Below are 57,671 nucleotides of genomic sequence, written 5' to 3'. Positions count from 1 at the left end.
AAGAAGTCGAAAAATTAAATATCTTTCTTAAAAAAATACCGTTGATGCCCTGGGGGGAAGTCTGGCAAAACGCCAAATATCTCATATCCTAGACGTTCATAAAAACCCTGGGCTTGAAAGCTGAATGTATCCAAGTAAATATGAGAACAATTGCGTTGTTTAGCCACTTCTTCAGCTTTTAGCATCATTTTACTTCCGTAACCTTGATTTCTCAGGGATTCAGCAACCCACAGGTGAGAGATAAACAACCATCCCCATTGTGTTTTACCAAGTAACCCAGCGACAATTTCATCGTTATCGTTTCGTAACAAGATAGTCAGCGGCTGGTATATGTCCTTTTCAGCCTGACTGAGATTGTTGTATTCAATCAAATTGTTAATCACAGTCCGAATTGCCTCTGGGGAGGGATGATCTTCGACTATAATTGTTAGTCCTGTCATGTAAATTATGGTTACCAAAGGGCGCTAGAATAGCACGAACTTGTGGCTTTAGCCCGATGCTTCGATTGCCATTTTGACATTTTATCTCCTGCTGCTTTTTCCTTAGTCTCTGCTGATCTTAGAATTAAGAGCAAAGCATTTGTACAGCCTTCAACTATCAAAAGGTAGACGTTTAGTAGCAGATTTTACAGAATTGGAGCGGCAAAACCCTGTTTCCAAGCATAGACTTGTAGCATCTAAACCCTTGCAATATTTTTTATGACTTCCCGGATTCGCTTTTTGATGTGTGCCCCTGATCACTACGATGTGGACTATGTGATTAATCCCTGGATGGAGGGAAATATTCACAAATCTTCGCGCGATCGCGCCGTGGAACAGTGGGAGAAATTACACCATATCCTCAAAGAAAACGCCATTGTAGACTTAGTCCCACCCCAGAAAGGTTGGCCAGATTTAGTTTTTACCGCCAATGCTGGCTTAGTGCTGGGGAAAAATGTCGTTCTCAGTCGCTTTTTGCACAAAGAACGTCAGGGTGAGGAGCCTTTCTTCAAACAATGGTTTGAGGAAAATGGTTATAAAGTTTATGAACTGCCAAAAGATTTACCCTTTGAAGGTGCTGGGGACGCACTCCTAGACAGGGAAGGACGTTGGTTATGGGCGGGATACGGTTTTCGCTCAGAATTAGATTCTCACCCTTACCTCGCCAAATGGTTGGATATTGAGGTACTGTCTCTGCGGCTGATAGACGATCGCTTCTATCACCTAGATACTTGCTTTTGTCCCTTAGCAAACGGCTATTTACTTTATTATCCCGGCGCTTTTGATTCTTATTCCAACCGCTTAATCGAAATGCGCGTTGCACCAGAAAAGCGGATTGCGATCATCGAAGCTGATGCGGTGAACTTCGCCTGTAATACGGTGAATGTGGAAAATATCGTCATCATGAACAAGGCGAGTGATAATTTGAAAACACGCCTTGCACAGGTGGGCTTCCAAGTAATCGAAACACCACTGACGGAATTTCTCAAAGCTGGTGGTGCGGCTAAATGCTTAACGTTGCGGGTGACGGAACCAGTACAGGTTGATGTTCATGCCAATGTGTCGGTAGAAAGCCGCATCATCCGCATGGAAGGACATTTGCTCGATGCTGGTTTAATTAACCGCGCTTTAGATTTGATTGTAGACGCTGGGGGCAGTTTCCAGGTTCTGAATTTCAACTTGGGAGAACAGCGCCAAAGCACTTCAGCGGCTGAGGTAAAGGTGTCAGCGCCATCCCATGGGGTGATGGAAGAAATCATCTCGCGGTTGATTGATTTGGGTGCGGTAGACTTACCCCAAGATGAGCGGGATACTAAATTAGAGCCTGTAATTCAAGCGGGGGTTGCGCCCGATGATTTCTATGTCAGCACAATTTATCCTACGGAAGTGCGGGTAAATGGTGAATGGCTGAAAGTGGAAAATCAGCGGATGGATGGTGCGATCGCCATTTCTCAAACTCCCAATGGGATTGTCGCTCGGTGTAAACTATTACGGGACTTGGAAATAGGCGATCGCGTCGTTGTCGATGTGCTAGGTATCCGCACCATCCGCAAACCAGAATCCCGCGAAGTCCGTAACACTCAAGAATTCAGCTTTATGTCGTCGGGGGTTTCCAGCGAGCGCCGCGTGGAATTGGTCGTTGAACAAGTGGCTTGGGAATTACGTAAAATTCGGGATGCTGGTGGTAAAGTAGTTGTCACAGCAGGGCCTGTGGTGATTCATACAGGCGGCGGCGAACATCTATCACGATTGATTCGTGAAGGTTATGTGCAAGCGCTTTTGGGGGGAAATGCGATCGCCGTCCACGATATCGAGCAAAATATCATGGGTACTTCCCTTGGTATGGACATGAAACGGGGTATCGCCGTTCGTGGTGGGCACCGTCATCACCTAAAAGTAATTAATTCTGTCCGTCGTTATGGCAGCATTACCAAAGCTGTGGAAGCCGGAGTAATTAAAAGCGGCGTCATGTATGAATGTGTTCACAATCATATACCTTTTGTTCTCGCCGGTTCCATTCGGGATGATGGCCCTTTACCTGATACCATCATGAATTTGATTCAGGCCCAGGAAGAATATGCCAAACACATCCAAGGTGCGGAGATGATTTTGATGCTTTCATCGATGCTGCACTCTATTGGTGTGGGGAATATGACTCCAGCAGGTGTGAAAATGGTGTGTGTGGATATTAATCCGGCTGTGGTGACGAAATTAAGCGATCGCGGTTCTGTAGAATCAGTAGGTGTAGTTACAGATGTGGGATTGTTCCTCAGTCTGTTGACACAGCAGTTGGATAAGTTGACAAGTCCCTACATTACTCAGGTAGGTTAAGAAAGGTATCACGCAAAGGCGCAAAGACGCGAAGGGAAGAAAGGGAATGACAAGAGTAATTTTGCGTGAGGAGTTGCGGGTTAATTGGGTGAGTTTTATTGCTGATTTTTTATTGGTGGGTATGGTTTTTGGCCCGCCTGTTGCTCCCTTTCTTGCTGCGTCTGGGGTGTTTTTGCTTCCGGGGATTGCGGACATCATTTACTTTATGGGTAATCATGTATGTCCGCAACCAGATATGGGTTTGGATTTAGCACCACCCTTTCTCATGGCTGTCTGTATGCGCTGCTATGGGACGGTTACGGGTTTGCTGATCACTCGTCTGTTGTATGGGGTGACTGGTGGTCAAGGTTTTTATTGGTTAAGTCCATACGGTTGGAATGGTGCAGCTTTTGCCAGTGTTTTGATGATGGCTTATCCGGTGGAATTAGCAGCGCAAGTTTTTGGTTTGTGGAGTTTTAATAATTATCTGGTTACGCCTTTTGGCTTGATTACGGGTTTAGCCTGGGGTTTGTTTACTATGCCAATTTTGCATAAGAAGTGGTAATAATTAGCAGCAATCGCTCTACAGAACACCTTAACAAACTATGGTTTAGGTTGCTGACGTGCTAAAGTTTCTCTGGCTAACCACAGTTTGCGATCGCGCAATGCTGACATACCCGCTTCCCATGTAAAAGTAAATGATTGGAATGACTCTGGTGTAATTCTGTCTTTGTCCAAAGCTTCCACAACTTTCTCAAACTCATCTAACAATTCAATCCGAATTTTTTCTAGCTTATTAATATCTTGACAGCTTTCAATTGTTCTGATCAACTTGACAATATCTTGGTTAAAGTCATCACCACGATTTTTTTGCAATTTCTCAAATCGCACTTTTAGCTGCCAAAGCCAAGACCCTAATAACAGCACAAATGTCAAAATTAAGCCAAAATAATCAGCATTTTCCTGAATAAAGTTGGGTTTTTCTCGGTCATAATAAGCAGCCGCACCTAGATGAAGTGGTAAACCAGTCCCACTAACTGTACTGGGAGGACTGATATTTGCTGCTAAAGGCATCAAATTTGCCAACTCCTGGCGATAATCATACAAAATTGCAGTTATTTGTCGGACGATACCAGCATCAACAAATTTAGAAGCCAAAAGAGTTCTTTGCAAAGTTACTGTAGGCAAATTGATCGCCGGAATGGGGGGATTTCCTTGATAAGCGCCTTTAGGTATAAATGCTGGTTCAAAGGCTGGCTGAGTTATTTTCATTGCCGCACCTTGATCAATTGCCACTAACCGTCCGTTGCTATTCTGGACAAGTTGCTGAATTGACTTATTACCTGGGGGACGAACCCGAAAAACTGCATCTATTTGCTGGTTGCGAAAGAGAAGATCAGCTTGTTCTTCTGACATTGCTGTGTGTGTAAATTCATTCCCTACCAGACGGTAATGTTTTGCCAACTCCCAAAATGAATTATATTGGCCACCCCCTTGGGGAGGTAAGGCAATTCGTTTACCTTTGACTCCAGCAACTTCCTGGATACCAGATTTTTCTGTGACTATTAGCTGAAATGCGTCTGAAAACAAATTGCAGATTAGTCGGGCTGAGGGTAGAGTGGGAATATCAGCTTGTGCTGTAGCTAGTTGTACCTTGTTTTCTTCCAGTAATTGAATATTTTCTTCAGAACCTTTAGTTTCAATGACTCGGAGTTGAATTTTTGGCTCATGTTTGGCTACTACTTGAGCCATTACTTGACTTAATATATAACTTTCACTTTGTTTTGACCCTGCCGCAATGTTCAAGTAATGTACTTGGTTGATGTCAATAACTATATGTACTCCTAAAAATACTATTAAGCCAAAGCTCAATAGTAAGGGAATGAGTAATATCGGGTTTGTCATGAAATTGTATCGACTCAAAAATCCATTTAGCGACAGGTTAGGAGTCATAACAATTTTTAATTCTGACTTAGAGAGCAGTTACGGTTAGACACTCAGGGCTATTTCATTTTCAACAACTACCTTAGAATTCTAATAGCACTCATTCGTCTAAAGACGAGTAAAAGAAGTTTCTATTCCGTTAAAACGGAATGGGAGTTGTTAGCCCTGAACTTGAGTTCAGGGTTCTAGAACGAAACAGCCCTGGTTAAACACTGATGGGTAAATTCTAGCAAAATTTTGCATTTATCCGCCAAAATTTATCCCCAAATGCTACCGCACGCTTCTAAACCATTCAGTAATTCCCTCGGCTAGAGTCTTGGCCATTTTCTGCTGTTCTTGGGGGTTCATCACCTGCTCAAATTCATCAGGATTACTCATAAAACCCAATTCCAGCAACACCGATGGTGCCGCGGTGGGACGTGTGAGGGCTAAGTTATTCCAAAACACACCGTAGGAAGGTTTGCCTAAGTCTTTGACTACATAGTTATGCAAAAATATTGCTAGGTTGTGGGCTTGGGGATTGTACCAAAAACTGCCGAAGCCCTTGGTATTTTCGGCATCACCATCATCGGGTAGAGAGTTGTGGTGAATAGAAAGTGCGATCGCAGGTTGTTCTTGACTAATTATTGCCTGCCGTTCTACCAGGGACAGTTCTTTATCATCTTCCCGCGTCATTACCACCGTCGCCCCTTGTTTCACTAACTCATCACGCAGTAATTTAGAAATAGTTAAATTGACATCTTTTTCTAAATACCCCGTTGGGCCACTAGCACCCGGTTCTTTACCCCCATGTCCTGGATCGAGTAAAATTTTAATACCAGCTAAAGGCTGACGTCTTTTGTGTCCCATAGCAGGCGGATGACGCAAAGCTAACACCAGGGTTGTACCGTCGTACCGCAGCTTATATCCCCACTGTTGAGAATTTTTGAGATTAAGAGTGTATTCTACTTGTCCTGGAGCCACCTGTTGCCAATCTAGGCGAGAAATTAGGGGGTTATCATCCAGGCGAATAGTGTCTGTTTGAGCAGTGGTATTGTAGAGAGTGAGGGTGAAAGAGCGATCGCCTTGTTGTACTCTCACCGGGACAGGAACTTGTAGGGGGAAAAGTATTTCTGTGATACCAGGGAGTTGACGAGATCCAACACTACGAATTACGGTTCGGGTGGGAACTGCACCAGGGAGAATGCGGGTTTCTTTGTTGTTAATCCAAGCGCCATAATCTAGGCGTAACCATTCACCTTCCTTTCCTGTGACTGTTACCCTTGTTCCTTTAGGCAGGGGTGTAAGTCGAGAATGATCGGTACTCGGGCCAGTGCGAGCAACACCTGAGTCTGAAGTCACCTCAGTAACTGTCAACTCTGCGGGTGAGAGGATTTTAACTTTACCAGAACCTGCTTGAGTGATAGTTTTGCCATTGAGCGTCAGCTGAAACTGAGGTTGTCCCAAATCTACTTCTTTGCTGGTATCTGCGGCAAAAGCACCGGAGATAATGTTGTTACCGTTAATTAGGCTGAAGGAATCAGGATCAGGTTTTTGCAGGGTAGTGCAACCCTCATACTTTCCTGGGATAGACTGGGCAGTAGGCTGATTTCGCCCCGTAAGGGCAGCCAAATTATTTGGCAGTTGTGCCTGTGGTGGTTGGGGTGCAAGGGCAATAATTTGATTAGCCAGCTTAACAGAGACACTGGCTTTAGGGGGTGCAATAGCGCTAAAACAAATTAATTCTCCTGGTAGTCTGGCAATATCAGCAGATGGAGTCAGAGAATCCTTAGCGAAGCCTAACCCCTGTGGTAGCTCAGGCTGAGTGTTCAGTCTTGTCACCTGAAGCTGAACTTCTTGATTTTGATGGCGCACTGTAAAGCGATTCTCCCCCAACTGCAAGGGGAAACTTGGGGAAAAATGACCAGCTTTGCTGCGGTTAATTGGCTTACCATTGATGATAACTTGTCCATCTGGTGGTGCTGTGCCAATAAAAAATATTTTTTCCGTACTGGTTTGGTAGTTTGGCGGAGGAAAAACTATTACAAGAGATGATTGTGACAATGCAACCGAGGAGGTGATAAGACAGCTAAATAGTACTAATCCTAAAAGTTTTTTCACAGCAAAATCACAGAAAATTTCACAAGAATGACTGTGGCACAATGACCAAATAAGGTTGAAGCATCAAGGATGAAGAATGAAAACAAGCGGCAAATAAATCAGAGGCGTTCCGGCAAATTCATTCGTGGAGCAGATTCACCCAGCCCTAGGCTAAGGACTGATCGGTTTTCCAGCAGCAGTATGGAAAGCTACTTTCAGGGCGTCCTCATGCTTGACACTTCATCCCTCAAAAGACGGGTTGTATTTTTAGAAGTTGCTAGAAATTGAAATTACTATGACTAAGTTTATCTTTGTGACTGGAGGCGTTGTTTCCAGCATCGGTAAAGGCATTGTAGCAGCAAGTCTGGGAAGGTTGCTCAAGTCGAGGGATTATTCGGTATCGATTCTCAAACTCGACCCTTATATTAATGTTGATCCAGGGACAATGAGTCCTTTTCAGCATGGGGAAGTGTTCGTTACCCAAGATGGTGCAGAAACAGATTTGGACTTGGGGCATTACGAACGCTTTACTGATACCTCAATGTCTCGATTGAACAGTGTTACCACGGGCTTGATTTATCAATCAGTGATCAATAAAGAGCGGCGGGGCGACTATAACGGCGGCACTGTACAGGTAATTCCCCACATTACCAATGAAATTAAAGAGCGGATTGTCAGAGTTGCTAAAGAAACGAATCCCTCAGTAGTGATTACAGAAATCGGCGGCACTGTCGGCGATATCGAATCACTACCGTTTTTGGAAGCAATTCGCCAGTTACGCAAAGAGGTGGGGCGGCAGAATGTGCTGTATATGCATGTCACCCTGCTACCTTGGATTGCGTCTGCGGGGGAGATGAAAACTAAGCCGACACAGCATTCTGTCAAAGAACTCAGATCCATTGGTATTCAACCGGATATTTTAGTCTGTCGGAGCGATCGCCCCATACCTGTAGGACTAAAACAAAAAATGTCGGAGTTCTGCGATGTCCAGCCAGAATGCGTTATCACTGCCCAAGATGCTAGCAGTATTTATGAAGTACCGCTAATTCTAGAACGGGAAGGATTGGCAGAAAGAGCAATAGATTTGCTGCAAATGGAACAACGCAAACCGAATCTATCCCAGTGGCAAACCATGGTAGAACGGTTGTATAGTCCCAAATACCCCGTAGAAATTGCCATTGTCGGCAAATATGTGCGTTTAAGTGATGCTTATCTCTCTGTAGTGGAAGCCCTCCGCCATGCCGCTATCGCTACTCATGGCGATCTGCGTTTGCGGTGGATCAACTCAGAAGTGTTGGAAAATGAAGCCCCCGAAAACTATCTTGCAGGTGTTGATGGCGTCGTTGTTCCTGGTGGTTTTGGACTCCGGGGGGTAGATGGCAAAATTGCCGCCATTAAATACGCTCGCGATCGCCAAATTCCATTTTTAGGTTTATGCCTGGGAATGCAATGTTCTGTGATTGAATGGGCCAGAAATGTAGAGGGATTAATCGGTGCTAACAGTGCCGAATTTGACCCCTATACCAGCGATCCGGTGATTAACCTGTTGCCAGAACAGCAGGATGTAGTCGATTTGGGCGGTACAATGCGCTTGGGACTCTATCCTTGTCATCTTCTCCCCAATACCCTGGCATCTAAGCTATATCAACAAGAAGTGATTTATGAACGGCATCGCCATCGTTATGAGTTCAACAATGCTTACCGTAATCTCTTGTTGAAGTCTGGCTATCTCATCAGTGGGACTTCTCCTGATGGGCGCTTGGTAGAAATCGTGGAATTTCCCCAGCATCCCTTCTTTCTAGCTTGTCAATTTCATCCAGAGTTCCAATCGCGCCCTTATACCCCCCATCCTTTATTTAAAGGATTCATGGATGCCGCGATTTCCCGCACTCACTCAAACACTGGTGCACCAACACCTGTGGAAGTTTCTTAAAGTTGCCACCGCTAACCTCTTGGAGGTATGGCGGGGGCTTCTAGTCTCACAAGCTGTTGCTAAATTAGGTATGTCAAATTGCTTCAGTAGTTGAGCAAATGTTGACCCTTCCTGGGTAAAATTGCTTTATGAAAAAATAACATTTGGTCAATTCTGAGGGTATTGTGTGGCTTACTGGTTAAAGTTACTTTACGAGAGGAAGGAATATGTAGTTAATTTTGACCGGATTAATACTTTTTGTTATGAAAAGAACGGCAGAGTTACATTTTGGTTACCGGATAGCGCTATGCCAATCGTGATTAGCCCGCAAAATAACTTGCAAGACTATCAAAAGATTCTAGAATTTCTAGAAAGTGTAGAAGGATTGGAATCAGACAATTCCCACTGGGTAAAAATCAATTACGATAGAAATGAATATGTAATTAACCTCACCTGTATCAGTTCTTTTTGTTATGAAGCAAACGGCAGGATAACTTTTTGGTTGCCAGATGTAACTATTCCCATCATCATCAACCCTACAAATAATCCAGAATCATATCAAAAAGTTTTGCATTATGTTCTACAGGCTACAGGATATCCTTTAGCCTGAGTCCGCTGAGTTATTGGTGAGGGCTATCAATTAGCTCATATCATGTCTGGATGATTACTGGTCACGAATTAAACGGACATGATATCAGACATCTTTTAATTTTTCCCATGCCAACTTGGCTGCACCCACCATTCCCGCTGAGTTGCCCAATTCTGCTGGCAAAATTTGTAACCCAACGCGAGATGTAGGTAGAACTCGCTTCTCAATTTCTGTGATGACCGCTGGTAAGAAAAACTCAAAACTGGCACTCACACCGCCACCAATAATGATCGCTTGCGGTGTCAAGACATAAATTAAACTAGACAATCCAATACCCAAATCTGTACCATATTCTTGCCAAAAATTCAAGGCATGAATATCTCCCCCTTGGGCAAGAGTACCTAATTCTGCTGGTTCTTTGCCGGTGCGGCGGCGAATTGCCGTAACTGAAGCATACTGTTCTAGAGAGCCTTGATTGCCGCTATTACACATTGGCCCATGGGGATTTAAGGTGATTAAACCTAATTCTCCAGCAGCGCCTTGATGTCCCACAAACAATTTACCATCAAGAATAATCGCACCACCAACCCCAGTCCCCAAAGTTAATAAAATGAGATGTTGAAAGCGACGTCCGGCACCTAACCAAGCTTCTCCCAACCCGGCGCAGTTAGCATCATTAGCGAGAATGGTAGGTTTGCCAGTTTTAGCTTCTAAGTAGTCTGCCAATGGGACATTTTGCCATCCTGATAAGTTAATGGCGACTTGGGCAATTCTTCCTGCTGCATCTGCGGGGCCAGGAGTACCGACACCAATGGCGAGAGTTTGATTTTCTGGGTCAATTTGAGCTATCGCATCTACCATCACAGCCACAACAGCCTCTGGTGTCGCCGGTTGGGGAGTTTCTACAGTTAAAGATTGTAGGCAACTGCCAAGTAATGCAAACCGCCCCAGCTTAATTGCTGTTCCCCCTAAATCAATGCCAATTACTTGATCCACTATAGCCAATCTCAAATCTTTCTTTAAAACATAAAACCACAAAAGCACACAGATGCAAAATTTTCTGATTCCCAATTCCCAATGCACGAATAGATGAATTCTGTGTGCTGTGGGTTCATTTATCCTTACTAGGACTTACTTTCCTTGACAAATTTACCCTCTTTTCAGGTTTTTTAGATGCGTCAGGGGACGCATCCTACCCGTAGTGTGCGTTCCCTAACGCACAATCTATAGGACTTTCAATTAATAAAACCGAAAAACATACTTGTCGTTTTTTGTCAATGCGTAAGTTCTAGTTACTAATAATCCGCGAATTAGCTACTGGGTATGAACTGACACTGGATGGATCATGCCAAGCAGTGATCGGTGTACCTCTTAAAATTCCAGAAAGGGCGACAGAAAGCATCAACCCGCCAGCAGCAGCAGCAATTAAAGAAATGTTATCTTTCACTCAAATCTCTCTGTATTAAATACAACAAATATTAGACGATGAAACCGTTCTTTTGAGCCAATTCAAAGTTCAAAAAAATGGATTATTAATTTTGAATTTTGAATTTTGCATTCTTCCACAGGAAGTAGACTATTTCCGGACACCATTTTCTCGCCGTAAGCGGGGATTGACAAATTCATTTAACCCCTCACCCAATAGTGATAACCCTACAACCATGAATGTCATTCCTAATCCAGGAAACAGGGTAGTCCACCAAATGCCTGTGGGTAGTGCTTCTAGGGCTTGTTTTAAATCATGTCCCCATTCTGGCACTTCTTGGGGAAGTCCTAGTCCCAAAAAGCCTAAACCGCCTAAAACTAAAATTGCATCGGCGGCGTTGAGGGTGAAAAGTACGGGTACGCTTTGAATAACGTTAAAAAATAGATATCGAGACAGCACTACCCAGGTGGAGGCACCCATTGCTTGGGCTGCTTCGATAAACACTTCGGTTTTAACGCTGACTGTGTGGTTGCGGACAACACGATAATATTGGGGAATGTAGGCAATGCTGATGGCGATCGCCGCATTGAATATTCCTCGCCCCACGACAAATGCCAGGGTTACCGAAAGTAGTAAGCCTGGTAGGGTGTAGATGCTATCCATGAGAAACAGCAACACCTTATCTAACCTACCGCCAAGATAGCCACTCACCATGCCCAAAGGCACACCAATCAGCATACTCAGCGCTGTTGCTAAAATCACTACTTGCAGCGCAGCTTGAGCGCCAAACACCGTCCGGGAAAATACATCATAGCCCAAGCGACTCGTACCAAACCAATGTTTGGCTGAAGGTGGTTCGTGAACGGAGTTAGAGAGGAAATCTTTGGGGTTTTGCAGCCATCCCCAAGCTTGAAAGACGGGAGAGAAGAAAGCCAGAAAGATGAAAAAGAAAGTAATGCCTAACCCAATTAGCATCAACCGCTGAGAAAGGTTAGGATTTTCAGCAAAGCGTAAAAATGGCGGTAGTCGCCGTTTTGCTATAGTCATTATGCGATCGCCAGCTTAGAACAAGATACGCTGACCATTGTACATATTGCGTGGTGAAGTACTGCTCCTTAAGGAGACATGACCGAAAATCAAGCCGATCACACCCAAGGAGGGACTTGCTGTGGTGACACAAGTAATACCAGCAGAAACTAGAACTTTGCTTCAAAATATTAGCTGGCAGACATTTAAAACCATGTTGGTAGAAATGGGATGCGATCGCAACAACCGGCTTACCTTTGACTCAGGACTCTTAGAAATTATGACACCACTAATGCCACATGAAAACTCCAACCGGATGATTGAGGGTTTTGTGGTTGTGCTGTGTGAAGAGTTGGGATTAGAGTATAAACGTGCTGGTTCCCTAACCTTAAAGCGAGATGACTTACAACGGGGGGGAGAGCCAGATAGTAGCTACTACATCCAAAATGAGTCTTTGGTTAGAGGTAAAGAAAATATCGACCTAGAAATTGATCCACCCCCAGACCTAGTGCTAGAAGTGGAATACTCCAGATCAAAAATAGACAAATTGAGCCTTTATGCCGCCCTTGCTATCCCTGAATTTTGGCGATATAACGGAACTACCTTGCGGATTTACGCACTTTTAGAAGGTGAATATTCAGAAACCCAAATTAGCCAGACCTTTGCACCGATAACAGTGCAGGAAATTCCCCGGTTTATTCACCAAGCCAAAAAGAACGGGGAAAATGCAACTACCCGTTCTTTTCGTGCTTGGGTAAGAAAGCAAATTTCTGGGAATAGCTAAATATTACTCTCTATCAACTGGCGATATTCGCTCTTTTGCTTCACGCCTTTAACTTCCTTCAACAGTTCTTGATTTTTGAACAATTGCACCGTCGGCGTTCCTGTCACACCAGCATTCTCGGCAATATCTCGGTCTTTGTCGATGTCAATTTCTACAAAGTGAATTTTGCCGTCAAATTCATCCACTACTTTATTTAAAATTGGCTTCAGGGTATGGCATGGGCCGCAACCAGGAGAGATATATTTAACCAAGATTAAGCGATCGCTATCGTGGAAAAGTTTCCGCAACGCATAACCCCCATAATGGCGCGTCCCTTGCAAATCAAATCCAGCAGCTTCTTCGGCTTCAGTTTTCTTTGCTGGCTGAGGTGCTAATTCATTAACTGCTGCTTCTGGCTGATGGTGGAATTCTTGAATTAAACCATTAGCAGACAACCAACGTTCTGCCAACATCGCCGCCATACAACCAGTACCCGCAGCCGTAATTGCTTGCCGAAACTCATGATCTTGCACATCGCCAGCGGCAAAAACACCTTCAACACTGGTTTCTACAGAACCATGCTTAGTGGCAATGTAACCCACCTCATCTAATTCTATTTGCCCCTTAAATAAATTTGTATTGGGACTGTGACCGATCGCATAAAATAAACCCTTAGCTTGGAGTTCGGTTTGGGTGCCGGTGATGCGATCGCGAATTTTCACCCCAGCCATTTGCCCATTACCAAACACATCCACAACCTCAGTATTCCAATGCACCTGAATTTTGGGATTACTCAAAACCCGATCTTGCATCGCTTTAGAAGCCCGCATCTTCTCTGAGCGTACCAACAAATTTACCTTAGAGCCATACTTCGTAAGATAGATTGACTCCTCCGCAGCCGAGTCACCAGCACCAATCACCGCCAACTCAGCACCGCGAAAAATTGGTGTCGCACCATCGCAAATCGCACAGGCAGAAATCCCCCGACTCCAAAACTCATGTTCACTGGGTAAACCCAACCGCTTCGCCGTTGCACCAGTAGCAATCACCAAACTGTGGGCTTTAACTTCTCTCTCTTCCGAGCGGATAGTAAAAGGACGCTGACTCAAATCAACAGAGATCACATCTTCAGTATATAACTCAGCCCCCCAGCGCTCCGCCTGAGCCTTCATATTATCCATCAAATCCGGCCCGGTAATCCCTTGGGGAAAACCCGGAAAGTTCTCAACTTCCGTCGTTGTCATCAATTGTCCACCAGGTAAACCCCCCGCTTGGAAACCTTCAAAAACAACAGGTTTCAAATTAGCACGTCCAGCATAAATAGCAGCTGTGTACCCTGCTGGCCCAGAACCGATAATTACCAAGTTTTCTACTGTTGGGTTAGTCACGGCAATTATATAAACTCATAACGACTACGTTTAATATAGCATAGCAAAATGCGATCGCGCAAAGCGGTACGTAAAGGCTCAGATTCCCGACTTCTCTAAGAAGTCGGGAATCTTGTTTATTGTTCAGAGACGCTGCATATAGTGCAATACCGTTCACTTAAGACCATCAACTGATATAGAGACGCGACATGTAACGTCTCTACATCACTTAAAATTCCCAACCATAACCCTTAAATAAACTGTATTGGCACATAGCAGTTTGCAGTTGAGTCCAATAAAGACCTAACCCCCAACCCCAACAACCTCTCCCTAACCCTCCCCTACGAGGAGAGGGGAAAGGAAAAGCTTTTATTGCTGGTTCGGGGAGCAAACCTCAAAGCCTCTCTCCTCTTAGGTTACGGTGTACACACAAGTCTCTCTCTCTGCAATTTATGGTTGCGAGAATACAGAAAATTAAACCTCACCCTCGTTCTACTACGTAGAACCTTTCCCTCTCCTTAGCAAGGAGAGGGATGTCCGTCAGGACTCTTTGAGGTTTTTCAAGACTTTTGGGGAATCGGATAACTTGTGTGTACACGGTAGCCTCTTAGGAGAGAGGTTTGGAGAGAGGTCAAAGTGTATTGCACCCCATCGAAAACCGCCATGCAACGTCTCTACATTCACACTTATGATAAATACAGAAGTGTTTTTTGGTGTATTATGTCCCTCACCATTACAGACCTAGAGCAACTACAAACCGAGCATCCAGAATGGCAACTGGAATTAATAGAAGGGAATATCATAGTTATGGGGCCATCAGATTACGAGTCAGAAGAAATAGGCTCTCGTCTAATTACCTTCTTGAATATCTGGGTAATGTCACGTAGACTAGGACGTGTAACTGGTTCTAGCGCCGGATTTATCTTGCCGAGTATAGAAGACTCAGAAAAAAGAAACCTCCGTGCCCCTGACGTGTCTTTTGTTAAAGCTGACCGACTTAAAAAGACCAAGCGCGACTTTGTAGAGATGCTTCCAGACCTGATGGTTGAAGTCAAGTCCAAATCAGACAGAATTAAACCATTAGAAGAGAAAATTCAGCTATTCTTGCAACTTGGGTCTATAGTTGGTATCTTAATTGACCCTGACAAATTGACAGTAACCGTTTACCGACCAAACCAAACTCCAACAGTGTTGCATAATGGCGACACACTCACACTACCAGAATTACTCCCAGGCTGGGAACTGGCAGTATCAGAACTCTGGCCACCTGAATTTGAATAGATAGATAACAATCCTTGATTTGAAGTTAGTCCGCGCAGTTGGTATGACATAGGAAAATCCTATGTAGCAGCCTGGGTTCGTCGTCTTCGAGAACACACAACTACTATCGAACTCAGATTCCCTATCTATATAATGCCACAGAGAAAAACAGGTAAAAAATATCAATAATATATTGGCTGCTAGGCCCCTGCTAATACTGATTTAACAAGTTGCCATCAACCTAGAGAGCGCCACAGGCAAAGCTAACCAAAAGCAATCTGAAGATTTTGGACTGCGGAGAACGACAATAAAGGGATAAAATCCTTGATAGATAAGGGTTTTGGATTATACCTTAGCGAAACTAATATCACGAGGAAGATTTTATTTGAGCTTTGGTAAAAAAAAGTAGGTGGGGTGATATGAAAGCGATCGCAAGTGGGTAAGTTATCTCTAGAAGGAGAGAAACACTCCCACACCCCCAAAATCAAGGAAAAATCCTATGAAAACTGAACTTAAAGCCAAATTCATCCAACACATCCTCAACAAGAAGAAGAACGAAGAGGGTTTCACCCTAATCGAATTGTTGGTCGTAATTATCATCATCGGTATTTTATCCGCTATTGCTCTGCCTTCCTTCCTCAACCAAGCTAACAAAGCCCGTGCCTCAGAAGCCAAAACCTACGTAGGTTCTGTTAACCGCGCTCAACAAGCTTATATTTTAGAAAATCCATCCTTCGTTACTGATCAAAGTAATTTCACCCAACTCCAACTAGGCATCAAGACACAAACAGAAAACTACGTTTACAATCTTGGTGCTATTGCAGGAAACGGTGCGACTATTAAAGCGCTACCAACAACTTTGGCTGCTGACCCTGCTGTTTTGAAAGGCTATGTTGGTAGCGTTGTTGTTGGACAGACAGTAGGTGGAGGAACTGGTGAGGCAACCACATTATCTGTTTTATGCGAGACTATCAATGCTGTAGATCAGGGTGATGGGGCTCTCCTGACTGATGGAGTACCTACACCTGCGGGTGCTCCCACCAGTGTTGATTGCGGTGCTAACCAAAAAGCAATCAAGTAAACATTTATGTAATTATTTGGCTGGCAACAATGTTGCTAGTAAATGTATTCACAGGTGGGTATATGATACCCACCTGTTTTATCATTTATTGAAGCTATTAATACTATTAAGCTAGCTTAAATAAAGCTTGTAGTAAGGACTTTAGTCCTACTCTCTCACCACAAACAAAAGTTAAATTTTATATTTAATCATATACACCTAATTATGAACACCAAAACTTATCCAAATACACTCACCCCAGCGCAACAACATCTAATCGCAGGAGAATATGAGCAAGCTGCCAAATTGTATGAGCAAGCAATAGCATCTGAACCCGATATAATTTCCCACTATTGGCATTTAGGTTTAATGCTGCTTTTACAAGAAAAAGAACTAGAAGCGCAAATGACTTGGATGCTGCCATTAGCAGATTTAGAAGAAGAAAATATTCCAACTTATACACAAGAACTAACCCAAGTTTTACAACTAGAATCAGAAAGACGGGAAAATTTAGAAGAATTTTCTCTCGCTTGGGCAATTCGTCAGCATATCAAAGAAATTAATAATTACGATATCAATAACCTCTTAAAAATTCTACAACTTTCCTTTAAAATAGATAATTTTGAACAAATAGAATTAGGGTATTTAGAAATCATAGATTTATTAAATTCTCAGAACTTTGTAGATTTAAATTTAGAGTTATTACAGCAATTATTACAGGAAATTCTTGAAACTCCACCCTTCAATCAATCATCTATAGACTTCATAAAATCTTGCTTACCTTACCTGATTAATACACCATATTTCATTGATGTACTTCCTGCTGTCATGAAAATTGGTCACATCTTTAAACTACCAGCAACAGCAGCACATATTTTAGAATTGTATTTAAACCTAGATGCCAATAACTTAGAAATATTAAGACATTTAACTATTTTTTATCAAAATGCTAAGAATTATTCTCAGGGTATAGAGACAGCAAAATTATGTCTTTCCTTATCTACAGAAATAGCCGATAAAATTTTTGCTGTTCATCTAATTTTGTGCAGTTTGCTGACTGCTGGTGGATGTTGGCAAGAAATATGCTCAACAAGTCAACAGTTAGAAGCTTTGCAGCAAGAATTCATCACATCCCAGCCACTTACCTTAGATGAAGTAAGAACGCTAAGTTTATTAACACCATCATTTGCTAAACCACACATTCAGGATAGACCATCAGATTTTAGAAAAATTCATAATCAATTAGCGCAAATTTGCCAGAATAATATTCAAGCTATATATCATCAACAATTTGAGCGTTATTCTCAACGCAACATTAATCATCGACCAACAGCAACTTATCAGAAAAAGTTAAAAATTGGCTATGTATCCTATGCCTTGAGACGGCATTCTGTAGGCTGGTTAGCACGCTGGTTATTTCAATATCACAACCGTGATAAATTTGAAATTTGCACCTATCTAATAAACTATAATCCAGCAGATCAGTTTGCTGAACAATGGTATGTAAATAAAGCCGATAAAGCACATAAATTAGGCATAACAGCTTTAGAAGTTGCCGAAAAAATATATGAGGATGACATTGATATTCTCATAGACCTAGATAGCATCACACTAGATATTAGTTGTGCCGTCATGTCACTCAAACCAGCGCCAATTCAAGCAACTTGGCTCGGTTGGGATGCCTCTGGGATACCTGCAATTGATTACTTTATTGCCGACCCTTATGTATTACCAGATTCAGCCCAGGGTTATTATACAGAAAAAATATTGAGATTACCCCAGACTTATATAGCCGTTGATGGCTTTGAAGTTGGTATCCCTACACTACGTCGTCAAGATTTAGATATTCCTAGTGATGCTGTCATTTACCTCAGTAGCCAAAGGTCATATAAACGTCATCCTGAAACCACAAAATGGCAAATGAGAATAATTAAAGAAGTACCAAATAGCTACTTCTTAATTAAAGGTGACGCTGACGAAGAAGCGATTAAACAGTTTTTCTACAAAATAGCTGAAGAAGAGGGTGTAGATTCTTCCCGACTGCGATTTTTACCCCAAGACCCCTCAGAAGCCGTCCACAGAGCTAATTTAGCAATTGCAGATGTTGTACTAGATACTTATCCCTACAACGGAGCAACCACAACCCTAGAAACACTTTGGATGGATATTCCCTTAGTAACTAGAGTTGGAGAACAATTTGTATCTCGTAATAGCTACACCATGATGATGAATGTAGGTGTAACAGAAGGTCTTGCTTGGACAGATGGAGAGTATATAGAATGGGGCATTCGTTTGGGTAAAGATGCTGCTTTAAGACAACAAATTGCTTGGAAATTGCGACAATCAAGACAAACAGCCCCCCTCTGGAACGGTAAACAATTTACCCGTGAAATGGAGAAAGCCTATCAGCAAATGTGGCAAACACTCTCAAGTTCGTAGTGAGGACTTTAGTCCTCATCTTTGGATAAGCACTCTCCGTGCTTACTACGAACTGGTTTCAACAACTTGTTTGTAGAAGGCTTCGAGACCGGTAACACAGACTTTGTCGTCAAAAAGGCGATCGCAATTTTGGCTCATTTTTTCGATAATACTACTCTTCCAAGCTGGGTCTAGTCCTAATTTAACGGCGATTTCGATATATTCTGCTTCGTTTTTAGCGATGGTGTCTGTCACTCCTAGCATTTTCAAGAAACTATCAGTGTGACGACCTCGCATAAACTCCCCTGGACAGGTGACGATGGGGAGATGACAAGCGATCGCTTCTAAGCTAGTATTCCCACCAGACCAGGTGAAAGTATCCAGATAAACATCTGAAAGTAAGTTAATCATCAGATAGTCTAACCGTTCTGGAATGCTAAGAAATACACAGTAATCCTCACTATTTAGTCCCACAGCAGCAAAAGCATGCTGCAAACGAGGTTTTAATAAAGTACCACGCAGAAATACAAATTTAGCTTGAGGAACACGAAGAGCAATTTCTGCAAAAATAAAATCGTATTGCGGTAAATATTTAAAAGGCGCTTGACAGGATAAATAGATGACTGAATCATCTAGTAGCTGAAAATCCGAGCGGTTCTTGACGACTGGGGGAATATATGGTTTGGGGTAAGAAACGCCAATATTAGGTAAGCGGATTAATTTTTCTGAGTAATGTTCTTGAGCATTTTCTGCTTCCATTAATTCGCTCGATAAAAAGTAATCAATGGTGGGTAAACCAGTTGTCACCGGATGTCCCCAAGCAACACATTGCACAGGTGCAAGTCGCAAACCAGCCATTTGCATCGTTTGCGGGTTCATACCAATTTCGGGAAAAACTAAAATGTGCAGCTTATCAGCAATTATCTGTTCACAGGCTGCTGATAAATTATAAGGAATATGATGGAAGACATCACTGTAATTTTGAAATTCTTGAGTAACTGCATCAGGCTCATTTCCTGTGTAGTAACAATAAATTTCAAAATTTTGGCGATCGCAGTAACGCAACCAGCCAGTTAACCAAAGTGTCCCACTATAAGAATGTAAGTAATTTGAAGCATAACCAATCCGAATTTTTTGATTATCCTTCAGCCTCGGCATAGATAAAGGCACAACCCATTGCGGAAAGTTAGCCGTCATAATTTCATGGACTAACTTGCCATATTGACGCTGCAAATCTATATCATTTTGTGCCTGATATGATAGGTAAAAGTTAGTCAGCCGACCAATACCAGCTAACGCACTATTTTGCTCTTGTGGGGTTTTGAGAGATGTTTGCTGAATTAAATCTTGTAATCCTTGAGTATAGCGCTGGCGATAAAAAGCAATTTCTTCTTGATTGTGGTAGATTGTCGGAACTGTTAAATATTTGAGAATTTGAAAAGTGTAATCATCAGGTAAGAATTGGCAAGCTTTTTCGGCGCTAGTGATAGCTTCTTGAGTGCATCCATTGCGTCCCAAGTCAATGATTAAGGAAAAATGCAACTGGCCGGCTTGTGGATAAAGTTTAATTCCTTCCTGTAGTGTGCTGAAATATTCATCCAACAGGTTTAAATTTATATAACACTGACTCAACCGCCAATAAATGTCTGCATCTCCTCGCTGAAGTTCTAAAAGTTTTTGATAATGTGCGATCGCATCTTGCCATCTCTTCTGTAGGAATAGTCTATTGCTTAAATCAAAAATTAACTGTCCCAACGCCGCAGCGCTGAACCCTGCCAGATCATATGTGGGAATATTCTCTAACGACGAAAATTTTAACGCCTCCAAATTTTCATATTCTAGAATAATTCGAGCATGAATACGAGACACAATAGCTTTCCATTCGATTTCATCTAAGTTACCCAACAGAGAAATTTCACATCCTGCGGTAACATCCAAATTTTCTGCTATAAGCAGATTCATAACTACAGCAGATAAAACAAAATTAGCATCATCTTCAAAAATGCCATTGATGTCTATAAGTAACATCATTTGCTTACTATCAGGATGAGTTACTACCACCTTTATCACTTGTTCTAACTCTAAAATAAGTGACTCTTCTGATTGTGACCAATCAGGGAATATGACAATATTGATATTCTCCTGTTTGACAGCAAGTGAATCACGTATAGATTCCTCTACTTGAGTATTTAAGTTAGTTGCTTTCACTTTGATCTTATCTTAAGCTAAGTTGACTTAATTAATATAAAAACAGTATTAAATTGCCTTTTGTAGCCAAAACTAAAGCGCCAAATACGAACTTTAAATTTATTCATGCTTTCCGCATATGCTTTATTATGAATTGGGTAAACTTAAGACACTAACATCTTATCTTTTAAAAAAAGTTAGCTAATTACGGGTATACTTTTGAGCTTCTAATAAAAGCATTATACTCAGATGCAATTTGTGAAATAAGATGACTATATTTATCTGGGAAAGCAACTATATCTGTGTAGTAGAAAGTATTATTCTTACTATGGATATTATTAAACAAATACTCGTTTATTTGCTCTAATAATTGAGGTGTACCTTCATAAGTTAACGGATTGCCAAAATTATCTAAGACAATATATTTTGAATAATTCATACCTGCTAATTTATAAAGTAAATCTTTTGCAAGTTCTATATCTTTCAGGGATGAAATCTCATTTTCCCAATAAAGTATTGGACTATCTTCTTTAATTATGCTCAGAGAAGAAAGTAGAATCTCAAAGTCAAATCCATCAGTATCAGTTTTGAGTAGTATGCACTTGCCTAAATTTGAATTCTTAAGAATAGACTCTAATGAATCTGATCTCACAATTTTATTTTCTCTTTCTACTGCTCTTGCTGTGCCGCTATTCTTTACTAGTTCCACATTTTGAAAATCATTCCCCGATACAAAAGAATTTACAAAGATAATCCTCTGGTTATATTCTGAGAGGTTTTGTTTCATTGTATGAAAGAATTCTTCATCTGCTTCTATACAGATAATTGGATTTAAGCAATATTGCAACAACAGTGCTGTTGTATCACCAACGTTTGCTCCAATATCAACTATAAAATCTTGACTATTTGGTAAATATTTAGCTATAACACCAATAAATTTATCATAAAGTCTAAACCTATTCTGATAATGTGGCAAGGCATGATCGTGGGGAAGATTTATAGATATCTCTTTGATATTATAAGCAATAATTTTTTTCGATAGTTGGTATTTAATTTGTTTTTCTTCTTTCGATATAGTATATAGTTGATTGCTTAAATCATCGATTTTGCAAGAGGATAGCTTATCTAATAGCACTTGTGATAAAGATTGTTGGTCTTCTTGTATCAAGATAATTCTGGCACGGATGCGAGGTAATAAAGCTTCCCACTGAATCTCAGCCAAATTTCCTACTAGAGAAATTTCTAATCCCTCAGTTATCTCTACATCTTCTTGCATCAAAAGATTCATGGTTACATTATATAAAAGCACCTCAGCATCATCGTCAGCCATGTTACTTTTGTCTATAAGCAGTGTAGTATTTTGACTATTAGGATGAGTTGCTACAACTTTAATTACTTCTTCTAACTCTAAACTCAGTGACTCTTCTGGTTGTGACCAATCTGGGAAAATAATTAAATTAATCTCCTTGAGATTGAGACTCAGAAGAGTAGCATCAATTAAGACAGAACTGACTGTTTTCGCCATTTTTGTCCAGGAAAACTTTTTCGCTTGTGCCAAACCTGCGCTAATTAATGAATTGCGAACACTAGGCTTTTGTACCTCACAGAGTGCATTTGCTAGTCCAACTACATCATCCTCATTCACATATATAGCTGCTTCTCCTGCTACTTCTGGAATTGAGGCATTAGGACAAGTAATGACAGGACAACCACAAGCCATTGCCTCTACTATAGGCATCCCAAAACCTTCATATTTAGAAGGATAAACCAATGCTACTGCACCAGAATAAGCTGTTATTAACTCTTCATCACTGAGTTGCAGCAGATGGACGACACTACCTGATGTGTAGGCTCTAAACTCAGGTGCTAATATACCGCCACTTCCTGTAAAAACAATTTCAAACCCATAGCTACTAGCAAGCTGTGAAAGAGATTGGAAGAATAAAATACTATTCTTATAACCACTTCCACCACCAACTAAAATAAAGTAGGGTTTGGTAATACAGTACTTTTTTTTAAAAGCATTAATGTCTTCAGATTTTGCTGGTGAAAAAGTGCCGTTAACACCACAGTGAGCCACAGTGATAGATTCTATCGATATATCAGTAAAATGGTTCGCTAGGTCACGCGCTGTATGTTCGGAAATTGCTATGTAGGAAGATGCATGTTGAATGCCTTGATGTTTTTCTTGCCACATGGGATTATTCATATTCCATCCCATTACTTCTGGAATCATGTCATAAGCCATGAACACAGAAGGAGTAGTAGTTGGCGTTGTATAGTAAGAGGAGATAAATAAATCTGCCCCTTCTTCATCGCATACTTGCTGTAGCATTTCCCTATCATCATCTGTATTGTTGTAGTCATAAGGTGCTATATCACGATACTTAATACCAGAAATTTTAGGTGCAGTTCCAGCACGGTCAAGCACAACAATATGTTTAGCAAACCCGTTGTTTAGCCATTCTTCTAGTAAGGATTTCCAGACACGAGCTATACCAGTTTTGTAGAGTTGAAAAAATACACCATCAACTAATATTGTTATATTTTTTGTACTATAGTCATGCTCCTTTTTGGGAAGATTTCCAAAATCATTTGTGTGATGAATATTCATTAATGAGATAACTGCTTTCGAGTAATCACTTTGCAGCAGTGACTCTTTTCTGAATGCTTCTGGCTGATCTTGAGAAAGAGTCTGAAGTATATCTGGCGCAAGTTTTTTTTCTGTTAGTAGGTGCAAACCTGATCCATTGGTATACAAATTTAAATTATATTTATCAGCGATTACCTGTAGTGTTTTGCAGGTGTATATAGATATATGCTGCCCCTCATAAGGAGCATAGTACCACCACTCATTTGGCTTGGGATTATTTTTTGGTAAAAGTTCTGTACTAAATAGGATATTTCTAGAAAGTTTTAAAATATTTTCAATCTCTTCAATGGGATTGACAAAATGCTCAAATACTTCAAATGCAGTTACTAACTCATATGAGCCATTTGCAGATTTGTCTATTTCAAAGCCTTTAGCAAATAAGTTTGTACAGAATTTGTCGATCCAGTAAAAATCAAAGCCTAAATCCCTCATTATTCTAACAAACAGGCCATAATCGCCGCCATAGTCTAAAAATTTGGCTTCATGATTGAAAAGATGGAAGATAATATAAGCAGAACTGTGTGACAAATTATTGTTGCGGCATACTAAACCAACATCAGTCTTAGCTATGGCATCAGAGTAAGCTTCTTCTAACCAATAAGGTTCTTCAGTCTGTACAAAACCACAATTTGAACATTGGAAATAATCAATTTCGTATTTACCTAGTAAAATTCCTTGAGCAAATAAATCTGTATCAGATGCACACACTTTACATTTCATTGACATACAATTATCCATTTTTTATTATTAAAAATAAAACTGCTGTAAGATTGGTTAAAACTTTGCTGGCCAATATTAACGCCAGAAAGCTATTACGAATCACTCTGTTTGTATTGTTTCTTCATCTGCTCTAACAGCACTTTATAATCTTGCCTATCGGGGTGCAGCTTCACCAACTTTTCCATAATTTCCATAGAACCCTTGGTATCCTTCAACTGTAGCCGCAACAAAGATAGCTTCTCTAGAGCAGCTTGGTTGTTTGGTTCTTGCTTTAAAACCAACTCGTAACCCTTTACCTGTACTTGCAATTTGGCTTCAGCTGATTCCACCACCGACTGCTGGGGATTTTGCCAAGCTTGTTGTAGGGTATTAACCCCAGCGAACAACATTGAACCACCAAAAGACACGATGGAAAGATATGTTACAATTCTTTTCCGTCGCTCAATCTGCTTACCGCGCTTAACTAAGTAATCATCCCCTGAAATTGCCATGCTCAAAAAGTTATTGTGGTAAATACTTATACAGGAACAATCCTGCTGTTATGAGGATACCCACAAACCTACAGAAATTATCATTTGAAAATTTAACTTACATATTCACAGATAATGATTGGGTACAGGGTGTAGAATCAATGCTCCATGCCCAGCCTGCTAATAAAAATGCTAACTAAAATTATATAAATATTTGTAAGTATTTAGCTTAATCCTGGATGTTTGCGCTACGTATCCTCTGGCGTTTTAATCTATGTAAACGATAGATTTTTTGAGATGGTTGCAAATTTCCCCATTAGTCAAAAAATGCGGAACAGCCCTTGAATGATAAGTTTTTCAGAGGTCGCACATATTTCTAGTGACCAAAACCAACAAAATTTTCCAATTCGTCCCAACCCGCGCTATGATTGCGATCTCTAGGACGATTAATTTTTTGACTCTGCTTCCGTGATGACTGCTTGGCAAAATTAAAGTTTTGTGGTGGTAATTACCGTACAAAACCGAATTAAGAGCCACTTAGTAGAGTTAGTTATGGTATAGTTAGATAGTTAAGACTAGCTTTGCCAAACTACAACGCCCTACGCATCGGTACCCATTGCAAGACGGAAAGCAGTTTTGATTAAGCATTTATTTACCAAACAAAATCTGAACTCCATCGAGGTTATGACTCAGCAAGTGATTCACCCTATGGTGAAATTGCAGCGTAATGTGCAATCACTCGTAGAATCCAATATTATCAAGCCAACCGACAGCATTTGGAAAATTGCTTTGCTCTACGGCAATGAATGGCAGCACTGGAAACAGGAACTGCTAGACTTTGGTTTTAGTACGCAAGATCCAATTAGTGAGTTGCTAGCGGTAGAAACTTGGGACGAAGAATAGGTCATGAGTCATGAGTCATTGGTAAAAAACAACTGACGACTGACGACTGACAATTGACGACTGACAACTGACTCTAATATTGGCAAGCAGCTAATGCCCTAGCCAATTCGCTAGCGCTTTGATAGCGATCGCGTGGCAGAGGTTCTGTGACGCAGTCAATAACAGCTCTTAATTGAGGCGTAATAGTGGGAATGCTTGCCACATGAAACCTAAAGTTTTTCCCCCGTTGGCGGTAAAACTTAAAAGGATTTTGGCCTGTGAGCAAAAAAATCAAGGTTGGCCCAATGGCATATAAATCTGATTGAGTCAGAGGTTGCCCTCGTTCCTGTTCCGGAGCGCAGTAACCTTCTGCACCAATCCGAGTACCTGGTGCTGTGCCAGTCTCTTTGACAGCGCCAAAATCCAACACCACTATCTGATTATTGGAAATTCGCACCATCAGGTTAGCGGGTTTAATATCGCGGTGAATCAGTGGTGGATCTTGACTATGGAGATAGCCTAAGATATCACAGGTTTGGATCATCCAGGCGATCGCTTGGCTTGGCGTTACAGGACCAGTAGTGTATATACGTTTTTCTAAATCTAGACCGTGAATTAATTCCATTGCCAAGTATTTTTTGCCCCCTTCTACAAAGAAGTCGTAATACTTGGGAATTCCTGGATAGTTCAGTCCTTTTAGAGTGTACGCCTCCCGTTCAAATAATTCTTGGGCCTTGGCAATTTTAGCCATATCAGCATTCATCTGCTTCAGTACCAGCAGTTGAGGCTGTCCCCCAATTAAACCTCCTGCGTCCCAGGCCAAATAGGTAGTCCCCATACCTCCTTGTCCCAAGGTTTGCAACACCTGATAGTGGCGAATTGTCTTTTGCACAGAGAGGGGTTGACCGCAGTGAATACAAAATAGATTCCCTGGGGTGTTTCCTTCGTGGGTACAAAAGTTAGCAGAAGTTGCATAGCTCTTAGCTGAAAATATTGGTGTATTGGTGGATGTCGCTTCTCCGTGCATTTGTTGCCACGGTAATTTGTTCGCTGCTGTTACTTCTTGAATTTGAAATTGCAGTAGCGGGCCTCCCTGTGCCAGTTGCAGCAGGGAATTATCTGGTAACGGACACTGGATGACGAGAATGCCATTGAGAAAAGTGCCATTTGTGCCTTGACTAATCACCTGCCAAGAATCGCCATTTTTGATAGTACCAACTTGTCTAAGTTCTAGATGATATCGAGAAACCAAACTATCAGTTAAAACTACGTCATTATCCGCCGCTCGACCAATGCGAATCACAGCGGAATTTTCAAAGCTCCACTGCTTGAGCGGCGTTTTTTGTTGCGCTTCTAACAGGGTCAGAGTAACCACAATACAACCTAAAAACTAAGAGGGAAGAAGACTAGGGGTTGCTGCCTGGGGGAATTGAGAATGCAAATAAAATTTTTCATTTGCATTTTTAATTGCTCAATAGGAGAGTGCTTTGATCACCAACTTTCCTGACTTGGGCGGACTTTTGCTCGGATAAGTACAGCCGTAATGTTGTCATGACCATTATGTTGGTTTGCCAAATCAATTAAGTTGGTGATGCCCAATTCCAAGTTAGCGCCAGAACTTAGCAGTGGTTCTAAATGAGTCTGCCAGTTGATTTCTAGTAAATCATTGTCTGATAGACCGTCAGATGCCAACAGCAGGAGAGTATCTTCGTTGATATCGAAAAAGGCCACATCAGGATTGATCGAGCGTTCATCACGGGGCCCTAAGGCTTGGGTGAGTTGGTAAGCATCTGGGCGGGCGTAAGCTATGCTTGCTTCTACTCCCCTAGCAATTTCCCGTTGACCGACTTCGTGATCTACTGTGACTTGTTCCAGTCCCCGCTTGCGAGACAAACGATAAAGACGGCTATCTCCCACATGAGCGACTGCTGCCAGAGTGTCTTGTATTAACAAGATTACCAGGGTAGTACCCATGCGTCCAACCCCAGAACGGGCGTCTTTTTGATTGAGATTGTAAATCACCTGATTAGCTAAATACACTGCTTCTCGGATACAGTCTTCCGTTGGCAATTGGTGGGAAATCCAGTGTTCTTGAAAGTATTGTTGCAGTGTAGTGACTGCCAACTGACTGGCAACTTCACCGCCAGCGTGTCCTCCCATACCATCGCAGAGAATATATAAACCACGTGCTTGCAATACTCTGCTTTTAGGCAATTCCAGCTTGTTAATTTTTGTTTCAATGCCAAAGTAGTCTTCGTTGTGACGACGTTGACGCCCTACATCCGTGCGTCCTGCATCTTCCAAGCTGCTTAACTGCATTGACAGGACAATGGTTGGCATATCATCGCTTTTGCCAGTGCTATCGTCTGGCTCATCTTCTAATTTCAGGATAGTCGGCACAACAGTATATTTTTCCTCTGTGGGACAAACACTTGAGATGGAGGGTACTTCCAGTTCTGTGGCTATTTCCTCTAAACGCGATCGCAATTCAGCCAATGTCTCAATTTTACCGAGTTCCAAATCCTCTAACATCTGCACCACAGAACCAAATTGAGTCCGTTGGGACTGCCTAAATAGTGTCTGCCAAACCTGCCCCAAAGCCTTGATAGCTAAAGGCTGCTCTGGCACAGCAGATATTTGGGCTACGGACTCTGTTGCTAACTCACTAGCAGACTGACTAATCAATGGTTCTACATATAATCTTTGTAATGCCAGGGTTTGGTCTTCATCTAATCGCAGATTCGACAACTCCAACAGACTTTGACGACAATTCACCGGTTCCAGTACCCCCCAGAGTTGGGTCATCTGATAACACCAGTGTAAAATTTGTAACGAACTCGTTGTTTCATTTTGCCACAAATCGACTAAAGGCTGCCAATGGGAGCGGTCTTCGATCAGTACTACCTGTATATCGCCTTGCTGCCATGCATCATGAATCATCGGTATACTTGGTTGAATCTCGGTTTGTAAGCCAATGTAAGCTTTTGCCAAACCAGGAATTCCATTTGCGCCCACTGATGACTTAATCAGACCCTTTGTTTCATTTTCCAGCATTGCCTCAATAGGTGATATCTGATATGGTTGACAGTCTAAAACTCTCACCCCTACTTCACTATTGGGGGTAATACCCTCTGGGTTTGGTAGTGACTCCAACAATTGATAGCGTTGCTCTTGATCTAAATAGGAGCCTAGGGAGAGTTTTGGAGAGGTGAAAGAAGGATTACTTTTCCCATCTCCCTGACTTCGTGCTCCTACCGTTACCGTATTTTCTCCTAGTTCTGAAACTACACAACTTCCTTTCTGGGCAATGATTGCCCACCAAACTGTCCCACATTCCGCGCCGCAGCTATGACAATGTTGTGCATTCAAAACTACTTCTGTACTGCATTCAGGGCAAACCTTGTGAGTTAAGGACGTGCCACAGTTTTGACAGAATTTATTACTATTGGGATTTTCAAATTTACAATCAGGGCAAATTAGCATAGTGGAAGTTCCTTAATTTTCCTTCTAAGGTGCTTCTAGCCACTAAGATCCAAAGTGCCACAATCGGCCACCCCTGCCTAGAGTAGACCTACAAGAAATTGTGGTTTCACCAGGGAATTTTGGTGGCCGTACTAATTGTGACGCATATTAGTTGAATAAAGTCAGATATCAGTAAGCCAATTGTTCACCAAATAGAAGAGTAGGCGAGAGAATGCTTAGTAAGCAGTTGGCGCTGTTAGCTGTTCTAGACTGACTGAATCGCCCGCCGAGGGGCGATAGATTCAGAACTACTATGCAACAATGTGATTTCTGAGGCGGTGAGGTCGCGCCACTCACCAGGTTGTAGACTATCTAATTGAAGATGGGCTATGCTCACTCTGACCAATCGCAAAGTTGGAAACCCAACAGCCGCAGTCATTCGCCTCACTTGACGATTTTTGCCCTCTGTTAAAGTCAGTTCTAGCCAAGCTGTGGGAATATTTTTGCGAAATCTAATCGGTGGGGTGCGTTGGCATAGCCCAACACAGGCATCGCCTACAGGCATTTCTTCTAACAATAGTCTAACTTGGGCTGGTCGAGTGCGGTAATCTTGAACTTCCACACCTGTTTGCAACTTGTTTATCGCTGCGGCATCGGGAATACGCTCCACCTGCACCCAGTAGGTACGTTTGTGGCCAAAGCGAGGATTAGACAGGCGATGCTGCAATTGTCCATCGTTTGTTAACAATAATAAGCCTTCGCTGTCCCAGTCTAAACGCCCCACAGGATAGATATCGGGAATCTGGATGTAGTCTTTCAGGGTGCTGTGTTTGGGAGTTTCCTGGGTAAACTGGCTGAGAACTCCATAAGGTTTATGAAAAATAATATATCGATTGGTCATTAGTCATTGGTCATTAGGTTGGGGCTTATATGGCAGAATTACGGCACAGTTTGGACATTAATAAGAATAATCATTTAGTTATAAGTCAATTATGTCAATTTCCAATGTCATTGTCGTCTATGATGCCAAGAATCCTGCGCCTACTTACCTGCAACAGTCGTGGGTAAAGTTTCAAAAAGGCGATCGCCCCACAGCACCATAATACTTAAAATATTCCCAATATTCCGTGTAATTTGTTGTTACATAGTGGTGAAAAAACGCAGCAATTAGCATCTCAGTTAGAACAGCAACAGCAAAAAGCTGCACGTTTGGCGGAAAGGTTGCGTCAGCTAGGGGTTAACCCGGATGAGGTTTGATTTAAGAGGGTTAGGGATGCGATCGCAATTATTATCAACTTTTCGGGTATCAGTGGGCAATGCCTACTTACAAAAATAAATATGTTACTTTATGTGGGTGTAATCCACGTTAATTGAACGGTTTCATTATGAAAGAAGCTCGCCATATAAAAACTGGTAAAATTGTTCGTGCATCTGAGGCAGATTATGAAAATTTTTATGGTATTTACCAGTGTCCATATTGCAAATCAGTACTGCGTTTAACAAAACCACATACTCGTGATGGAAAAACAATAAATGCCGCTTTTGTTCACCTTGAATTTGAAACAGAAGAGCAAAGGAATTGTCCAGAGAGAATTTCTATAGATTTTGGTGATCAAAAGTCAGTTAAAAATTCCCCTGAATCTAAAGGCCAATTCCATAGAAAATTGAAAAAGAATTTCTTGAAATGTCTAAAGAGAAAAAGTAAAGATGGTTTAATTGAATATTACAAATATCACAAAATAAGTTCTGAAGAAACCTTAAAATACATAGATTTATTAATCAATTTAAGCAGTAAAATAGTTGGAGTGCCTCAAAATGGTAGGTATATTCTAGATTTAGAATATTCAGGCAGGATTCAAAAAATATTTACCGATAAAGCACATAACAAATATTCTAACAAAATCAACTTATCTCCTTCTGATTCCATATACAGAAGTCTATTCATAATTTGTACGAATCTAGATATTAAGTCGGCACCAGAAAAAAGCAATAGTTTGATTTGGGGAATAGAATTTTTAATTAATGAAGCAGATGATGATTTTAGAAAAAAAGCATTGAATTACATTTTCGGTAAATATGTTTTTAATGGTGAAATAGAGAAAACAATAAAAATAGATGTAGCTGGTCAAGTTTTAGGTATACAACACAGCTTACTATTGCAAGTTGAAAAGGTTTTATCGGATAAAAAACTAACTAATTCATTTTTTTCATATATGTACAGCAAAGAAGATTTAAATAGCAATACTGTACTTTTTGAAGAAGTTAAGTTGTTTCATAAGGAAATATTTAATTTTATTGAAAATTACCTTGTTGATTTCGATTGGAATTGTCTCTTAAATTAACCATTCATTCCTGGAGAATTAGGCTAATACTCTTGAGATTAATACTTAAAAACTATTGCAAACCACCTGTCCTTACTAATATTTGAATCTCCCACAACTCCTTTTGCGCTCTTCTTTGCGCCTTTGCGCCTTTGCGTGAGACAAAAAATATTGTTAACGCCTTCCCCCCTGATTTAACGGAAATGGTAGAATTTACACCATGCTAGGGGTGCCTGAAAAACCAGGCTGAGATCACACCCTTAACACCTGAGTCTGGGTAATACCAGCGGAGGGAAGCTGTTTATTTGAGGAATTCAATATGCGTACAGAATGGATCAACAAGCGACGTGGACACAGCAACGTTTCGCAAATGCACTATGCTCGTCAGGGTGTAATTACCGAAGAAATGCACTACGTCGCCCAGCGGGAAAACCTTCCAGCGGATCTCATTCGTGATGAAGTGGCCCGGGGGCGGATGATTATCCCTGCCAATATTAATCACACTAACTTAGAACCAATGGCGATCGGCATCGCCTCCAAATGTAAAGTTAACGCCAACATCGGCGCATCCCCCAACTCTTCCAACCTTCAGGAAGAAGTTGATAAACTGAACCTAGCAGTAAAATACGGCGCTGATACCGTCATGGACTTGTCCACCGGTGGCGGTAATTTAGATGAAATTCGCACCGCCATTATTAAAGCTTCACCCGTACCCATTGGTACAGTACCAGTTTACCAAGCTTTAGAAAGCGTCCACGGCACAATTGAAAATCTTACCGCCGATGACTTTCTCCACATCATCGAAAAACACGCCCAGCAAGGTGTAGACTATCAAACCATCCACGCGGGGATTTTGATTGAACACTTACCATTAGTCAGAAACCGCCTTACAGGTATTGTCTCTCGTGGTGGCGGAATTTTGGCGCGGTGGATGTTGCATCACCATAAACAAAACCCTTTATACACCCACTACAACGACATCATTGAGATTTTCAAAAGATATGATGTTTCCTTCAGTTTAGGCGACTCCCTACGCCCAGGATGTACCCATGATGCCTCAGACGAAGCCCAATTAGCCGAACTCAAAACCCTCGGAAAGCTCACCCGCAAAGCTTGGGAACATGATGTACAAGTCATGGTAGAAGGCCCCGGACACGTACCAATGGATCAAATTGAGTTCAACGTCCGCAAGCAAATGGAAGAGTGTTCTGAAGCGCCTTTCTATGTTCTCGGCCCCTTGGTGACAGATATCGCCCCCGGTTATGACCATATTACCTCAGCGATTGGAGCCGCAATGGCTGGATGGTATGGTACAGCGATGTTGTGTTATGTCACACCTAAAGAACATTTAGGTTTACCCAACGCTGAAGATGTGCGAAATGGGTTAATTGCTTACAAAATAGCAGCTCATGCGGCGGATATTGCTAGACATCGCCCTGGTGCTAGAGATAGAGATGATGAACTTTCAAGAGCTAGATATAACTTCGACTGGAATCGTCAATTTGAGTTATCTTTAGACCCAGAAAGAGCAAAGGAATATCACGACGAAACTTTACCAGCAGACATCTATAAAACAGCTGAGTTTTGTTCGATGTGCGGGCCGAAATTCTGCCCAATGCAAACTAAGGTTGATGCTGATGCGTTGACTGAACTTGAGAAGTTTTTGGCGAAAGAACCTGTAGCACAAGGTTAATTACTGAACCATAAGATCCCCGACTTCTTCAAGAAGTCGGGGATCTGAAAAATCTCTAATATCAAAATTAAACCCTAAAAATCAATGAGTGAACCAATTAAATGGACTGCTGAAGCCGAAGCTAAACTCAAAGACATTCCTTTTTTCGTCCGTCCTTTTGCCCGCAAAAAAATTGAAGCCTATGCTCAAGAGAATAGTATATCTGTAATCACTCTCGAAATTTATGACCAAGCTAAACAACTATTTAACAAAAAATTTAACTAATATATCTACCTAAATCTTTATGCTGTCAAACGCACAAAATTAGTGCGTCGTGCAGCAAACACAAAACAAGCTTAGATATCTTCTAGTTCTAAATCAGGAAAGTCTTCTAAAACTTCGCTAACGCTGACATTTTCCGCTAACCTTTCCAAGGTTCAAGCTACAGAATCACGCAAATAGCAAACCTTATGACATTTGATCTTGCCCTATTTAGTTCAAAATTAAAAAAATACAGGGAGCAGTTTGAAAATTCACTTGATGAAGTTTCAGTATCAACTGGTATTTCAGTACAATTGTTGGCTTCTCTTGAAAACGGAGAGAGAAAACCGACAGGCGATGAAGTTTTAATATTGGCAGATTACTATAAATGTGATTACCAGTTCTTTATATCAAATGAAAAACTAGCACCTTTTGAACAAACTGAAACTTTATTTAGAAGGCATGGTGATCAGTTCTCAAAACAAGACCGTTGGGCTGTTCAAGAGTTTCTTTTTCTATGCGAGTGCGAGGAGTTTTTACTAAGTCGACTTCCCAGGAGAGACTACAAAGCATTTACTTTTATAAAGAAAGGAAACTACTTCATAGGTCATGGAGAAGAAGCAGCAAAAAAACTGCGACAGCATTTAGGTTATTCTTTTAATGAAGTAAGCAGTAATATTTATGATGACTTTCGCCGTTTAGGGTTTCATATTTTCCGCCGCGAATTAGGCAACTCAAATATTTCTGGCTTATATATTAGACATCCTGTAGCTGGTAAGTGTGTGCTAGTTAACTACAGTGAAGATGTGTATAGACAAAGATTTACTGCTGCACATGAGTCGGCTCATGCAATTTTAGACGAAGAAAAAGATTTTGTTGTTTCTCTGGAGTCAGACAAAAAAAGTCTTATTGAAATCAGAGCAAATACATTTGCATCTCGTTATCTGATGCCTCCAGAGTCCCTCAGCAATATTCCAGATTCTAGAAATTGGACTTCTGCTAAGGCTATTCAGTGGGCAAATAGACTTAAGGTTAGCACAGAAGCCTTAGCTTATGCATTAAAGAATGCTAATTTGATATCTGATGAAGCACAAGTAAAATCAGTCAGAGTACCATCATATATGAAAATTGATCCAGAACTACCCGAAGATTTATCAATAGGATCTAGACAGCGTAAAGAGGGATTACTAAAAAGAGGCCTATCAAGTTTTTACGTAGGACTATGCTTTGATGCTTATTATCAAAAATTTATATCAGCAGGTAGATTAGCAGAAATGCTTTTAGTTGATGATCATGAATTAAACAATATTGCAACTATTTATGGGCAAATACTCAAATATGGCGATTAATCCATCTGAATTTCATAAACTCAATGTTCTTGATTCATGTGCTATTGATAATATTTTGTCATCACAACTCCTTTACGTAGCTGCTCAATCCGCAGGATGCCATTTCTGTTGTACTAGCTTTGTATATTATGAGTGTTTGTATAACCCAAGAAAAAATCCTACACCAGAAGCAATTGAACTACAAAGTATTTTCCGAAAAGTAACTGAAGATGGAAAAATTAAGAACTACAATCTAGAACTTGAAGACTTACAAGAAGTTCTGATTCTTGAAAAACGAAAACAAATAGGAAAGGGAGAGTTAGCTTCCATTGTATTTGCAAGGAAAACAAACCAAGCTTTCTTAACAGATGATCAAGGTGCTAGGAAACTCGCTAGTGAAGTTATGAATACTAGACTAGTACAAACTACTCCTCACTTATTAGGTTGGTTGTTTTTTGCAAATTTTTTGGGTGATAGTGATTTACAACCAATTATTAATGAGCATGAAAAAAAGTATAATCGGAAATTAGCAAAATACTTTACCGAAATGTATCTTAGAGCTTTAGATTACAGATCGAAAATGTATCTAAACGTGGAAGTAGCAAATGATAACGAAGTAAAGTGACAAATCAGTGCTGGTGCGATCGCTTGTGGTGAAGAGTGCGATCGCGTTGAGATAAAATAGAATAAGCTAAGTATTTTCTCTTCCTGTCAAAACGAGGTACAGATGACAGATTTAGAACTACATCAAAAGATTGAACAACAGATATCCCAACTACCACCAGAACAGCTTTCCTTCGTTAGTGATTTTCTTGACTCTATTCAGGCTAAAAGCACCGTAAATCAACCCCCATTGCGTCGCATATCCCCAGTTAAGCGAGGTAACAAAGCAGGTGATTTGCTACGTTATGCTGGAACTTGGCATGGTGATGATCTTGAAGATTGTCTGCGTTTAGTTATTGAACCCATTCGTCCCGGTTCTCTCCTTTCTCTATTGACTACACTGGTCGACATTACAGACGATTTTCCTAGTGTGGATGAAGGACTACTGTAACATCTTATTCTTACTTAAATGACCCGTCAATCTCATGACCAATTTGCCAAAGAATATCTAGAGGAATTATTAGCACCTCTAGGAACGATCAAAAAGAGCGAAAAAGTTAAAAGTGAAGTCCAAGAAATCGATGTTTGGTTTGAACCATTTTCTCCTCAACCAAAAGACAATCTACCTTTAGGTTTATTAGGAAAGATAGCAACAACTCAGTGTTTGCTTGAGCCTTTTCGCAACCCACCATCTGAAGTAGAAATTCGCAGTTGTCTACTCAAGCTATATGCTGTTCATGGCGATGTATTAAGGAAATCTAAACGGAAAAACAGAAATATTTCTGAAGCCGAATTACCCATTTTATGGATTTTAAAACCAACATTTTTATCTCGAATGATTCAAGGATTAGGCGGAACAGAGGCTGATTAAGAAGATTGGTTTAAAGGGGTTTATTTTCTCCCGAATATTTTCAAAACAGCAATAGTTGCCATTCATCAGTTACCAGTAAATGAAGATACCTTATGGTTGAGAGTATTGGGGAAAGGAGGAACGCAGAAAAGAGCCGTAGAGGAGTTAACTGAACTGCCAGAACAGAACCCTTTTAGAAATAATTTGTTAGAAATTTTAGCCGACTGGCGCAATAATTTAGAGTTGAGAGATAATTTAAGTAGGGAAGAACAGGAAGTGATTATGAACCTATCACCAGCTTATTTACAACAACGGGAAGAGTGGAAGCAAGAAGGAAAGCAAGAAGGGCAACTTTCGATGATAGCTTGTCTTCTGGAAGGGAGATTTGGCACTCTAGATTCCGAATTATCTAGTTTGGTTGAAAAGATTGCCCAAATTCCGCTCTCCGAACGCACTCAGATACTTCTTTCTTTGGCGAATTTGTCTCGTGAGGAATTGTTAGAAAGATTGAGAAAAGATTAAAACTAGGAGATATTTGTTAGGATATTTTTTGGCAGTTAGCGCAAATTTAAGAGCCTTGTTAACGCAGAGAGACGCTGAGGGAAACGCAGAGTGTCCCAGAGTATTTCTTGGCGTTCCTCTGCGCTAACCATTGCGTTCCTCTGCGTTAAAAAAAACTCAATTTATCTGCCGATATCTTTCTTGAATCTCTGTAATCGAAAACAAAGTCTGAAACCGTAATCCAGAAGCCTGGTATAATTCTGCTCCACCTTGCAGCCTGTCTATCAGGGAAATCACTTCACTGACACTATAACCTGCGTCCCGCAAACGTTCAACGGCTTTTAAAGCAGATTGCCCAGTGGTGACAACATCTTCCAAAACCACTACTTTTGCACCTTCTGGCAAACTGGGGCCTTCAATGTAAGCCTTTGTTCCATGTCCCTTGGCTTCTTTGCGAATAATCAGCGCGGGAATTGGTCGGTTTTCATAGACAGAAACTACACTCACTGCTGTCACCATTGGATCAGCCCCCAGTGTTAAACCTGCTACAGCCTGGGTATCTTCAGGTAATAGGGAAAACAGCAACCGCCCCACAGCTAAAGCCCCTTGGGGGTGGAGTGTGACCTGTTTGCCATTGATGTAGTATGAACTGCGTTGTCCAGAAGAAAGGACAAAATCGCCCTCTTTATAAGCAAGTTGGCAAAATAAATCTAGTAAATTGTGGCGTAGGGTAGTTAAATCAGCAGTACCTGCCCAAATGTTAGATTGGCTCAGAATTTCAGTAGAATAAGTCATTACAAGACATTCAAAGTTGTGCTACACCAAAAGATGAACTCAACGGAGTTCTGAAATTAAGCATAAGTTAAGATTCGCCCAAAAACTGAGGAGTGATCAACATGGGTATAAAATTTAAACCTCTGAGTGGTTTATTGGTGCTGTTAGCTGCTAGTATTGCGTTTCCGTCAGTGGCATCTGCCGAGATGGAAACAGCAAATACTCCCACGCTGAATGATACATTTGAGAAAGCTTATTTTCGCCATGATCGTAATTTCTACGAAAATCAAAACCCCAAGCGTCAACTAGGCACGATATTTGGAATTGGTTCGGGTTTGCAAAACTCCTACCCAGAAAATGAAATCCCCCGAGATGGTGAGTTGGTTAACATTCTTTATCGCGATGTTCTTGCCCAGCAATCCATCAACGATCCATATCTTCGCACCCCAGACTTACCGAATCCTTACGATTCTTCCCTGCTGATGTCTCCACGTTACAATGGCAATCAGCTCAAAGTCGGCACTGAATTCCGCTTTGAAACTGTACAATCTCGTTAAAAGTTTTGAGTGCTGAGTCCTGAGTAGCAAGACTAGGAAATAAGTATGTGGTACAATTTTATACCATCTTCCCTGGTTCTGCGCCACCTAAAACGAGGGCTAGCTTGAGCTGATTACTCAAGACTCAGGACTTAGGACTAAGTATTTTAATGCTTATAATAATGATGTAGTCTGGCATTATCCAAACAATGATTGGGAGTTCAATGATGCATGCATTGCTGATTTTTAACTATCTAGTGCGCCCTGCCGGAATCGAACCAGCCTGAAAACGAATTATGAGTTCGCCGCCTCCCCAATCGGCCAAGGGCGCTTATTGTTTTTGATTTTGGGTTCTCTTAAGTCAACTAATGGAACTGGAAAAAACCCTTTAGTTATCCCAATCTGGCAACTTGAGCCTGAGTAAGCTGTTTAACACGCTTGGATAACCATCCGATTATAGCATGAGTTCATAGCCTGTGACTAATTAAAAATAGTTAACCAGATTTTTATGCCTATATTTTAATGAAATATTGCGACTAATATTGATTAAGCTCCTTTAAGGATTGAAGTCACCCGCTTCAATACTTTTAAATAGATTATCATGCTTCTGTAATAGCTTGTCAGCGATGAAAATAAATTCCACTATACTTCTAACGTTAATTTTGTTAACCCTGATGTTGGGAGCAGGTTCTGTGAGTGCGTTGTTGGGATTTAATATGGGGAGTTCAGCACTCAAAGGTGTTACTACACCAGATGGTCGTCCCACAACCAAATTTACCAGCAGTAAGACAGCTAACGCTCAACAGGGAGGGGTAGAGCTATTAAAAGAGGAGGATATCCTCAAAATTGTCAAGTCACGGATCAACGATAAGGCTAAGTCCGCTAAATCAGAAAAGGTAGCGGAAGACGAAGAAGAGATCAAGCCTAAGGCCAAAGAAAAGCCCCAGGAAGTAGTTGAAGAAAAACCCTTACCGGGATTTCCGGTTGCTGCTGAGAATGAGGGTGTGCTTTTGTCTGTGCAATCTGCTCGCTACTCTGGCGGTGATTTAATCCTAAAAGTGAAAATGCAGAACAAAGGGGCTGATTCTGTGCGCTTTCTGTATAGTTTTTTAGATGTCACAGACGAAAAAGGACGAACGCTGAGTGCTATTACAGAGGGTTTGCCCGCAGAATTGCCTGCCAATGGCCCGACATTTTCAGGTACAGTGAGCATTCCCACGGCTTTACTTGATGATGTGAAAAAGATATCTTTAGCGCTGACGGATTATCCCGCTCAAAAACTGAAGTTACAGGTTTCGGATATTCCTGTAGAAAGGTAGGAGGACAAGAAAGGGATTGGATTTTTGCTGTCCAATCCAAAATTCGTTCAGGTGAGGCATTTGTTAGCATTTTGGGAGCGGCGTGAGTTTTACACGAGCTTTGGCAGTGAGTAGTTTTCCTAGCTTAAGTTGGTCAGACGTGGGGCTGCGATTGTTGTCAGTGCTACTGCTGATTGCTATTAATGCCTTTTTTGTGACGGCAGAGTTCTCAATGGTGACAGTGCGGCGATCGCGCATCCACCAGCTGGTTCAGGCTGGGGACATTCCAGCGATCGCCGTTGAGATGTTACAACGCAGTATTGACAGGTTGCTATCTACAACCCAGTTAGGCATTACTCTGTCTAGTTTGGCACTGGGGTGGATTGGAGAAAGTACGATTGTCGTATTGGTGAATGCTTGGTTGAAGTCATGGCCTTTACCAATGAAAATGACTAACTTCCTAGCTCATTCTCTATCAATCCCAACCGCCTTTTTTTTAATTGCCTATCTGCAAATTGTTTTAGGGGAACTCTGCCCCAAATCAGTAGCAATGTCTTATTCAGAGCATCTGGCGCGGTTTTTGGGGCCTTCAGTTAAAGCGATCGTCCGTTTTTTCAGCCCTTTCATCTGGATTCTCAATCAATCAACCCGCTGCTTATTGCGACTATTTGGCATAGAATACACAGGTCAAAGCTGGAGACCACCAGTAACTCCAGAAGAATTACAACTGATTATCTCTACAGAACGAGAGTCTACTGGATTACAGCTTTCAGAGCGGGAACTGCTGAATAATATTTTTGAGTTTGGAGATGTAACAGCCCAAGATGTGATGATTCCCCGTACCAGCATTGTTGCTTTATCACAAGACGCCACCTTCCAGACATTACTCCAGGAAATGACATCAACTCGTCACTCGCGCTATCCCCTCATTGGTGAATCTTTAGACGACATTCGCGGCATTGTTTACTTTAAAGATTTGGCAAAACCCTTAGCCGTAGGCAAGCTGACCTTAGAGACACAGATCCAACCTTGGATGCGTCCCCCCCAGTTTGTCCCGGAAAACACGCCCTTGAGTGAACTATTGCCGATGATGCAGCAAGAAAAACCAGCTATGGTTATGGTAGTCAATGAATTTGGCGGCATCGTTGGGCTGGTAACCATCCAAGATGTGATTGCCGAAATCATTGGCGATGCCAGCGAACCAGACAGCAGCGATGACCTACTAATCCAGATGGTAGACAAGCAGATATTTTTGGTGCAGGCCCAGATCAACCTAGAAGAACTAAATCAAGTCTTGCATCTCAATTTACCTTTGATGAGGGAATACCAAACGCTGGGAGGCTTTTTGCTCTACCAGTTGCAAAAAATTCCGGCTAAAGGCGAAACATTTTGCTATCAAAATATCGAATTCACCGTGGTGTCAGTCATCGGGCCAAGGCTACACCAGATTCAACTCCGCAGAATTAGTCATTAGTCATTAGTCATTGGTCATTAGTAAAAACAACTACCGATTACCAACTGGGTCTTTTAATCCCAACTCGGCAAAAGCTGCTAGCCGCAAGCGGCAAGAATCACAGACGCCACAAGGGATATCACCACCGTCATAGCAAGACCAAGTTAGCTCCCAAGGAACTCCTAATTGGTTGCCAAGTTGGATAATTTCAGTTTTTTTCAAATTAATTAGGGGTGCAACAATGCTGATTGGTTGTCCCTCACGTCCTTGCTTGGTTCCTAAGCGAAAGACTTCCTGCATCGCCTGGAGATAGTCGGGACGACAATCAGGATATCCAGAGTAATCTAGGGCGTTGACGCCGATATAGACACGTTCAGCGGCGATGGTTTCGGCGTATCCCAGAGCAAAACTTAAAAAAATAGTATTGCGGGCCGGGACATAGGTGACAGGAATTTTTTCAGACATTTCATCTAAGGAACGCTCTTGAGGTAAGGCGATCGCATCGTCTGTAAGTGCTGAACCACCCCATTGCCGTAAGTTAAAGTTAACCACCTGATGTTTTACCACTCCAGTGGCTTGAGCGACAAGGAGGGCTGACTGTAACTCTCGCCTGTGCCGCTGTTGATAATCAAAGGAAATGGTATGACACTCACAACCATCTGCCTTCGCTTGATATAGAACTGTGGAAGAGTCTAATCCCCCAGACAATAGAATTACACCTTTCATAAAACCTCGTGGTAAGGTCGAAACCTAAATTGTGGAAAAATTATTTAACTATCGGATTTCATTAAAGTTATCCAAAAATTAGTCAGGTTTTTCCCAAGGGACGGAAATTCCTCAGAAAATCTGGTTGAAGATCATACTCTCCGTGTTAGCTGTTCAATTTTTTGTGCTTTTTCGACAAAAATAGTGATCAATTTTCAATGGGGACAATCGGTTATTGATCCCAGTAATTAATTGCCTAACTGCTATCTGGGAATTTTCACTTAGTCCTTACGGAGTTTTTAGTGTCAATAAAAGAACAAATGGTTTTGTGTCCGGTGAGCAAAAAATAGCTCAATTTAGAAGTTTTGATCCAAAGGACAGCCCGATTACGGGAACTGATTACAAACTTTGAAATTCTTCATAAATAGAACCACTATGTTACCATCTGGATGGTTTTAGACGGATCGCATTTGGCATTTAAGTATAAAGTCCAACGACCGTAGCGTCTCTAAATTTGGTGGTTGAGGAGATAATAGTGCAAGATAGCATGTCAGTGGCAGAACCAAATTCATATACACAGCGTAACCAGCCACGACCAATCCGCATAGGCGTGATTGGAGTGGGGAACATGGGGCAACATCATGCCCGCGTACTGAGTTCAATGAAAGATGTTGAACTGGTAGGCGTTTCAGATATTAACGTTGAGTGTGGGTTGGAAACCGCCAGCAAATATAAAGTACGTTTTTTTGAAGATTACTGCGACCTACTACCCCATGTAGAAGCAGTTTGTATTGCTGTACCCACCCGGCTGCATTATGCAGTGGGGATTAACTGCCTTTTAGCCGGAATTCATGTTTTGATTGAAAAACCGATTGCGGCCAGTATTTCTGAGGCAGAATCTTTAGTAAATGCGGCAGCTGAGTCTCAATGTATTCTGCAAGTAGGCCACATTGAGCGCTTCAATCCGGCATTTAGGGAACTAAGCCAAGTGCTGAAAACGGAGGAAGTACTGGCCCTAGAAGCTCACCGTATGAGTCCTTATTCGGCTCGCGCGAATGATGTCTCGGTGGTGCTAGATTTAATGATCCACGATATTGACCTACTTATAGAATTAGCCGCCTCCCCAGTGGTGAAGTTGACCGCTAGCGGTACTCGTTCCCTAGACTCTGGTTATTTAGATTACGTGACTGCCACTTTAGGCTTTGCCAATGGCATTGTGGCTACTTTGACGGCCAGCAAAGTGACTCACCGCAAAATTCGCCGCATTGTTGCCCATTGTAAAAACTCATTTACTGAGGCAGATTTCCTCAAAAATGAAATTTTAATTCATCGGCAAACGGCTGCCAACCCTATCACAGACCATCGGCAAGTGCTTTACAGGCAAGATGGTTTAATTGAGAAAGTCTATACCAGTAACATTCAACCCCTGAGCGCAGAGTTAGAACATTTTGTTAACTGCGTACACGGTGGTAATCAACCTTCAGTTGGTGGTGAACAAGCTCTTAAAGCTCTCAGATTGGCAAGTTTAATTGAGCAGATGGCGCTGGAAGATCGAGTTTGGAATCCACTAGACTGGCAATCAGAACAGAGAATGCAATCATTATCCCCAACGGTCTAGAAAAGAACCCAATCAGGCAAAAGTTGAAAATTCTTTTGCCTTTTAACTTTTGACTAAAGATGGGTCTGGAGAATTCGGCCCCCACTGGGGATTAAGGGTAATGGGCACTGGAAAGAAAAAACGTCATTATTCCCAATCCCAAGTCTAAAATTTAAAGTCTAATAATTCAAAATCCAAAATAGAATCAATGCTTGAGTGGATAACTAATACAATCAACTCCCTAGGCTATTGGGGAATTGCTCTGCTGATGTTCTTGGAAAACCTCTTTCCCCCCATCCCTTCAGAATTGATTATGCCACTAGCAGGATTCACAGCTAGGGCAACACCAAACAATCTCAATATCATTGGTGTATTTTTTGCCGGACTTTTGGGTTCTGTAGTGGGTGCACTTGTCTGGTACTATCCTGGTAAGTTTTTGGGAGAACAGCGCTTGAAAACTTTGGCTGACAAGTATGGCAAGTGGCTGACTGTATCCAGTAAAGATATCACTAAGGCCAAACACTGGTTTGACTCTCAAGGTAACAAAGCTGTGTTAATTGGTCGCCTTGTGCCGGGAGTCCGCACCTTAATTTCTGTTCCGGCGGGCATTAGCAATATGCCCTTGCTACCGTTCTTGTTTTACACAACCCTGGGTAGTGCGGCTTGGGTGGGTTTATTAACATTCTCAGGATATTTGTTGGGAAGTCAGTATTCACTTGTAGATAAGTACATTACTGTTGTATCCAAAGTTGTTTTGGGGAGCATAGTTCTGGTATTTGTTGTTTGGGTACTCAAGCGCCAGCGCCAAGGCAATAGGAGATGAAATACCGTCGCTTTTGATGGGATATCAGGGGTTACATCTGTGAAATATTCGCCTACACTATGCCAAAATAATGCGAAATGCCCGTTGGCGATCGCGAACAGTGTGGCCGAGGAAAGCCTACCATAAGTCCTGCAGACAGGCTAGGCCAACCCACAGCGTCTCGTAGAGAAAGTATCGCCTCAAGTAAATTTTGGCGTATTTCTAGCTACACTTGACGCAACCTATAATTTCTCGTAGCTTGCATTTTTGTAAGATGAGCATGATAACTTTTTACAGTTAAGTTAACACTAGGAGCTTTCATGACAGACCAACCTACCGCTGCAACCCCCATGAATGCCGCATCTATACCAATGAATAGAGTGTCGGCTTCCACCCCCATGAATACTGCGGTTAACAAGCCAAACAACGTTCCCAGCGGGAAAATCATTCTCAGTGTTGATTTAGGCCGAACTTCCACAAAGACCTGTGTCAGCCGTGAACCGAACAACGTAGCGTTTGTACCTGCTAACGTCAAGCAAATGTCTATAGAACAGGTTCGTGGGGGCGTTTTTGAATCCCGCGCTACTGACCCTTTAATGGATCTGTGGCTGGAGTACCAAGGTAGTGGCTACGCTGTTGGTCAGTTGGCAGCTGACTTTGGCGCGAATTTAGGAGTCGGCCAATCTAAGGTAGAGGATGCACTGGTAAAGGTTTTGGCAAGTGCTGGTTACTTCAAACTCAAAGACGAAATCTCTGTTGTACTGGGATTGCCTTTCCTTTCTTTAGAGCAATTTGAAAAAGAAAAAGCACAGTTGACCAGCTTGGTAACTGGGCCCCATGTGTTGAATTTCCGAGGCGAATCTTTGTCCTTGAACATCACTAAGGTTTGGGTAATGCCAGAAGGCTACGGCAGTCTTCTATGGTCTGAAGCTCAACCTAATAAGGGAGCTACAGTTCCCGATTTTACGAAAATATCGGTGGCAATTGTCGATATTGGCCATCAAACCATTGATTTTTTGATGGTGGATAACTTCCGTTTTGCCCGAGGAGCTTCTAAGAGTGAGGAATTCGGGATGAACAAATTTTATGAAATGGTAGCCGCTGAAATTGAGGGAGCCGATAGTCAATCTCTAGCGCTGATTTCTGCTGTCAACAAACCTAAAGGCGAACGTTTTTACCGTCCCAAAGGCGCTAGCAAGCCCGCTAATTTAGACGATTTTCTTCCTAATCTCATTGAAATGTTTTCTCGTGATATTTGTAGCCGTGTGTTAGCCTGGTTACCAGAGCGCGTCACTGATGTAATTCTTACTGGCGGGGGTGGTGAGTTCTTCTGGGAAGATGTTCAACGCCTACTGAAGGAAGCCAAGATCAATGCTTATTTGGCTGCACCATCGCGGCAGGCTAATGCTTTGGGGCAGTATATTTATGGAGAGGCGCAATTATCCGCTGTTCGGGCTGCTAGGTAATAAAACTGATGTTCCAATGGTCAAAAAAGGTAGTTAAATCCGTTACTTTCAATCCAGAGATTGCTGATGAAAGCTTGTTGGCCCAAGTGGAAAGCCATTTGGAGACACAGCCTGATAAGACTTTCAGCGACCTCTGTAAAGAGTCCTTGTGGCAAGCTTTATGTGTACCGGGATCTGTACGACCTAGTCTGAATACAGCAGCAATCTCTTCGATTGAACAACAAATCGGTGAGCTGCAACGTCAATTGGCTGGACTTGAGGAACGTTTTTTTGCTAAGGAATCTAATCGTTTGGAAGTAATGGAAAGCCAGCTGTTGCAACTTACTCAACAAGTGGCACAACTGGCTATCATGCTGAATGAGCGATCGCTTATTCATTCTCCGAACCCATCAGCACCAGCGCTAGAAGTAGTCAATAATCCTGTCTATATTCCTGCTCCACCTCCTCAAGAGGTTGACCCTGTAATCAGTCGCCTTAGTCAGTTTCTTGATGATTTTTAAGAACCAAGGAATTACCCACCCCTAGTTAGTTGAGGGGTGGGTTTCTACAATAACTTCAGTAAAATCCGCAAATCCGTTACGATTTTTTTATAGTTATTTTTTTATCCCCGTTGCATTTTCCAAAAATAGCTAGAAATTAAGTTCGTCAGTATGTGAGCGACAATAGGAACTAATAAATTGCCGCTTAATAGGGCGCTGTAACCCAGAATCATGCCAATGATAGTTGCCCAAATCACATAAGGCCATTGTTCGGAACCGCTGAGATGCAAGATGCCAAAGCAAAGACTTGATACGATCACAGCTACATGATCCATACCTAAAGCTGGCAGCATTACACCCCGAAATAATAATTCTTCACTCAACCCCGGTAGCAACCCTAGCCAAATTAAGTCGGGCATTGCTAAAGGACTGAGGACTACTTCTAGGTAATAATCTGCACTTTTACGGTAGGGAAAGGAAAAGCGATAAGCTAAACCACTCAAGGCGGTGATAAATAAACCCAATCCCACCCCCAAGAGTAAATCTTTTGCTTTCCAGCGCCAGGAAAAGAGGGAAAAGTCGCCAAAGTTTAACCACAGCTTGGCGACTATCCACAAAATGATTGCAGTCACTCCCATCGCCACAAGTACTTGGGTACGTGTCAGGTAGGGAATTTCTGGCTCTTGCTTTTGTTGTTCAACCACAGGAGTTTAGGGATAGGGGATAAAAAAATTCAAAATTCAAAATTAGGATTCTTCATTTTGAACCTTGAAGTTGAATAAAGGGACTAATGGCAGATGGATTGATGCCTGCTTTGTGTGCCACCAATATCCCTACTGCTTCTAAATATGAGTTTACCTCTATAGATTTGATCCCCAATGCTGGGGCAGAAACTTGAATGAGTGTTTTATTTTCTGCCACTGTAATTATTTGGCATTGCCTTTGGCTTAAACTCAGCAAGGCACCACTGCCACAAGCTGTTGCGGGTATGATGATGGCATCAACTTGATTTGCCCAGATATCTTCTTGTAAAGAATCAATTAATTCCCTCCCTACAATAAATTGTGGGGCGCGACTCAAGCCTACTAAGACGCTTGGTAAGAAAGTATAGCCCAATTCTTCGGCGGCGGAACGGGGAGATAAATCAGGATCTGGGGGTGCAGTGGCTAGGGCTGGAGAATGGGCGCAAGGTATTTGAAAGGTTCGCACTACTAAATGGCTAATTACTGCTTCTGCACCTGCTAAGGGATCTACACCTTTCCCATGGCGGTAGTTTTGTTCTGCCTGTTGATCAATATGATCAGGAAAACGAGCAACAATGGCGATCGCCTCTGCTCCCATCTTAATCAATTTCTCAGCCGCCCGTAATAAGCTGTCTGGGTTGCCAATTGTCCCCCAACTGGCTCCTGATGGGGAAATACGCAATTCAACGTTTAATGGTGCGTCAGTGATGACATGATCTGTAACAGTTAATCCTAAGGTGGCTCTAGCTGCATCTGCGGCTTGCAGGTGCCGCAGCCTTAACTCTGGCTCAATGCCTTGGTCTAAAAGCAAACCTACTCGGTTGCTGTGAACGGGACGCAAACCCCAGCATCCAGCGGCAAATTTGTCAAGTCCATAACCTTCAACGTAGAAAGTGTTGGGGAGGTTCCAGTACAGACTAGCACCGTTGAGGACATTGGGGTGAGTGATGAGGCGATCGCAAACTTGTGCTAGAACTTTAGCAACTGGTAATGCATCTCCAGCATAACCCCCAATCGCTGCTCCAATGCCAGTAGGAACAATTAAAATAGCAGTGTAAGGACGTTGCATCATCAAGTTGTTAGTTGTGAGTACTGATAATTACCCAGCACTCAACATTCATTAATCAGCACTGGCTGTAGTCACAACAGCTTCCACAGTAGCCTTTTGCTGTTCTTCATCTATAGAGGTAATTGCCCAACGTAGAGGTTCACCCTGTTTTTTCAACTCTGCCTCAATTGCTGTTTGTAACTCTGTGGGGGTTTCTTGAAGGTCGATTTCTGCGGTAATGAAATGGGTGGTCATAGGGGTAAATTCTGTTGTTTTGTAATTTCTAGAATACAGCTATCTGCTTAGGTTTGGGAATATTTCGTTAAACGAACCGCAGAGGAGGCAGAGGACGCAGAGAAATATGTAATTTATGAGGCTTGGTAATGAGTATTTAATCTAATCTTTTTTGCCCATTACCAATCACAAATCAGGATTAAAGGATGATAAGGATTAATCTTAATCATTCTCAAACAAATAAGGATGATGATTAAGATTAATCATTCTCAAATTAATCCTGTTAATCCTCTAATCCTCTAATCCTGATCTCAGGTTATTTGCCTTTACCAAATTGCAAATCATAAAGGATATCTTCCTTTTCTGTCTCTAGTTTCAAATCAGAAAGGGGTTTGGCGATACAAAGCAATACATAGCCTTGTTTTTGTAAATCTGGACTAACACCCATGCCATCAGTTTGATCTACAGTTCCCTCGCTAAGTTGACCGGCGCAAGTTGTGCAAACACCAGCACCGCAAGAAGTAGGTAAGTCCAAACCAGAAGATTGAGCAACTGATAAAATAGTTTCGTTTTCGGGCACTTGCAAAGTATGAATTGTGCCTTGGTGGTTAATTTCTACGGTGTAAGTTTTGGACATATACAAAAGTAGCAGGTGACAACGAACAAGTAAATTATTTTATCTGATAAATAGGTACAGAACAAACAAAGGAATTATTTTCAAATAGCTTTATCGACAAAAGTCGCTATACAGTGATAATTATAAGTCCTGGCCAGACAAAAAAATAAAGTAAGGAGGCTCACTTCCTGTTAATTCTCCCTGCAAAGACTGATGAGGTTGAATTTTCCTAAAACTGGGAAAGTGATTATAAATACTTAACGAGTGTTTGGCTAAATATCTTGGAGTGTAGAATGCTGGAATCATACCGTCAACACGTCGCCGAAAGGGCATCACTGGGAATTCCCCCTTTACCGCTAGATGCAAAGCAAACATCGCAATTATGCGAATTGCTGAAAAATCCACCGAAGGGTGAAGAAAAGATATTATTACATTTATTGCGCGATCGCATTCCCCCCGGTGTAGATGCAGCAGCTTACGTTAAAGCTGGGTTTCTTACCGCCATTGCTAAAGGAGAAGTTACCAGTCCCCTAGTTTCACCCATAGAAGCAGTAGAATTACTGGGGACAATGGTAGGTGGCTATAACGTGCAATCATTAATCGATTTGCTGCAACTCGTCACCGTATCTGTATCCGACTCTTCAGAAACACCACTAGTCATGGGGGGACAAGGAAAGGAACCGATAGCAGCTTATGCAGCCACCGCCTTAAGCAAAATCCTGTTGGTTTATGACGCCTACCATGATGTTTTGGAATTATCTAAAACCAACCCCTTAGCCAAGCAGGTAATTGACTCTTGGGCTGAAGCTGAGTGGTTCACCATTCGTCCCACATTACCCGAAGCTATCACAGTTACTGTTTTCAAAGTAAGAGGTGAAACCAACACCGACGACTTATCCCCCGCCCAAAGCGCCACCACCCGCCCAGATATTCCCTTACACGCCTTAGTGATGCTAGAGTCACGCCAACCGGGAAGCTTGGAAACCATAGTTGAGTTAAAGAAAAAAGGACATCCCGTCGCCTATGTGGGGGATGTAGTGGGTACAGGTTCCTCGCGGAAATCTGCCATTAACTCAGTATTGTGGCATTTGGGAAATGATATTCCTTTCGTGCCCAACAAACGCGCCGGGGGATATATTTTAGGAAGTGCGATCGCCCCAATTTTCTTCAACACAGCCGAAGATGCCGGTGCATTACCCATTCAATGCGATGTCACCAAACTAGAAACCGGCGATGTCATCACCATTCATCCCTACAAAGGCGAAATCACCAACGAAGCAGGAGAAGTCGTTTCCACCTTCACCCTCAAACCCGAAACCATCTTCGACGAAGTCCGCGCCGGGGGACGCATCCCTTTACTTATCGGCCGTACCCTCACCGACAAAACCCGCCAAGCATTAGGTTTACCACCCAGTACCGTCTTTATTCGTCCCCAAGCACCTGCTGATTCTGGAAAAGGCTACACCCTAGCACAGAAAATGGTAGGGAAAGCCTGCGGATTACCTGGTGTCCGTCCTGGTACATCTTGCGAACCCATCATGACCACTGTTGGTTCCCAAGATACCACAGGCCCCATGACCCGCGACGAACTAAAAGAACTCGCCTGTCTAGGTTTTAGTGCAGACTTGGTTATCCAAAGTTTCTGTCACACCGCTGCTTATCCCAAACCAGTAGACATCAAAACTCATCACGATTTACCCGACTTTTTCGCCTCCCGTGGCGGTGTCGCCTTGCGTCCTGGGGATGGAATTATTCACTCTTGGTTAAACCGGATGCTGCTACCCGACACCGTGGGAACAGGTGGCGACTCACACACCCGCTTCCCCTTGGGAATTTCCTTTCCCGCTGGTTCGGGGTTGGTAGCCTTTGCCGGTGCTTTGGGTGTGATGCCCTTGGATATGCCAGAATCGGTTTTGGTAAGATTCAAAGGAGAATTGCAACCCGGTGTCACCCTGCGGGATATCGTGAATGCTATTCCTTATGTAGCAATGCAAAAAGGTTTGCTGACAGTAGAGAAGCAGAATAAGAAAAATGTCTTCTCTGGCAAAATTTTGGAAATTGAAGGTTTGCCAGATTTAAAAGTGGAACAAGCTTTTGAATTGACAGATGCTTCGGCAGAACGTTCTTGCGCCGGCTGCACAATTAAGCTGAGTGAAGAGACAGTTGCTGAATATTTGCGTTCTAATATAGCGCTGTTAACAAATATGATAGCACGGGGCTATCACGATGAGCGTACCCTTCTCCGCCGCATAGCGAAAATGGAAGAATGGTTAGCAAATCCGGTGTTATTAGCAGGTGATGCCGATGCTGAGTATGCAGAAATAATTGAAATTGATTTGAATGAAATCAAGGAACCAATTGTAGCTGCTCCCAATGACCCTGATAATGTTAAATTATTATCGGAAGTTGCTAATGATCCTGTGCAAGAAGTATTTGTGGGTTCTTGCATGACAAATATCGGACATTATCGGGCAACTGCGAAGGTTTTGGAAGGTGCAGGTGAAGTGAAAACTCGCTTATGGATAGCACCACCAACCCGCATGGATGAACACCAATTAAAAGAGGAAGGTGTGTATAGCGTTTTTGGGGCTGCCGGTGCTAGAACAGAAATGCCCGGATGTAGTTTGTGCATGGGAAATCAGGCGCGAGTTGCTGATGGAACAACGGTGTTTTCTACCTCTACCCGCAACTTCAATAATCGCATGGGTAAAGATGCACGAGTCTATCTAGGTTCGGCTGAATTAGCAGCAGTTTGTGCATTGTTGGGACGCATTCCTACAGTGGAAGAATATTTGGAGATTGTGGCGAAGAAGATTCAACCTTTTGCTGATAATTTGTATCAGTATTTGAACTTTGATCAAATCGCCGGTTTTGAGGATGAAGGGCGGGTAATTCCGTTGGAGGAAATGCCGAGGCTTGAGGATATTTTGGGTATGCCTGCTGCGGTGAGATAGTTGGTCTACTAATAACCCAAGTTGCTAGTTAGGCGGCTGTAGTCCCTAAAATTGGTAACAGGTAATAGGTAATTGGGGTAGAGGAAAAACACTATTACCCATTACCTATTAGCCATTACCTATCCTAACTAGATAAATAGCAACTTATACTATAGGACTCATATTTGATTTTTGAAATACACGTAGGGTGTGTTATGCCATAGGCTAACGCACCAAAACCTTCGGTTGATGCGTTAGGTCAGCCGTAACACTTAGATTTTTTCAAAAATCAAATCCGATTGCTATAATACCAATTTGAAAAAAGAATGTGACAGATACAAGCCCGGAAACTCTATCAAATCAAGCTTTTTTAATTTTTAATTTTTAATTGGCATAAGTTCTCTGTTAAGTAGGTTGGCGTACATAATTCAAGGTTGGTAGTGAGGGCTGAAGCCCTGACTACGAGCAAATTTCAATATTTTTTACTTTGCTTAACATAGTTTGATTTCTTTTCGCCTACTTACTTAGCGGCTTCTGGCAAAATTAGCATGGCATCGCCGAAGGAATAGAAGCGATATTGAGAACCGATCGCCTCTCGATATAGATTCAATAATCTTTGTCTACCAATAAAAGCGCTTACCAGCATGAGCAAACTAGAACGCGGTAGGTGAAAATTAGTAATTAGACCATCCACCACCCGCCATTGATAGCCGGGATAAATAAACAAGTTTGTTTTGCCAACATAGGGTTGCAAATCTCCACATTGGGCCGCCCCTTCTAAAGCACGTACTGCGGTTGTCCCCACGGCAATAATCCGCCCCCCAGCGGCTTTGGTGGCGCGAATCTGCTCTACTGTAGCGGTGGGAACTTCAATCCATTCTTCATGCATTTGGTGGGTGGTGACATCTGCCACTTCTACAGGGCGAAAAGTGCCTACCCCAACGTGTAGAGTGACAAAAGCTTGATTAATTTGGCTCACGCCTAATTGTTGTAATAATTCTGGGGTAAAGTGTAACCCTGCCGTAGGCGCGGCGATCGCTCCTGGCGCTTTGGCGTACACTGTCTGATACTGTTCATCATCAGCTGCTGAGGCGGTGATGTAAGGTGGCAGAGGTACCTCCCCAAATCTGTCTAGCATTTGCACTACAGACATCTCCTCTGGCAGATCAAATTGCAATAGCCGTCCCCCAGTGGCTGCATCTGTTGCCAAAACCGTAGCCGTTAATTGAGTGCTGAGTGTTCCCTCTGCTTCCCCAGATACCCTAGGATCAAAAATAATTTTCGTTCCCAGTTTAAAGCGTTTTCCTGGCTTAACTAGGGCTAACCAGCAATTATGCTGCCGCTCCTCTAACAGTAACACCTCAAGTTGGGCACCAGTAGATTTATGACCATACAACCGCGCTGGAATAACTTTCGTATTATTCATGATCAGCAAATCCCCAGGTTGTAGTAGCTGGGGTAAATCTCGGAAAATGTGGTGTAATGGCGGTGAATGCTTGCCTGTACTAGGAGAATTCACCACCAGTAACCGCGAGCTATCTCTAGGAACTGCTGGATTTTGGGCAATGAGTGCGATCGGCAGTTCGTAGTCATACCCAGCTAAGGAACAATCTAATTTAACATTTTGCGCCTCTAGGCTAGATGTTTCGTTCAAGTTGGCTTGTGTTATTTGTTGCTCCATCTACATTTATACTGCCTTGTTTGCAAAACGGCTGAAAGCCTTTCTAGATCAATAAACTCACTTTAAAATATTAGTGGTCAATTTTATCCCTAGACTTTACGATTAATATTATTGAGTAACACAGAACTACCAAAATAAAATTGGGTAAAACTCCCCATATAAAAACGGGGGCTTTTACCCTACCGGGATCAAGGTTTTATTGACGAAGATAGAGAAGTAGGATTAGCGTTGATCCCCAGCACCAACATGGAATATTTGTATTACCTGGCAAATGCCAGTTTAACCCTGAGGGTTGTACAACATCTGCTACACAACAGTAGACTCGAAACACCTGTTTCCTTTCTCACCGTAATTCATCAAATTGATGGCTGGGTAGTGAGGATTAAATTTAACGGTCAAGTTTCATCGCAAGATGATGGGGATTTTCGGGCGTTTCTCAATGAGTTAGGAATTAGATACGAGCCACCAATGAGGGTGCAAATGGCCCTTTGGAGTTTGGAAGCAGGACAGTGTCCGGTAGATGTGATGCGTCGCTACCAAGTGGCGATCGTCTCTCATGGTAGTCCAGAGAGAGAGGAAATTGAGGCGTTCCGGCAACAGTTTGTCCGGGGATTGGGCTACTGTCCAGAAACACTGGCGTAATCCTAATGTGTGAGAAGGCTCTGACAATCAAAGTAGAGGAAGTTGGAAAGCCCCTGAGTATGTGGCCCCTCATAGTGACACATGCGGCCTTTGGACAGGGGATGCAAAACGACTTGGTAATTAACATATTTTATTTATAACTAATTAACCATTCCTAGCTCTCAGTTGGAGAGTCAAAAGCTCCTGCAATGTATTCTTGTAGCTTAAACTTGTATCCGTCTGTTGATAAACTAGGTACGGTTTTTGAAATATCTGTAACTTCACTCAGCTTTTTGGATGTTCGCTGACAGTAGACAATAGCGACATCGAAGCGGCAGGGGTAATTTGCCTTTTCAGGGTACTGAGCTAAAAATATTCTGGCGGTGCTACAGATTTTCCCTTGCTTTTTCAGGGTGATTGCGCTTCTTCCCCCTGCATCCCAATTTCTGCAACTGCGGGTTTTTACTTCCACAAATGCGAGTGTTGAGTTTTGTGTGCTGTCATTCTCGTCCCCTGCTTCTCCGTTTAGCCCGTGATGTTGGGCAATAATGTCGATTTCTCCCCAGGGACAAGAAAAACGACGGTGCAAAATTACCCAACCTGTAGATTGTAACCATTGGACTACTAGGTCTTCTCCTAATTCACCAATATCAGCATAATGAGATGGAGGAGGGTTAGCCATTTACTAAAAATATGATGAATAATCAGTTAAGCGATGACGATCGCATTTTGTCCAGCATACTCAGTTTATTGCTTTGGGGAATCTTATGCACCACGGCGTTTGTAGGTTTTGCACCAACGGCTTTAGCGCTGGAATACAACAAAGAAATTTTGATTGGGGCTGATTTCTCAGGACGTGATCTATCAGACTCTAGTTTTACTAAAGCTAATCTTCGTCAGAGTGATTTTAGCCATGCTAACCTGCGCGGTGTCAGCTTTTTTGCAGCCAATCTGGAGTCGGCAAATTTAGAGAGTGCTGATCTCACAAATACCACTTTAGACTCCGCTCGCCTGATTAGAGCAAATTTGACAAATGCGGTTTTGGAAGGTGCCTTTGCGGCTAACGCCAAGTTTGATGGTGCGATTATTGAGGGAGCAGATTTTACCGATGTGCTGCTGCGTCAAGATGAGCAAAAAAAATTGTGCAAGCTGGCTAAAGGTACTAATCCCATCACTCTAAGGGACACGCGGGATACCTTATTTTGTCCGTAGGAGATTGAACACTAAACTTACAGCAGTTTTCCGTCAGGGTACAGCATTGCTGTGCCCCTAACCCGTGAGTCTAGTAAAAAGATTAATGCCCAGTCTAGAGCAAATCTGTGATGGAAAACTGCCGCTGTCGATCTAGTTCTTGAAGCCGCATTTTTTCAGCGTAGAACGCCTGATAATATAATTGCCAGCGTTCGGAATCAGCTTCTTGATCAGTTTGTTTCCAGAGTTCCAAAAAGTAGCGAGAGCGATTTTCTCGCATCACCTTTTCCATACAAGCGATCGCAGCTTGAACTACTTGGTTGGTGCGGAGTATATCCTTGTGGGTTTTTTCGCTCAAATGAAATAGATGAGAAATTACACCCAATTCCTCAGCCGATTCTAGGTATCTATCTTGCAGATTTGAGATTAAATCTACCTGTTCCATTTTTAATTGGAAAATTTGTTGCCACAAAAAGCGATGATGAGAAAGGCTAAATTCCAAATTTCGGGTTTCTAGTTCGTTAATAATGGCTTGACGCTGTTCGGGACAATGGAGGTAAATTCGCAGCAATAAAGCCTCTGCTAGTTCTAACAGGCTGCGTTCGGTAGGTACTAGAGATAGCTTGGCTTTTTGTTGCTGCTTGCGGACTGCAATTTTTGAGGGTTGGAGACTAGCAGGTGCAATCTGAGTTAAGAGATTTTCTACTCGCAGGGGTATGAGTCTAGTGTCACCCAAGCTGAGTATTTCGGCGCAGTAGGAAATGTAATAGTTAAGAGTATCTTTATTAGCAATATTTTTGAGTAATTTTACCATTTGTTGGGTGACTTGCTGAAAATCTGTCGCTTGTCTTAAATCGCGATCGCAAATCATCTGCTGAATCTGCCAATCAATCCAGAGGGGAGCATTTGTCAAAAGTTGCTGATAGTCTTCTGGGGTGTGGCTACGCAAGTATTCATCGGCATCTTTGCCATCGGGCAGATTGAGAATTTTTAGCTGGACTTCACCTTTATATGCTAGTTCAGCAATTTCGCCAATTGCTCTTTCGGCGGCATTAGTTCCGGCTTTATCAGCATCAAAGTTGATGACTAATTGTTTGGACTCGGTGTAACGTAAGATTAACCGCACTTGTTCCAAGCTGAGGGCAGTGCCTAGAGAGGCAACAACGTTGGTAATTCCGGCAGCGTGGGGAGCGATCGCATCAAAATATCCCTCAACCACCACCGCTTGATCGAATTTGGCAATTCCACCTTTAGCTTGATCGAGGGCAAATAAAGTTTTACCTTTACTGAAAAGCTCAGTTTCTGGTGAATTTAGATATTTAGGCTGTTCATCGCTGAGAGTTCTACCACCAAAAGCAATCACTCGTCCTTGAACATCGCGGATAGGAATCATCAGGCGATCGCGAAACACATCATAATAACCGCCCCCTTCCTTGCGAGGTTTAATCAATCCCGCTTTTTCCACCAGTTGCACTGGATAGTGTTTATCTTCCACCAGATAGTGATAGAGGGTTTCCCAACCGGTGGGAGCATAACCCAAGCCAAACTGCTGAATTGTTTCTTCTCGCAATTGGCGATCGCTTCGCAAATACTCCAGCGCCGTTTGTCCTGGGGATTGTCTCAAAGCGTGTTGATAAAATTGTGCCGTCGCCGCCAGAACCCCATATAATTGCTCACGTAAAGACAATTGACGTTGCAATTCTTGCCGTTGTTCAGGTTCCAGGGTTTGCACAGGCACTTGGTAACGCCGCGCTAAATCCAACACAACTTCAGCAAACTGTCGCTTACCCAAATCCATCAAAAACTTAATTGCATTTCCCCCAGCTTGACAGCCGAAGCAAAAGTACATTTGCTTGTTCTGACTAACTGTGAAACTGGGGCTTTTTTCATCGTGGAAAGGACACAAACCGACAAAATCCTTTCCACGCTTGCGTAAAACTACGTATTCTGAGACAACATCGACAATATCAGCCCGGAGTTTAACTTCCTCAATTGTGTCTGGGTGCAAGCGGGGAATTAGCATTCTAGTTGATTCATCAGTTATCTATCCGTAGTAAACGCTGCCTTGCGCTTACCAACTGATCGCTATTATATTCTTGTTGCCCAAACTAGACATATATATGGAATTGCTGACCCTGAATTTTAATAACAGGAAATACTGAAGATGGGACGTATTTTTATTTCAGCGGCTCATGGAGGCAAAGAAGCAGGGGGAACAGATCCAGGCTCAATAGCAGGTGGGACAACCGAAGCCAAAGAAATGATTTTGCTGCGGGACTTGACTGTCGCCGAACTGAGGTCGCGTAATTTTGAAGTTTTGGCTGTTCCCGATGATCTAAGTGCTGCCCAAACCATTGCCTGGATTAATTCTCGCGCTCGTGCTACTGATGTGGCGGTCGAAATTCACTCTGATGCCGCTAACAGTCCTACAGTGCGTGGTGCTAGCGTCTTCTACATTGCCAATAATAATCAGCGCAAGAACAATGCTGAACTGTTGCTAGTGGGACTTTTGAGACGCGTTCCCCAGTTACCCAATCGGGGAGTCAAGCCGGATACAGATAGTGGCTTGGGTAGTTTAAAATTTTGTCGTCAAACTGCGATCGCCTCTTTGTTAGTCCAAGTAGGCTTTCTCAGTAGTCCCGAAGATCGCGCCTTATTACAAACACGTCGCCGTGATTTCGCTTTGGGAATTGCCGATGGGCTAGCCTCTTGGAGTCGGGTAATTGACCCCAGTCCGGGCACTCCCCCAGAACCTAATTATGATCCCATCAGCATTAATATTAACGGGCAAAATTACCCTGAAAAAGGGGTATTGATTAATGGTAATGCTTACATCCCGATTGATTTAGTTGATCGCTTACGGATTGACCTATCAAAAGCCCCTGATGTCCGTCGTATTACTTATCGCCAAATAGTTTATATCAAAGCTATTGAACTGCGAGATTTTCACG

The 57,671-nt window shown here is 42.3% G+C and carries 49 protein-coding genes, 1 tRNA gene, 2 pseudogenes and 1 riboswitch (1 of these 53 cut by a window edge); of the genes and pseudogenes, 28 read left to right on the top strand and 24 right to left on the bottom strand.

Features of this window, described 5'->3' with window-relative positions:
• Positions 1-14: 14 nt before the first annotated feature.
• Positions 15-440, bottom strand: a complete 426-nt coding sequence (locus H6G32_RS01860; RefSeq protein ID WP_190453887.1) for a GNAT family N-acetyltransferase — start codon at positions 438-440, stop codon at positions 15-17.
• A gap of 258 nt (positions 441-698) precedes the next feature.
• Between H6G32_RS01860 and argZ the strand changes: the two genes are divergently transcribed.
• Together argZ and H6G32_RS01850 are read left to right on the top strand one after the other, a co-directional pair.
• The gene (gene argZ / locus H6G32_RS01855) at positions 699-2,810 is read left to right on the top strand and encodes a bifunctional arginine dihydrolase/ornithine cyclodeaminase (protein ID WP_190453884.1); all 2,112 of its coding nucleotides are present in this window, start codon (positions 699-701) and stop codon (positions 2,808-2,810) included.
• A gap of 46 nt (positions 2,811-2,856) precedes the next feature.
• Positions 2,857-3,354: a DUF2085 domain-containing protein gene (locus tag H6G32_RS01850; protein ID WP_190453881.1), complete on the top strand. Its 498-nt coding sequence runs from the start codon at positions 2,857-2,859 to the stop codon at positions 3,352-3,354.
• A gap of 38 nt (positions 3,355-3,392) precedes the next feature.
• On the opposite strand, the gene H6G32_RS01845 is transcribed toward H6G32_RS01850, so the two are convergent.
• Together H6G32_RS01845 and H6G32_RS01840 are read right to left on the bottom strand one after the other, a co-directional pair.
• The gene (locus H6G32_RS01845; protein WP_199327952.1) at positions 3,393-4,694 is read right to left on the bottom strand and encodes a TAXI family TRAP transporter solute-binding subunit; all 1,302 of its coding nucleotides are present in this window, start codon (positions 4,692-4,694) and stop codon (positions 3,393-3,395) included.
• 309 nt (positions 4,695-5,003) lie between these two features.
• Entirely contained in the window at positions 5,004-6,833 is a 1,830-nt protein-coding gene (locus H6G32_RS01840; RefSeq protein ID WP_190453878.1) for an N-acetylmuramoyl-L-alanine amidase, read from the bottom strand.
• 274 nt (positions 6,834-7,107) lie between these two features.
• On the opposite strand from H6G32_RS01840, the gene H6G32_RS01835 reads away from it, so the two are divergent.
• Together H6G32_RS01835 and H6G32_RS01830 are read left to right on the top strand one after the other, a co-directional pair.
• A complete protein-coding gene (locus tag H6G32_RS01835) occupies positions 7,108-8,745 on the top strand; it encodes a CTP synthase (RefSeq protein ID WP_190453874.1) in 1,638 nt (545 codons plus the stop codon).
• A 166-nt stretch (positions 8,746-8,911) separates the two neighbouring features.
• Positions 8,912-9,334, top strand: a complete 423-nt coding sequence (locus H6G32_RS01830; RefSeq protein WP_190453871.1) for a hypothetical protein — start codon at positions 8,912-8,914, stop codon at positions 9,332-9,334.
• Between the two features lie 84 nt (positions 9,335-9,418).
• Here H6G32_RS01830 and H6G32_RS01825 read toward each other — a convergent pair whose 3' ends face one another.
• From H6G32_RS01825 to H6G32_RS01815, 3 genes are all read right to left on the bottom strand, one after another.
• Positions 9,419-10,309, bottom strand: a complete 891-nt coding sequence (locus tag H6G32_RS01825; protein ID WP_190453869.1) for an ROK family protein — start codon at positions 10,307-10,309, stop codon at positions 9,419-9,421.
• A gap of 292 nt (positions 10,310-10,601) precedes the next feature.
• On the bottom strand, positions 10,602-10,760 hold the full coding sequence (locus H6G32_RS01820; RefSeq protein ID WP_190453866.1) for a hypothetical protein: 159 nt from the start codon (positions 10,758-10,760) through the stop codon (positions 10,602-10,604).
• 129 nt (positions 10,761-10,889) lie between these two features.
• A complete protein-coding gene (locus tag H6G32_RS01815; RefSeq protein WP_190453863.1) occupies positions 10,890-11,786 on the bottom strand; it encodes an ABC transporter permease in 897 nt (298 codons plus the stop codon).
• 121 nt (positions 11,787-11,907) lie between these two features.
• Here H6G32_RS01815 and H6G32_RS01810 point away from each other — a divergent pair, with 121 nt between their 5' ends.
• Positions 11,908-12,549, top strand: coding sequence for a Uma2 family endonuclease (locus H6G32_RS01810; RefSeq protein WP_190453860.1), 642 nt, complete (start codon positions 11,908-11,910; stop codon positions 12,547-12,549).
• Here H6G32_RS01810 and trxB read toward each other — a convergent pair.
• The gene (trxB, locus tag H6G32_RS01805) at positions 12,546-13,916 is read right to left on the bottom strand and encodes a thioredoxin-disulfide reductase (protein ID WP_190453857.1); all 1,371 of its coding nucleotides are present in this window, start codon (positions 13,914-13,916) and stop codon (positions 12,546-12,548) included. The two genes, H6G32_RS01810 and trxB, sit on opposite strands and share 4 nt — an antisense overlap.
• 699 nt (positions 13,917-14,615) lie before the next feature.
• Between trxB and H6G32_RS01800 the strand changes: the two genes are divergently transcribed.
• The 3 genes from H6G32_RS01800 to H6G32_RS01790 all read left to right on the top strand — a co-directional run bounded on the left by H6G32_RS01800 (position 14,616) and on the right by H6G32_RS01790 (position 18,654).
• Positions 14,616-15,176 (top strand): Uma2 family endonuclease, encoded by a 561-nt coding sequence (locus tag H6G32_RS01800; RefSeq protein ID WP_190454025.1) that lies wholly within the window; start codon positions 14,616-14,618, stop codon positions 15,174-15,176.
• A gap of 478 nt (positions 15,177-15,654) precedes the next feature.
• A complete protein-coding gene (locus H6G32_RS01795) occupies positions 15,655-16,236 on the top strand; it encodes a type IV pilin-like G/H family protein (RefSeq protein ID WP_190453852.1) in 582 nt (193 codons plus the stop codon).
• Positions 16,237-16,440: 204 nt separating this feature from the next.
• Positions 16,441-18,654, top strand: a complete 2,214-nt coding sequence (locus tag H6G32_RS01790) for an O-linked N-acetylglucosamine transferase, SPINDLY family protein (RefSeq protein WP_190453849.1) — start codon at positions 16,441-16,443, stop codon at positions 18,652-18,654.
• Between the two features lie 45 nt (positions 18,655-18,699).
• Here H6G32_RS01790 and H6G32_RS27215 read toward each other — a convergent pair whose 3' ends face one another.
• The 3 genes from H6G32_RS27215 to H6G32_RS01775 form a co-directional block, all read right to left on the bottom strand.
• Positions 18,700-20,841 (bottom strand): O-linked N-acetylglucosamine transferase, SPINDLY family protein, encoded by a 2,142-nt coding sequence (locus tag H6G32_RS27215; protein ID WP_309232551.1) that lies wholly within the window; start codon positions 20,839-20,841, stop codon positions 18,700-18,702.
• A gap of 184 nt (positions 20,842-21,025) precedes the next feature.
• On the bottom strand, positions 21,026-24,211 hold the full coding sequence (locus H6G32_RS27340) for an FkbM family methyltransferase (protein ID WP_199327949.1): 3,186 nt from the start codon (positions 24,209-24,211) through the stop codon (positions 21,026-21,028).
• A gap of 74 nt (positions 24,212-24,285) precedes the next feature.
• The gene (locus tag H6G32_RS01775) at positions 24,286-24,684 is read right to left on the bottom strand and encodes a tetratricopeptide repeat protein (RefSeq protein ID WP_190453843.1); all 399 of its coding nucleotides are present in this window, start codon (positions 24,682-24,684) and stop codon (positions 24,286-24,288) included.
• A 663-nt stretch (positions 24,685-25,347) separates the two neighbouring features.
• Here H6G32_RS01775 and H6G32_RS01770 point away from each other — a divergent pair.
• Positions 25,348-25,566: a DUF4327 family protein gene (locus H6G32_RS01770; protein WP_190453840.1), complete on the top strand. Its 219-nt coding sequence runs from the start codon at positions 25,348-25,350 to the stop codon at positions 25,564-25,566.
• 73 nt (positions 25,567-25,639) lie between these two features.
• Here H6G32_RS01770 and H6G32_RS01765 read toward each other — a convergent pair whose 3' ends face one another.
• The 3 genes from H6G32_RS01765 to H6G32_RS01755 form a co-directional block, all read right to left on the bottom strand.
• The gene (locus H6G32_RS01765; protein ID WP_190453838.1) at positions 25,640-26,920 is read right to left on the bottom strand and encodes a protein kinase domain-containing protein; all 1,281 of its coding nucleotides are present in this window, start codon (positions 26,918-26,920) and stop codon (positions 25,640-25,642) included.
• A gap of 116 nt (positions 26,921-27,036) precedes the next feature.
• A complete protein-coding gene (locus H6G32_RS01760; RefSeq protein ID WP_190453835.1) occupies positions 27,037-29,028 on the bottom strand; it encodes a serine/threonine phosphatase in 1,992 nt (663 codons plus the stop codon).
• 244 nt (positions 29,029-29,272) lie between these two features.
• A complete protein-coding gene (locus tag H6G32_RS01755) occupies positions 29,273-29,908 on the bottom strand; it encodes a pseudouridine synthase (RefSeq protein ID WP_190453832.1) in 636 nt (211 codons plus the stop codon).
• A gap of 233 nt (positions 29,909-30,141) precedes the next feature.
• Here H6G32_RS01755 and H6G32_RS26995 point away from each other — a divergent pair, with 233 nt between their 5' ends.
• The 4 genes from H6G32_RS26995 to H6G32_RS01730 all read left to right on the top strand — a co-directional run bounded on the left by H6G32_RS26995 (position 30,142) and on the right by H6G32_RS01730 (position 33,285).
• Positions 30,142-30,264, top strand: a complete 123-nt coding sequence (locus tag H6G32_RS26995; protein ID WP_255502379.1) for a hypothetical protein — start codon at positions 30,142-30,144, stop codon at positions 30,262-30,264.
• A gap of 128 nt (positions 30,265-30,392) precedes the next feature.
• Complete coding sequence (locus tag H6G32_RS01740) at positions 30,393-31,349, top strand: hypothetical protein (RefSeq protein ID WP_190453829.1); 957 nt, start codon at positions 30,393-30,395, stop codon at positions 31,347-31,349.
• Positions 31,350-31,543: 194 nt separating this feature from the next.
• A riboswitch (TPP riboswitch) is annotated at positions 31,544-31,640 on the top strand.
• Positions 31,641-31,647: 7 nt separating this feature from the next.
• Positions 31,648-33,021 carry a phosphomethylpyrimidine synthase gene (gene thiC, locus H6G32_RS01735; protein WP_190453826.1) on the top strand — a complete coding sequence of 458 codons (1,374 nt, stop codon included), beginning with the start codon at positions 31,648-31,650 and terminating at the stop codon, positions 33,019-33,021.
• A gap of 84 nt (positions 33,022-33,105) precedes the next feature.
• The gene (locus tag H6G32_RS01730; RefSeq protein WP_190453823.1) at positions 33,106-33,285 is read left to right on the top strand and encodes a PCP reductase family protein; all 180 of its coding nucleotides are present in this window, start codon (positions 33,106-33,108) and stop codon (positions 33,283-33,285) included.
• 71 nt (positions 33,286-33,356) lie between these two features.
• Here H6G32_RS01730 and H6G32_RS01725 read toward each other — a convergent pair.
• Positions 33,357-33,434 (bottom strand): annotated as a pseudogene (locus H6G32_RS01725) (DUF433 domain-containing protein); the annotation flags it as partial.
• A 36-nt stretch (positions 33,435-33,470) separates the two neighbouring features.
• Here H6G32_RS01725 and H6G32_RS01720 point away from each other — a divergent pair.
• The 4 genes and pseudogenes from H6G32_RS01720 to H6G32_RS01700 all read left to right on the top strand — a co-directional run bounded on the left by H6G32_RS01720 (position 33,471) and on the right by H6G32_RS01700 (position 36,564).
• Positions 33,471-34,610 (top strand): XRE family transcriptional regulator, encoded by a 1,140-nt coding sequence (locus tag H6G32_RS01720; protein WP_190453821.1) that lies wholly within the window; start codon positions 33,471-33,473, stop codon positions 34,608-34,610.
• Positions 34,600-35,214, top strand: a complete 615-nt coding sequence (locus H6G32_RS01715; protein WP_190453819.1) for a hypothetical protein — start codon at positions 34,600-34,602, stop codon at positions 35,212-35,214. Before H6G32_RS01720 ends, H6G32_RS01715 begins: the two co-directional genes overlap by 11 nt.
• 102 nt (positions 35,215-35,316) lie before the next feature.
• Positions 35,317-35,643: a hypothetical protein gene (locus tag H6G32_RS01710; protein ID WP_242046464.1), complete on the top strand. Its 327-nt coding sequence runs from the start codon at positions 35,317-35,319 to the stop codon at positions 35,641-35,643.
• An 18-nt stretch (positions 35,644-35,661) separates the two neighbouring features.
• Positions 35,662-36,564 (top strand): annotated as a pseudogene (locus H6G32_RS01700) (hypothetical protein).
• Between the two features lie 156 nt (positions 36,565-36,720).
• On the opposite strand, the gene pyrE reads toward H6G32_RS01700, so the two are convergent.
• Entirely contained in the window at positions 36,721-37,338 is a 618-nt protein-coding gene (gene pyrE / locus H6G32_RS01695) for an orotate phosphoribosyltransferase (protein ID WP_190453817.1), read from the bottom strand.
• Between the two features lie 101 nt (positions 37,339-37,439).
• On the opposite strand from pyrE, the gene H6G32_RS01690 reads away from it, so the two are divergent.
• Complete coding sequence (locus H6G32_RS01690; protein ID WP_190453813.1) at positions 37,440-37,874, top strand: hypothetical protein; 435 nt, start codon at positions 37,440-37,442, stop codon at positions 37,872-37,874.
• A 237-nt stretch (positions 37,875-38,111) separates the two neighbouring features.
• Here the strand turns inward: H6G32_RS01690 and H6G32_RS01685 are convergent.
• Positions 38,112-38,184: transfer RNA gene (locus H6G32_RS01685), tRNA-Met, on the bottom strand.
• Between the two features lie 295 nt (positions 38,185-38,479).
• Here H6G32_RS01685 and H6G32_RS01680 point away from each other — a divergent pair.
• Positions 38,480-39,172, top strand: a complete 693-nt coding sequence (locus H6G32_RS01680) for a hypothetical protein (protein WP_190453810.1) — start codon at positions 38,480-38,482, stop codon at positions 39,170-39,172.
• A 106-nt stretch (positions 39,173-39,278) separates the two neighbouring features.
• Entirely contained in the window at positions 39,279-40,625 is a 1,347-nt protein-coding gene (locus H6G32_RS01675; RefSeq protein ID WP_190454018.1) for a hemolysin family protein, read from the top strand.
• Positions 40,626-40,655: 30 nt separating this feature from the next.
• Here H6G32_RS01675 and queC read toward each other — a convergent pair whose 3' ends face one another.
• Positions 40,656-41,330 (bottom strand): 7-cyano-7-deazaguanine synthase QueC, encoded by a 675-nt coding sequence (queC, locus tag H6G32_RS01670; RefSeq protein WP_190453807.1) that lies wholly within the window; start codon positions 41,328-41,330, stop codon positions 40,656-40,658.
• A gap of 514 nt (positions 41,331-41,844) precedes the next feature.
• Here queC and H6G32_RS01665 point away from each other — a divergent pair.
• The 4 genes from H6G32_RS01665 to H6G32_RS01650 all read left to right on the top strand — a co-directional run bounded on the left by H6G32_RS01665 (position 41,845) and on the right by H6G32_RS01650 (position 45,674).
• Positions 41,845-42,927, top strand: a complete 1,083-nt coding sequence (locus tag H6G32_RS01665) for a Gfo/Idh/MocA family oxidoreductase (RefSeq protein WP_190453804.1) — start codon at positions 41,845-41,847, stop codon at positions 42,925-42,927.
• Positions 42,928-43,114: 187 nt separating this feature from the next.
• The gene (locus H6G32_RS01660) at positions 43,115-43,729 is read left to right on the top strand and encodes a DedA family protein (RefSeq protein WP_190453802.1); all 615 of its coding nucleotides are present in this window, start codon (positions 43,115-43,117) and stop codon (positions 43,727-43,729) included.
• A gap of 299 nt (positions 43,730-44,028) precedes the next feature.
• Entirely contained in the window at positions 44,029-45,174 is a 1,146-nt protein-coding gene (locus H6G32_RS01655; protein WP_190453799.1) for a ParM/StbA family protein, read from the top strand.
• 8 nt (positions 45,175-45,182) lie between these two features.
• The gene (locus H6G32_RS01650; protein ID WP_190453796.1) at positions 45,183-45,674 is read left to right on the top strand and encodes a plasmid segregation centromere-binding protein ParR; all 492 of its coding nucleotides are present in this window, start codon (positions 45,183-45,185) and stop codon (positions 45,672-45,674) included.
• 101 nt (positions 45,675-45,775) lie between these two features.
• Here the strand turns inward: H6G32_RS01650 and H6G32_RS01645 are convergent, their stop codons facing one another.
• From H6G32_RS01645 to H6G32_RS01630, 4 genes are all read right to left on the bottom strand, one after another.
• A complete protein-coding gene (locus H6G32_RS01645; RefSeq protein WP_190453795.1) occupies positions 45,776-46,357 on the bottom strand; it encodes a CPBP family intramembrane glutamic endopeptidase in 582 nt (193 codons plus the stop codon).
• Positions 46,358-46,409: 52 nt separating this feature from the next.
• Positions 46,410-47,465 carry a DUF3326 domain-containing protein gene (locus tag H6G32_RS01640; protein ID WP_190454015.1) on the bottom strand — a complete coding sequence of 352 codons (1,056 nt, stop codon included), beginning with the start codon at positions 47,463-47,465 and terminating at the stop codon, positions 46,410-46,412.
• A gap of 51 nt (positions 47,466-47,516) precedes the next feature.
• Complete coding sequence (locus tag H6G32_RS01635) at positions 47,517-47,699, bottom strand: hypothetical protein (protein ID WP_190453792.1); 183 nt, start codon at positions 47,697-47,699, stop codon at positions 47,517-47,519.
• Between the two features lie 295 nt (positions 47,700-47,994).
• Positions 47,995-48,315: a 2Fe-2S iron-sulfur cluster-binding protein gene (locus H6G32_RS01630; protein ID WP_190453789.1), complete on the bottom strand. Its 321-nt coding sequence runs from the start codon at positions 48,313-48,315 to the stop codon at positions 47,995-47,997.
• Positions 48,316-48,587: 272 nt separating this feature from the next.
• On the opposite strand from H6G32_RS01630, the gene acnB reads away from it, so the two are divergent.
• Positions 48,588-51,248 carry a bifunctional aconitate hydratase 2/2-methylisocitrate dehydratase gene (acnB, locus tag H6G32_RS01625; RefSeq protein WP_190453786.1) on the top strand — a complete coding sequence of 887 codons (2,661 nt, stop codon included), beginning with the start codon at positions 48,588-48,590 and terminating at the stop codon, positions 51,246-51,248.
• Between the two features lie 499 nt (positions 51,249-51,747).
• Here acnB and queA read toward each other — a convergent pair whose 3' ends face one another.
• Positions 51,748-52,908, bottom strand: coding sequence for a tRNA preQ1(34) S-adenosylmethionine ribosyltransferase-isomerase QueA (gene queA, locus H6G32_RS01620; protein WP_190453783.1), 1,161 nt, complete (start codon positions 52,906-52,908; stop codon positions 51,748-51,750).
• 246 nt (positions 52,909-53,154) lie between these two features.
• Here queA and H6G32_RS01615 point away from each other — a divergent pair, with 246 nt between their 5' ends.
• Positions 53,155-53,550 carry a hypothetical protein gene (locus H6G32_RS01615; protein WP_190453780.1) on the top strand — a complete coding sequence of 132 codons (396 nt, stop codon included), beginning with the start codon at positions 53,155-53,157 and terminating at the stop codon, positions 53,548-53,550.
• A 154-nt stretch (positions 53,551-53,704) separates the two neighbouring features.
• Here H6G32_RS01615 and H6G32_RS01610 read toward each other — a convergent pair whose 3' ends face one another.
• Entirely contained in the window at positions 53,705-54,211 is a 507-nt protein-coding gene (locus tag H6G32_RS01610) for a YraN family protein (protein WP_190453778.1), read from the bottom strand.
• Between the two features lie 11 nt (positions 54,212-54,222).
• Between H6G32_RS01610 and H6G32_RS01605 the strand changes: the two genes are divergently transcribed.
• The gene (locus H6G32_RS01605; RefSeq protein ID WP_375539782.1) at positions 54,223-54,741 is read left to right on the top strand and encodes a pentapeptide repeat-containing protein; all 519 of its coding nucleotides are present in this window, start codon (positions 54,223-54,225) and stop codon (positions 54,739-54,741) included.
• Positions 54,742-54,835: 94 nt separating this feature from the next.
• Here the strand turns inward: H6G32_RS01605 and dnaG are convergent, their stop codons facing one another.
• Positions 54,836-56,743, bottom strand: coding sequence for a DNA primase (gene dnaG, locus H6G32_RS01600; RefSeq protein ID WP_190453776.1), 1,908 nt, complete (start codon positions 56,741-56,743; stop codon positions 54,836-54,838).
• A 141-nt stretch (positions 56,744-56,884) separates the two neighbouring features.
• Here dnaG and tftA point away from each other — a divergent pair, with 141 nt between their 5' ends.
• Positions 56,885-57,671, top strand: partial view of a hormogonium tapered terminus morphoprotein TftA gene (gene tftA / locus H6G32_RS01595; protein WP_190453772.1) — the 5' portion only. It continues 566 nt past the right edge of the window; only the first 787 of its 1,353 coding nucleotides appear in the window; the start codon lies at positions 56,885-56,887; its stop codon lies off the right edge, out of view.

Origin of the sequence: Cylindrospermum sp. FACHB-282 (genome assembly GCF_014697195.1) — a bacterium.
Classification (GTDB): domain Bacteria; phylum Cyanobacteriota; class Cyanobacteriia; order Cyanobacteriales; family Nostocaceae; genus Cylindrospermum.
This window is presented reverse-complemented; position numbering and strand designations above follow the sequence as displayed.

What these genes read in the sequence shown, in the direction of transcription:
- H6G32_RS01860 (WP_190453887.1), bottom strand. Translation starts at nt 440, where the DNA reads ATGACAGGACTAACAATTATAGTCGAAGATCATCCCTCCCCAGAGGCA.
- argZ (WP_190453884.1), top strand. Translation starts at nt 699, where the DNA reads ATGACTTCCCGGATTCGCTTTTTGATGTGTGCCCCTGATCACTACGAT.
- H6G32_RS01850 (WP_190453881.1), top strand. Translation starts at nt 2,857, where the DNA reads ATGACAAGAGTAATTTTGCGTGAGGAGTTGCGGGTTAATTGGGTGAGT.
- H6G32_RS01845 (WP_199327952.1), bottom strand. Translation starts at nt 4,694, where the DNA reads ATGACAAACCCGATATTACTCATTCCCTTACTATTGAGCTTTGGCTTA.
- H6G32_RS01835 (WP_190453874.1), top strand. Translation starts at nt 7,108, where the DNA reads ATGACTAAGTTTATCTTTGTGACTGGAGGCGTTGTTTCCAGCATCGGT.
- H6G32_RS01815 (WP_190453863.1), bottom strand. Translation starts at nt 11,786, where the DNA reads ATGACTATAGCAAAACGGCGACTACCGCCATTTTTACGCTTTGCTGAA.
- H6G32_RS01800 (WP_190454025.1), top strand. Translation starts at nt 14,616, where the DNA reads ATGTCCCTCACCATTACAGACCTAGAGCAACTACAAACCGAGCATCCA.
- H6G32_RS01795 (WP_190453852.1), top strand. Translation starts at nt 15,655, where the DNA reads ATGAAAACTGAACTTAAAGCCAAATTCATCCAACACATCCTCAACAAG.
- H6G32_RS01790 (WP_190453849.1), top strand. Translation starts at nt 16,441, where the DNA reads ATGAACACCAAAACTTATCCAAATACACTCACCCCAGCGCAACAACAT.
- H6G32_RS27340 (WP_199327949.1), bottom strand. Translation starts at nt 24,211, where the DNA reads ATGGATAATTGTATGTCAATGAAATGTAAAGTGTGTGCATCTGATACA.
- H6G32_RS01775 (WP_190453843.1), bottom strand. Translation starts at nt 24,684, where the DNA reads ATGGCAATTTCAGGGGATGATTACTTAGTTAAGCGCGGTAAGCAGATT.
- H6G32_RS01770 (WP_190453840.1), top strand. Translation starts at nt 25,348, where the DNA reads ATGACTCAGCAAGTGATTCACCCTATGGTGAAATTGCAGCGTAATGTG.
- H6G32_RS01760 (WP_190453835.1), bottom strand. Translation starts at nt 29,028, where the DNA reads ATGCTAATTTGCCCTGATTGTAAATTTGAAAATCCCAATAGTAATAAA.
- H6G32_RS01755 (WP_190453832.1), bottom strand. Translation starts at nt 29,908, where the DNA reads ATGACCAATCGATATATTATTTTTCATAAACCTTATGGAGTTCTCAGC.
- H6G32_RS01740 (WP_190453829.1), top strand. Translation starts at nt 30,393, where the DNA reads ATGAAAGAAGCTCGCCATATAAAAACTGGTAAAATTGTTCGTGCATCT.
- thiC (WP_190453826.1), top strand. Translation starts at nt 31,648, where the DNA reads ATGCGTACAGAATGGATCAACAAGCGACGTGGACACAGCAACGTTTCG.
- H6G32_RS01730 (WP_190453823.1), top strand. Translation starts at nt 33,106, where the DNA reads ATGAGTGAACCAATTAAATGGACTGCTGAAGCCGAAGCTAAACTCAAA.
- H6G32_RS01720 (WP_190453821.1), top strand. Translation starts at nt 33,471, where the DNA reads ATGACATTTGATCTTGCCCTATTTAGTTCAAAATTAAAAAAATACAGG.
- H6G32_RS01715 (WP_190453819.1), top strand. Translation starts at nt 34,600, where the DNA reads ATGGCGATTAATCCATCTGAATTTCATAAACTCAATGTTCTTGATTCA.
- H6G32_RS01710 (WP_242046464.1), top strand. Translation starts at nt 35,317, where the DNA reads ATGACAGATTTAGAACTACATCAAAAGATTGAACAACAGATATCCCAA.
- pyrE (WP_190453817.1), bottom strand. Translation starts at nt 37,338, where the DNA reads ATGACTTATTCTACTGAAATTCTGAGCCAATCTAACATTTGGGCAGGT.
- H6G32_RS01690 (WP_190453813.1), top strand. Translation starts at nt 37,440, where the DNA reads ATGGGTATAAAATTTAAACCTCTGAGTGGTTTATTGGTGCTGTTAGCT.
- H6G32_RS01680 (WP_190453810.1), top strand. Translation starts at nt 38,480, where the DNA reads ATGAAAATAAATTCCACTATACTTCTAACGTTAATTTTGTTAACCCTG.
- queC (WP_190453807.1), bottom strand. Translation starts at nt 41,330, where the DNA reads ATGAAAGGTGTAATTCTATTGTCTGGGGGATTAGACTCTTCCACAGTT.
- H6G32_RS01660 (WP_190453802.1), top strand. Translation starts at nt 43,115, where the DNA reads ATGCTTGAGTGGATAACTAATACAATCAACTCCCTAGGCTATTGGGGA.
- H6G32_RS01655 (WP_190453799.1), top strand. Translation starts at nt 44,029, where the DNA reads ATGACAGACCAACCTACCGCTGCAACCCCCATGAATGCCGCATCTATA.
- H6G32_RS01650 (WP_190453796.1), top strand. Translation starts at nt 45,183, where the DNA reads ATGTTCCAATGGTCAAAAAAGGTAGTTAAATCCGTTACTTTCAATCCA.
- H6G32_RS01640 (WP_190454015.1), bottom strand. Translation starts at nt 47,465, where the DNA reads ATGCAACGTCCTTACACTGCTATTTTAATTGTTCCTACTGGCATTGGA.
- H6G32_RS01635 (WP_190453792.1), bottom strand. Translation starts at nt 47,699, where the DNA reads ATGACCACCCATTTCATTACCGCAGAAATCGACCTTCAAGAAACCCCC.
- H6G32_RS01630 (WP_190453789.1), bottom strand. Translation starts at nt 48,315, where the DNA reads ATGTCCAAAACTTACACCGTAGAAATTAACCACCAAGGCACAATTCAT.
- acnB (WP_190453786.1), top strand. Translation starts at nt 48,588, where the DNA reads ATGCTGGAATCATACCGTCAACACGTCGCCGAAAGGGCATCACTGGGA.
- queA (WP_190453783.1), bottom strand. Translation starts at nt 52,908, where the DNA reads ATGGAGCAACAAATAACACAAGCCAACTTGAACGAAACATCTAGCCTA.
- H6G32_RS01615 (WP_190453780.1), top strand. Translation starts at nt 53,155, where the DNA reads ATGGAATATTTGTATTACCTGGCAAATGCCAGTTTAACCCTGAGGGTT.
- H6G32_RS01610 (WP_190453778.1), bottom strand. Translation starts at nt 54,211, where the DNA reads ATGGCTAACCCTCCTCCATCTCATTATGCTGATATTGGTGAATTAGGA.
- H6G32_RS01605 (WP_375539782.1), top strand. Translation starts at nt 54,223, where the DNA reads ATGATGAATAATCAGTTAAGCGATGACGATCGCATTTTGTCCAGCATA.
- dnaG (WP_190453776.1), bottom strand. Translation starts at nt 56,743, where the DNA reads ATGCTAATTCCCCGCTTGCACCCAGACACAATTGAGGAAGTTAAACTC.